The sequence below is a fragment of the Aquiflexum sp. genome (assembly GCF_041749095.1).
Taxonomy (GTDB): Bacteria; Bacteroidota; Bacteroidia; order Cytophagales; family Cyclobacteriaceae; genus Aquiflexum.
The window spans coordinates 1-57,671 of record NZ_JBGTCA010000011.1 but is presented as its reverse complement, the minus strand read 5'-3'; the positions used below and the strand labels follow the sequence as shown (position 1 = coordinate 57,671).

Here is a 57,671-nt window from a genome sequence, read left to right as displayed (position 1 = left end):
TTATATAAATTTCATTTTCTATTAGAATAAGTATCGATATAACTACATTTTATTCTAAGCTAAAAACACATTAAATATCTGCATTTGGTAATTCATTGAAATAAGCGATAGTATTGTTGTTTATGGAAAAACATAAGAAATTTGTTGTGCACGAAACTACATTGGAAATGTTTTTAGAAAATTTTAATTATATTAATTAAGGGTTAAAATTATGTTAGTATAAAAAAAGATCGTGTGCGAACTACCCCAAGTTATAGACATATGATCTCCAAAGATTTAAGATTAAAAATCGGAACAATGAACATAATTAGTGGCATCACAATAACACAACAAATACCGTGAACTATTTTAATCCAAGAAATTCAGCAGAACGGTATTCAATAGGGAGACCTGATTTTCATAGCAACACCATTAATCATATTAAAGAGAATTTACACATTGATAGAAAACTTGATAGGGCATTGGATATAGCGTGTGGAACAGGTCTTTCTACTAAAGCACTTTTGGATATTGCAATTGAGGTATATGGGACAGATACATCGCAAGAGATGTTGAACCTTGCCTTGGAAAAAGATAAAATTCATTATCAAATTGCATCGGCAGAGCAACAACCTTTCACAGACAATACCTTTGATTTAATTACCGTTAGTTCTGGCGTCCATTGGTTTGATATCGACAAATTCCTGATGGAAGCAAACCGACTTTTAAAAAGCAAGTCATGGTTAGTGCTTTACGATAATTTCTTTATTTCTGAGATTGTTGGCAAAAAAGACTTCTCTAATTGGTTTCCGGAAGTTTATAAAAAAAAGTTCCCTTCTCCGCCACGGAACAATACCTACTTATGGACGAATGAAAATCTATTTATAAAGAATTTTAATCTGGTAACAGAAGAAAGATTTAAAAACACAGTTGCATTCAGTAAAAAGCAATTGGCTTTATATTTTACTACACAGAGCAATATCATTGCAGCAGTTGAGAAAAACGAAACAACCTATGAAGAAGTAGAAAACTGGCTAGATAGAGAACTCTCTCCATTTTTTGATAATGACTTCCAAACACAGGAAATTAATTATGGTAATTGGATTAAATACATTCAGCGGCTGAATTAAGATGAAGATCGTACACCCACCAAATTCCTTTGTAACTCAAAACTTATTTAAGCCTAATTTACTCCTAATAAACTATAGCCACTTTTGGGGTGTACATTAAAAAACAATTTTGCCCCATGAATTCACATATTCTAACCAATGCCAGAATAATAACTTCGACAGAAGACTTTATAGGTACCGTAAAAGTAGAAGAAGGTATAATTGTGGATGTAGTAAAGGGTAAGACCTATGCAGAAGGTGAAGATTTGCATGGTCTATGGCTATCTCCCGGTTGTATAGATATACATTCCGACTACCTTGAGCGTGAAATACACCCTCGGCCCAGCGCAAAATTTCCTCTTCCTATGGCTTTTCATTTTATGGATCAGCGTGCAGCTGCGTGTGGTCTAACAACTGTGTTTAGCGCTATTAGCCTCACTGAGAACGAATCACGCGATAGGACTTTTAAAAGTGCCGTGCAACAAGCGCAAGCCATTGATGAGCTCAATGTAAATTCTCTGGTAAATCATTATTTACACGCCCGCCTCGACCCTAATACTGAGGCCTCAGTGCAATACATTGATGATATGTTGGCAATTCCCAGCCTTAAAATGGTGGTTTACAACGAGGGCATTCCTGGACAGCGACAGTTCAAGCTTGAAGACATTATTGTGAAAAGGGCTAAAATGATGGCGATTTCTGAAGAGGAATCCAGGCGAATGGTTTTTGAAGAAATCGAAAAGCTTAAAAATGTAAATAAACGTCCAGAGTTTTATGCTGCCTTTAAAGATTTTGTGCCATTGGGTAGCCATGACGATACTACAGAAGCGCATATTATGGAGGCCTTGCAATATGGTTCTACTTTGGCAGAAATGCCCACTACCATGGAAGCGGCAATTAAAGCCAAGGAAGTGGGGATGTCTGTATGTATGGGTGCGCCAAATTATGTTCGAGGAGGTTCTCATTGTGGCAATTTGTCTTGCCATGAAGCCATGGAAAAAAATCTGGTAGATATGCTTTGCAGCGATTATCATTTTCCCACAATGCTCACTGCCGTATTGATGATGATGAAAAATGGCAAGAAGCCGAGTGAGGCGATCAATTATGTAAGTCTCAATCCAGCCCGATATCTAAAAACCGATAAAGAAACAGGAAGCATCGAAGTAGGTAAAAAAGCTGATTTAATATGCTTTGAAAGCCAGGAGAATTTTGCCAAGATTTTCAAAGTGTGGGTGGATGGCAGAACAAAATATTCTACAGAAAGACCGTTTAATAAATCAGATGCCACAAGAAATGTCGCTTCCTATGAAGAAGCTTCAGCTAATCTGTAATGTTTTGACAACAGACTTTTGGCTTTTGGTAAATAGATTTGCTTAATATTTTTTTAGTGAAAGCGCTACTGAACTTAGCCAATTACCAATGCTTTAATAATAATTGGCTTTTCTATTTGAATGGGGCGGCTATTCTATCAAACCTATTCGCATAGAATTTATGGAATTCAAAACCACCAGATTCCACATCCGAAAGTTATTTGAGCGCAAAAATGACCTATGGTTGGAAAGCCAAATTCAGCCTTGATAGTTGTGCCTTCGAAACTTGAATTATCTAATTGCTAATAATATTTTAAAACTACAAAATTGGAAGCATAGGTTATGAAAAATGATTGTGGATTTACAATAGATAAAGAATGGTTTAGATATAGAGCTGCAGCAATTATCATAGAGAATGAATGTGTACTATTTGTTAAAAATGAATTGGATGATTACTACTATTCTATAGGAGGTGCTGTACATATTGGCGAGAGGGCGGAAGATGCTGTAATAAGAGAAGTATCTGAAGAGGCTGGAGTTGCCTATCAAATTGAAAAATTAGCATTTATTCATGAAAACTTTTTTACCGGTTCGGGTACTTTAGGTGGATATAAATGTCATGAAATTGCGTTTTATTATTTGATGAAACCTAGAGGGAGTCAAGCACTAAATAGTAATAGTTGTAATTCCTAAGGTATTAAAGAATATATGCATTGGATACCAATTAATGATTTAAATCATTATAAGGTATTTCCAACTTTTTTTAAAGATAAAATCCATAAAATTGATGACTGCTTAAATCATATTGTCACTTGTGAATATTAAATATCATCGTCTACACTGATCATATCTGCACCAAATCTAATATTCAATTGGCAAGCTTATTTAATATATTGAATAAAAAGCTCATTCAGACTTACTTGTGGAGGTTGAAAATAAAGTTGATATAAGAACTATTCTTCAGCTTGGCTTTATCAATGCCATTGCAGGCATGAGTGATGGATTTTTATATGCGTTTTTGCCAGTTTACGGGATTGAATTGGGCTTCACACCCATGATGGTCGGCGCGCTGCTTTCCATGAATAGATTTGTTCGTTTTTTCACCAATAGATTAGTTGCTTTCATTGCCAGCATTACAGGGGTGAAAAAACTCTATGTTGGCGGAATTCTATTATCCTTGCTGGTCAGCCTTTGTTTTGCCACTATGCCCCCATTTGTATTTTGGGTGATAGCCAGGGTGCTGTGGGGATTGTCATTTTCAATCATTCGATTTTCTAAACTTCAATACTTATCGCTTTGCAGCAAAATGGGCACTGCCTTTGGGCTCTCATCCAGCATTGGAGGGAGCGTTCAAATCATCTCATATTTTCTTGGATCAATCATAATCGCCACCTACCCTAAAGGAATGGTCTTTATGGTTTATGCCTTTTTACTTGTGTTGTGTATTCCCTTGTTGTACCGAGTCCCCACCATCAAAATCGTAACGCAGGATATAAAGCTTACCCAATTTCAATTGCCAAACAAAATCGATCTTTGGGGCTTCTTGACCAATTTTTCTCTTGATGGTATATTAATCGTAGGTATCTCGGCATTAATGAAATTTGAAGGAGATCAAGAAAACATACTTTTTGGCACTGCCTTATTTATTTCCATAAGGCGAGCAATAGGAATTGTATTTGCTCCATTGTTTGGTATTCCGATTGATCGCTTGGGGCTGTTCAAATCTTATATCATTATGGTGGGCATGTTGCTTTCAGGTATCGTTTTGGTCATATTCGATCATATCATTCCTGGATTAATCGTCATTTTCATTGGCGCAACGGCCAACCAAACTCTAGTGCCACTATTGAGAATTCAAACATGCCAGCCACATCAGCAATTCAGTGCAGTTACCCGGCTCAATAGTTCACAGGATATGGGTGCTGCTTTTGGTGCTCTTTTTGGATTGTCGCTGATTTTAAGTGTTCACAATGCCTTGTTGTTTTCAATCATTGGAGCTACCACATTTGGTCTGAGTATTATAGTAGGGCAATTCATCAAAAAGCAAGAAAAAATGGGGGTGCAATTTATTGCGCAACCCAACACACCACAGTAATAAGTTAGATTTTGTTGCCAAATAATCATTTGCTTTTCACAGGACTCAACACCAATCCTGATTTGATGGCTTCCACGAAAAGGCCTCCTGCTTCTTCAATACTTCCGTCGTTTTTTAAATGTATTACCTGGTCTCGATCTACAGCCAGAGAATCGAATTCTTTAGACCTTTCAATCCGCTTTTGTATTTCTTGATCATTTTCTCTTCCTCTGCTTTTCAATCTGTCCCAAAGAACCTCCTCACTGACCGAAATTAAAATCACCCGCAGTGAAGGATATTTTTCCAGCGCTTTTTCCAGGTAACCGCGAGAGCCATTCATTACCACGTTCATACCATTTTCCATCCATAAGTTGATTTCAATGCCTATTCCGTATTTATTTTCGTGACTCTCCCAATCTAAGGCAAACAAACCTTGTGCTTTGCGGACCTCAAACTCATTGTGACTAAGTGCAATATGGTTTTCACCGGTATGATCGACCTCACGGGTAATGTACCGATGGGTAAATAATACCGGAGTTCCCGGCGCAATGTTTTGCCTCGCGTAATTAATTAGGGTGTCTTTGCCTGCGCCTGATGGGCCAATGACATAAAAGAGTTTTCCTTTATATGTTTCAGTAATCATAGCAATTGGTTATAAATTTCTTTTGGTCCTGAAATGTTTTTTCCATTAGCAAATTGATATTGATGTTGGTTTGATGATTTCGCCAAGCATCTCTGATAAAGCATTCCATCATTTTTCCGGACATACTCAATGATTTTTCAATAGGAAAACCCTTTATGAATCGAAGCAACAAATATAGACTCGCAAAGGTGTCGCCTGTGCCACTGTAGTAGCCGGGAATAAAATCATGCTTAGACTCTATCGTTTTTTCACGACTGTAATATCGATTAACAACCTTGTCGTCTTCTACGCATCCGGTAAGTATAAAATCGAGCTTAGGGTATTTCTCTTTAAAATCGATAATACTGTTTTTGATACAATCACCGGCGGTGGAAACATCATTCCCGCTTAATTGGGCCAACTCGGTGACATTGGGTGTGGCCAAATCAGCCAAAGCCAAAAGCCTTGACCACGATCCGGCAATTTCTAAATTGACATATAATCTTTGGTTGTCGCCACAGACAGGATCAACCATTACATATTGAATGGCATTCTTAAATTCTATGAGAATATTTTCAATGATTTCTGCTTGTTGGGAATCGCCTAAATAGCCGATGTAAGCAATAAGCGAATGACCTTGCTGAATAGTCAGCTCAATTGTACTTTGCAAAAGCTCCTTAAAGGGTAAGTCGAAACGTTTGTGATTTTTCATGTTCCCTGTACCGGACAATAATACCGTTGGCACAGGCAAGGCATGCGGACCCAGAATACCCATGACCATTTTAAGTCCGGCAGTGCCAAGGGCAGGGAGGCTATTTATCGTTAAAATCTTAAGCGCTGAATTCACGGCTTAGGGGTTGGTTTGACTTTGATTTTACTTTTATGCTGGCCATTACACCAAAGTGGTCACTCGGAAATTCACCGGCATTGTTGGGATTATCAAGTACTACCTGCGTCAAATCTACTTTCAAAGTAGACTGGCTGCTTTTTTCCAATAGAAAAATAAAGTCGATACAACGGCCATCGCCGGCTTCAGGTGTGAGCATTTCTGAAACGGTTTTTTTTGGTAAAGTTATATGTCTTGCAGACCGCACTTTGGCACGGCGAAAGGCATTGCTTACTTTGAAATCGGGATGCTGGTAGAGATACTGAATAGTGATACCGTCTTCGGTGCAATTGAAGTCACCACAAAGCAAAACGGCGTCAAAAGATTCTTTTAAAATGTCTTGAGAAAGAATGGCTTCTATTTGATTGAGCCGAAGACTGTTTTCAACTTTTAGATGAGTAAGATGCGTATTGATCACTAAAAGACGGGCTGTATTAACTTCTACAATCGAAAATTGTGCTATACGCTCACCATCAGCCGGGTGATCGGGCAAATTAATAGCAAAAGAATCTATAATTGGATAGACCGACAAAATACCAAGCCCGGAAGCACTCTCAAGAAATTGTCCGTTGATATAGCGGTCTTTAACTCTAGCAGCACTAAAACTTGAATATTTTAATCTACTTTTCTCATCTGAACTTTGATCAGACGATTGTTTTTTATGTTGCTCTGACTGTAGCAATTTGAGGGTGTCATATTTACCGGAGGTAGTCCAAAATACTTCTTGGCACACTATTATATCAGGGTTTAGCCTTTCAATTTCTGAAGCCATCCAGTGAATTCTTTCAGGATAAACTCCATCGCACTTCCAGGTATTTATAGTAAGTATTGTAAAATTTTCCATGCCCTTGGTGGTTTTGTGTCATAATGCAAGTAACGATATACGTGTGCATTTTTGGTGAGTGTTAAGTTAGCTTTTGATAATAAAATAGAAATAAAATTCTAACAAAATAATTGAATAATTAATAGATAAAATTATCTAATATTTAGATTTTTTTAATTATTGGGGCATGAATATCATATATGTACAATACAGGTTAATGTTGAATTAAAATCATTAACCCCAAGATAATATTAGCTTAAGAAAAAGGTAAACTCAATTCCATATAATGCAAACGATGCGCTATCAATACCCTAATAGAGCCTCTTTACATTTGAGCTTTCTAAATAAAAAATTACCATTAAACCAATTCACATGAAAAAATTTAACTTAATGTTGGTGTGTGTAATGCTACTTGGTAGTAATTGGCTCTGGGCACAAAGCAGAACAATCACAGGTACTATTACAAACAAATCTCAAGAGACTTTACCTGGGGTAAACTTGCTCATTGAAGGAACAATGCAGGGTACCGTTACCGATATAAACGGTAGTTTTAAATTGCAATTGCCTGATGATATTGAAAATCCACAACTTTTAGTGTCTTATATCGGTCATCAATCACTTAAAGTCAGTGTTTCCAATCGGACAGTGATAGACTTAGTTATGGAAGATATAGCCGAGCACTTATCCGAAATTGTTATTACGGCATTTGGTATCGGTAAAGATAAGGCTACTTTGGGTTACTCGACCCAAACCTTAAAAGGTGATGACATTATCAAGGCTCGGGAACCCAATCCGATCAATGGTATGACCGGTAAAATTGCTGGTCTGACCGTAGGGCCTTCTGCCGAAATGCTGGCATCTCCTCAAATACTGTTAAGAGGTAATTCCGATGTTTTGTTTGTTGTAGATGGTGTGCCAATCAATACCGATACCTGGAATATAAGCCCGGACGATATCGAATCTTACACTGTATTAAAGGGACCTAATGCTGCGGCGCTTTATGGATTTCGTGGGCAGAATGGTGCTATATTAATAACCACCAAAAGAGGAAGTGGCAAAGAAAGAGGTTTTTCCTTAAATTTAAATTCAAGTACTCAAATCCAGAATGGCTGGATTTCCAGGCCACGAGGTCAATCAGAATATGGGTTAGGGAATACATTTAGATATGCATATGGAAATGATCCATTTGACCGAGATGGTAGTTTTAGAAGGGCATCGATTTGGGGGCCCCGTTTCGAGGGTCAGTTGATTCCTCAATACGATAGCCCGGTAGATCCTGAGACGGGTATACGACAAGGAACACCATGGTTGGCCAAAGGTCCAAATAACTTTGAAAACTTTACTCAAACTGGTGTTCTTACTTCCAACAATGTTTCGTTGGGTTTTAATGATGACAAGGCTGATTTCAGGTTGTCTTATACAAACTCACATCAGCGAGGTATATTTCCAAATACCAGCTTAAACATCAATAACCTCAACATGTCAGCAGGTTATAATTTTACCAAAAGATTAAAGTTGGAGGGAAACATCAATGTAAGCTTACAGAATTCACCTAACGTTCCCGAGGTACACTATGGGCCGAGCAGTTATGCATACGACTTAGGTGTATATGGTGGTGCGCATTACGACATCTTAGACTTGAAAGATTACTGGGCTGCTCCGGGCATTGAAGGTATTCAGCAAAGAAATCGTGAATACGGTAGAACCAACAATCCATATTTCATGGCCTATGAATGGTTAAGAGGTCATAGCAAAACCGACACCTATGGCTTTTTGGCACTCTCATATCAAGCTACAGATCACTGGAAAATTCAATTAAGAACTAATGCTACAAACTGGGATGCCTTGAGAACTCAAAAATTACCATACTCAGCCGAACACTACTCTGTACCTGATAGAGCAGGAAACTACATGGAAGATAGAAGAAGCTTGCTTGAGCATAAGACAGACCTATTGATGACCTATGATAGAAGCTTTGGAAATTTCAACCTACACGTATTGGGTGGTGCCAATGCCAGACAATTCCATTACAATTCCAGTGTAATTTCTACCAATAATTTGATAGTACCTGGAGTTTATGCTTTTTCGAATTCTGAAAACCCATTGGTAGGACAATCTTTTAGATCTGATATGATGGTTTTGGCAGCCTATACCAGTATCGACTTAGGATATAAAAACTTTGTCACCTTAAACCTGACAGGACATTGGGATAAGCTATCTACATTGCCTCCGGGCGATCAAGCTTACTTCTATCCTTCAACATCCCTCAGTACGGTGGTTTCGGATTATATGACCATGCCTTCATTTATCTCCTTTTTAAAAGTAAGGGGGTCATTTGCGCAGGTTCAGGGTGGTCTTGTGCAACCGACTATCGGCAGTGCTTTTACAGCTATGGGTGGCACACCAGCATGGCACCAAAATGTTTGGTTTACCACCTATGATGGACCAACCTACCAAAATGAAAATACCTATTCTACTTCGTTGCCATATGGCAATCAGCCTGGGGCTTCATTCACTTCAACCTTGGCCAACAGTTCTCTACAGCCTTTTACAGTTACAGCCTACGAAACGGGGATTGATATGTTTTTCTTAAATGACAGACTAGGGTTAGATGTAACTTATTTCTCAACCATCAATGGTCCTCAGATATTTACGAGAGGTATGGCACCGTCTACCGGTTATGCTCGAACCAATGTGAATGACGTAATAACAACTAAAAATGGAATGGAAATCGCCTTAACGGGTGTGCCCATCGTGAACAACAATTTCAAATGGGAGGTATTGGCGAACTATGCTTCATTTGTAGAAACCTATACTGAAATCAATGACCCTTCAGGATCTATTATCTCTAATGGCGGTGTACAACGTGTTGGCGATCGCGTGGACAGGTTGTTTACCACAGATGTATTAAGAACCCCCCAAGGGGAAATAATTCATGATGCCGGTGGATTGCCCTTAAGAGGTCCTTCTGGCATCCGCGGAAACTACTTTGTTGGAAATGGTAATAGTGATTTTGTTTGGGCCATCAACAACCGTTTTACCTACAAAAGCTGGAACTTTAGTTTTCAGGTAGATGGCAGAGTAGGAGGGGTAATCTACAATGACCTATGGCGCAGTGCTGTAAGAGGTGGAGCGGACATCTCTACAGCAGGCGATACCCCATTCGGAAGAGCGCGTTTACTTGAATGGGAAAGTTTCAGAGACAATGGTGCCACTACGCCTCATTACAATGGTGGTGGGGTGGTACTTGTATCGGGTGTTCCCATTTATGACGCCGAAGGTGCCATTACCAATTTTGATGAATTGGTATTTCGCGAGAATGATGTGCCAGCCACAGTGCAAAATTACACCATTGCGCTTTCAGGCTTCACCGGTGCTTGGATTCATAGTAAATCATTTGCCAAGCTAAGAGAAATCGTAATCGGGTATCAATTGCCTGCACGTCTTACCAACAAAATAGGCGTAAGCAATGCCACCATATCATTGGTGGGTAGGAATTTACTGTACTGGGCGGCTCGTACAGATATTGATATGGATCAGTACCCTGGTCCAAGCCTATTACCATACAGTGATGAAGGTCAGCCAAGATTGCAATCGCCATCGCTTAGAAATTACGGCGTCAACCTAAATATTTCTTTCTAATACTCATCAAACAAAATTCAAAAATCTTATAAGCGATGAAGAAGCTCATTAAAATAAATATAATAGTGCTGGTACTGTGTATGTTTGCCAGTGGCTGCCAAGAACAGTTTGACGAATATCCTTACAATCCCAATGTTGCCGGAGAAAACGATCCCGTGCCTCCTGCTTTTATCTTGAGGCAGGTAACCTACAACATAGCCCGAGGTGCTGATGTTACAGAAGAACCTCTCGAATATTTGAGCCGGTTGAGTCAATTTACCAACGGGCTTACTTTTCCCCTTTATGGAGGTAGCAATCAGTATAATTGGTCACAAACAGGTACCTCATATCCATGGCTGAGGGATATTACCAAGCTTGAAAAAAATGCTAAAGAGGCCTTAGGTGAAGTAAAAAACCCCTACTTGGCTATTTCAAAATTCCTTCGGGCCTATACATTTATTTGGTTGACCCAGAGGGTAGGAGATATACCAATGACCGAGGCAGGAATGGGATTGGAAAATTTGACTCCTAAGTTTGATACACAACAGGAAGTATATGCTCAAAGTTTGCAGCTCTTGGAAGAAGCCAATAATGATTTGGCAGAAATCGTGGCAGATGCAACCGTACCTGACATAGATGGTGATATTTACTACAACAATGACTTACGTAAATGGAGGAAAGCAGTAAATTCATACACTTTAAGGGTTTTGATCAGTTTAAGCCATCGCGCAGATGATACACCATCCTTGGGTATTAAGCAAAAATTTAATGACATTTTATCAAATCCTTCTAAATACCCAATTTTCGAAGGAATTGATGACAATATGAATTTTGTTTTCTTGCCTATATTTAATAGATACCCAACTGCCTTCAAACAGTTGTATCCTCGTGAGACTGCCGTGAGTAAAACTATCTTGGACCTAACTACCAAGTATGAAGACCCTAGAACGTTTATTGCTGCTACACCGGCACCTGCTGAAATAGCCAGCGGCAAAGCTCTTTCTGATTTTACAGCCTATCGCGGTGCCGACAATGCCCGTCCGCAAGGTATCCTTTTTGAGGAATCGCAAGCTGGCGCCTACTCATACATAAACAAAATCCGCTACCTTCAAGGTCCAGATATAATACCAGAGCCCTATATTATGGTAGGTTACTCAGAAATGTGTTTCAACATTGCTGAAGCTATGAACAGAGGCTGGGTAGGTGGCAGTGCCGCTGAGTGGTACATGAAGGGTATTCAGAGCTCACTTGATTTTTACCAATTGTCTGATGGAAACATTTTCCAGATTGGTGACGTAAATGGCGCACCTTTAGGTGAGGTAACGATTGATGTCAGCACCTTTTTATCCAATGTAGAATATGTAGGAAACGATGCCAATGGATTGCGCCAAATACTTGAGCAAAAATATGTGGCTTTTTGGCAAAACTCAGGTTGGGAAGCCTTTTATCAATTTAGAAGAACAGGTATTCCTGCTTTTTCACAAGGTGTGGGCACAAATGCTCAAAATAAAATACCTGAACGTTGGCAATATCCAGTACAAGAAGTAGAAAACAATCGCGAAAATGCTACTGAAGCCATACAGCGTCAGTTTGGTGGAAACGATGATGTGTTTCAAAAGTTGTGGATGCTGAAATAATTCTTAGGGCAGGTACTCAAATTTGTAATTACAACAAGGTGTGGTTTCGTAATTGAAATCACACCTTTCTTGCTTTTAGTATTTTAAATCTAAAAAACGGAATGAAAATTCGAAATCCCATTTTTTATTGAAAAGTCCCTTGTTTTTCTAGCAAACACGTATTTTTTGTTTAGGCAAATTCCAATCCTAAAATAATCTCTGACTAATTAAAAACTAATATTTGGGGAATAATATTGATTTAATTTTATGTTTTGGAGTTTATGATGTTTCAAGCTATTTTAAGGTATAATCAATTTCGCAGATTGTCGGGACTTGCAAAAATAATAAGTAGGACCTCCATTCTATTTCTATTGTTGATGTTGTTTATACAATGTAAGAAGCAGGAAGATAATGGGCTTTCTTTATTGTCCAGAAGCAAGAAATTGGGGCCGGAATCCTTACAAGCTACAGCAATTCAGGTTAAACCGTCCTATTTTTATAAAGAGGCTTCATTCGTTGCTGAATTAATTCCCGGTAAAGCCATTGAAATAAAAGCGCCAATTTCAGGTGTGGTACTTTCTTTAGAAGTTAATGATGGTGAATTTGTTAAAGAAGACCAAAAAATTCTAAGATTGGATGATCGGCAATTATTAAGCAAACAAAATGCCTTGGAATTAGAGCAGGCATCCGTAAAAAGATATTACGATCGAAAAAATAAGTTATATAAAATAGAAGCAATTTCTTTAGAAGAGCTGGAAGCTATAGAGGATAGATTAATTTTATTACAGGCTGAAATTGATGCGGCAAGTTTACTAATTGATCTAGCAAATATTAAAGCATCATTTTCAAGGCAAATTGGGATGATCGATATTCATGAAGGTGCTTTCCTAAATCAAGGAGATTATATTACCAGCTTGGTTAAACAGGATTTAATTCTTGTCAATGCCGATTTGCCTTTCCAATACCAAGAATTTGTACAAATTGGTAGTATGGTTAAAGTTTTTGTTAAAAATGATACCCTAAGCGCAAAGGTTACAGCAATTAGCCCTTCAATCGATCATCGCTCCCGTACCTTCCAATTACGCTGCCAAATTGACCAAGCACATAGCAAAGAATTCAAGGCAGGAGCCTATGCCAGATTGCTGATAAAAACTTATGTTAATGAAGAAGCTTTGTTAGTTCCTACCCGTGCTGTCGTTTACGACATTGATAAAAAAACCATATTTGTGATGAAAAACGGAAAGGTTAAGCGCAACGAAGTTCAAACAGGTATTTCCAAAAATGACCAAATAGAAATTAAAAGTGGGATTTTCCCTGGGGATACGATTATTACCTCGGGTCTATTGCAAATCAAAGAAAATATTCCGATAAGTCTTATTTTTAAAAGTCAATGAATACTGGTTTATCTGATTTAAGTATCAATCGGCCAGTACTCGCCACTGTCCTTGCTATTCTAATTGTTATTTTGGGGATAGCTGGCTATCTTCAATTACCTGTAAGGGAATTTCCCAGTGTAGAGAGGCCTGTCATTACGGTCCAAACCAACTACCCAGGGGCAAATGCAAATATCATGGAATCCCAGATTACGGAGCCTTTGGAGGAAGCCATCAACAGCGTAGAAGACATCAAAACCCTCACCTCTGTAAGTAGTGATGGTCGCAGTAATATTACCATTGAATTTAGCTCTAAAGTTGACTTAAGCGATGCTGCTAATAATGTTAGGGACAAGGTGTTTGCTGCTATAAGATATTTGCCGCCTGAGGCAGAGCCGCCTGTAGTTATCAAGGCTGACCCTGATGCTACTAATATTCTTACCATTATTATGCAAAGCGATAAACGTTCACTTGCAGAGTTGTCAGTGATTGGTGAAAGAACCCTTAAGGAACAATTACAAACTATTCCGGGTGTAAGTAATGTGGAAATTTCCGGGGAAAAGCGATATGCTATGCGAATCGTTTTATCCCCTCAAAAAATGTTTGCTTTCGAAATAACAACTCAGGACATTCAGCAGGCCCTAGCCAGTCAAAACATAGAATTACCTTCAGGTAGGATTGAAGGAAGCCAAAATGAATACACCCTCAGAACGTTAGGGCAACTCAGAACCCCGGAAGAATTCCAAGATGTTATATTACGGAAATCTAATACCGGATTCGTCCGTCTGTCAGATGTAGCTGAAGTTCGTCTTGGCGTTGAAAATGAACGAACCATATTAAGAGGAAATGGCGTGATTCCTATGATCGGTATTGGACTAAAAGCACAACCAGGTGCCAATCATATTGACATTGTGGATGAAGCATTTAGAAGGGTAGGAATCTACCAAAAAGACTTACCGGAAGATATCCAATTAAGCGTTTCAATAGACACGACCGTTCCTATCCGCAAGGCGTTAAACGAAGTAAAAGAAACTATTTTGATTGCCTTTTGCCTAGTAGTGATTGTTATTTTTCTTTTCCTTGGTAACTTGAGAACAACACTGATTCCAGTTGTAATTATTCCTGTATCGCTCGTTGGAAGTTTTTCTATACTCTACCTTTCCGGCTCTTCCATTAATATTCTATCTCTTTTGGGATTGGTCCTAGCAACCGGATTGGTCGTAGATGACGCAATTGTGGTCATGGAAAATATTTATTCCAGGATTGAAAAGGGAGTAAAACCAATGGAAGCTGCAAAGATAGGTCCTGCAGAGGTCTATTTTGCAGTTATATCTACATCGGCGACCCTAATATGTGTTTTTCTTCCAATTTTCTTTATTAGCGGAATAACGGGTGAATTATTTAGGGAGTTTGCTATAGTGGTAGTGAGTACAATAATTATATCTACTTTTATTACCCTTTCTCTGACCCCGATGATGTGCAGTAAAATACTTAAAGTGGGTTCTCGAAAGTTTGCATTTTTATCTTTTTTTGAAAATGGGGTTAATTTCCTAAGTGATAAATATACCCACAGTCTAGCTTGGTTTTTAAAGAGATCTTGGCTTTCAGTACCATTAATGATTTTTTCAATAGTAATCATTTTCATTTTAGGAGCTAAAATTCCGGGTGAATTGGCCCCTTTAGAAGATAAAAGCAAGCTAAGGTACAACTTTATTGCACCGGAGGGAACTAGCTTTGAGGCTATGGATAATTACCATATGCAGATATTGAATTTACTGGACACTCTACCTGAAAAAGTGTATTTATTCGGTATGACAGCCCGTACATTTGGCAGTTCATCATCAGTTAACAATTCCTATGCAAGTACTACTTTGGTTGAGCCTCATAAACGAAATCGTAGTCAGCAACAAATTGCTGATGACATGCAAGCTATCATAAATACCCTTAGTTTCGCCAAAGGTAATGTTACCCAAGACCCCACGATCAGTACGGGTCAAAGAGGTACCGCTCTTCCAGTACAGTTTATAATTCAGGCTCCTGACATTGAACGATTAAGAAGTATTTTACCTGAATTTATGAGTAAAGTAGATCAACATCCCGCTGTGGCTACCTCAACTGTAGATCTGAAATTTTCCAAACCTGAATTGCAAATTGATATTGATCGGGAAAAGTCCCTTGCCATGGGCGTCAGTATTGAAGATATAGCAGCCACTATTCAAACCTATTTTGGAGAACAGAGGCTTGGATATTTCATTAAGGACGGTAAGCAATATTTTATTTTATCTGAGGTGGATAAAAAGTTCCGTGAATCTCCTGAAGACATCTATTACTTGTCGGTTAGAAATGATGCAGGTCAAATGATCACGCTCGATAATTTAGTCAGTTTGGAAACCATAAGCAGGCCGCCTTCTCTTTTACGCTATAATCGGTACACAGCGGCAACTGTAGGTATTGGTTTAGCTCCTGGCATTAAATTAAGCGAGGGTATTGATGCTGTGTACAGTGTGGCAAGAGAAGTTCTAGACGATCGATTTAGTACGGCATTAGCCGGTAGCGCCGCCGATTTTCAGGAGAGTAATCAAGGTACTTATTCAATTTTTATTTTTGCTATAATACTAGTCTACCTTACATTAGCTGCACAATTTGAAAGTTTTAAAGATCCTTTGATCATTATGTTTACCATTCCTTTAGCTTTAGCAGGGGCCGTTCTTTCTTTGTATCTTTTTGGACATACCCTAAATATATTTAGTCAGATTGGAATGATCGTTTTAATTGGAATAGTTACTAAAAATGCCATTTTGATAATCGAATTTGCAAACCAATATAAAGATAGAGGTTACCTTCGGAAAAATGCAGTATTCGAAGCTGCATCCAGAAGGTTTAGGCCTATTTTAATGACAACATTATCAACGGCCTTAGGAGCATTACCAATAGCTTTGGCCTTGGGTGGTGCATCGACTAGCCGTATTCCAATGGGAATAGCCATAATTGGTGGCCTATTATATGCTTTAGTGCTTACACTTTATCTTATTCCAGCAATTTATATTCAAATGAGTTCCAAAAGAGAAAAAGAACATTACCAAGCTTTTTCAATTAAATAAAAACTTCAATTTTCAAAGAAGGGCCATTCTATGTTATCCCCTTTGCAGGAAAAGGGCTACGAAATAGGTTTGTTGTTGATTATTAACCATATTTCTCCAGGAATTTAGGCATATTGAGCAGGTCTTTGAAATTTTCTACCAGCTTATCTCGGCTCCAATCCCACCATCCAATTTCCAGAAGTTTCTCAATGGTATCGTCAGGAAACCTTTTTTTGATCACCTTGGCAGCTACGCCCACTGCCACCTCATACGGCGCAACATCTTTGGTGACTACAGCACCAGATCCTATAATAGCTCCGTGGCCGATGCTTACACCGGGCATTATGACAGCACCATGGCCTATCCACACATCATGGCCTATAATACATTGATGGTCTCTGCGCCATTGAAAAAACTCCTCATCCTCAGAAGTATCAAAACCATACTGGATTCTGCGATAGGTGCAATGATGCTGGGTAACGCGCCACTGTGGGTGATTGCCAGGATTGATACGTACACTGTTGGCAATAGAACAGAATTTACCAACCTGTGAATAAATGATAGAAACATTGCCTGCAGTGTAGCTGTAATCGTCAAAAGAAGACTCCGCGAGGGTAGTATTGGGACCCAGTGCAGTCCATGCACCTATTTTGCTATTACGAATGCGACAACTTGCATGTATCTGCGGCATTTCTCCCAACATTTTGTGCACATTGTTTACGGATACTTCAGGAAATATGTCTATAGCGTGCAACATGGTTTTAAAATTTGTAAATTGGTAAATCCGGCAACATATTAAAAGCAGATAAATCATCATATTGTCTCAATGCTGCTTGGGTCATAAAAAATTCAGGTTCTTGGCCTAGCCAGGATTGGTTTATATCTTGGCAAACATTTACCAAGTCATTTTTCTGTTGAGCCGTTAGCAGTTCTCGGCCAAAATAAGCTAATGTAATGTGACCGATAAATGGCCGGGTTCTGACAATGCCAAGATTTTGTATGGTAGAATTCTCATAGAAATTCTCTCTGAAACGGGTAACTCGCTTATAATCCAATTCATTTTCGAAAATACCCAATACACCTAAGGCACTTGAAAATATACTCAAACCAATCATTTTCATTGTTATCGGTCTGGGCTGATTTTCTTGTGGCATATTTCCCAGCGATTGGGATACTAGAAAGGGGTATTCTTTTTCCAAACCTTTCGAAACTATGTGTTGCTCGAATCTTTTGTCAGAAAGCGCACTGGCCGTGGTTTGATGAAAACTCTCTTGTGGAAGCAGATACATTTTATCTCCCAAACCAAGTGCTGAACTCAACCGCTTTTGCGCTTCCATGAGCACATTTTCCAAGGATTTATTGTCAACAGTATCAGTAACCATGGACAAAACCGCATAGCCGGGGTAGGGGATAGCCTGCCAGGAATTTCCATTATGGTAAAATTTTGAGCCGGCTTTCATTTTGGCGGCACTGTTTTCCAGTCCTTCCTTGCTTATTTCGCGCAGTTGGCGTTCCTGATACGTTGCAAAATCAAGTTCAGCAATTGCCTGTTTTTCTTCTATCATATTGTATTACCTTAGTTATTACTGGTAATTCCTACCAACGTTTCACCCAATATTTTACCATCTTTAAGTTCTATCAATCGGTCACACATTTTATTGAGTGTGTACGAATCATGTGAAATGCACAAAACCGAGGTGTTGTTTTTTTTCAGTGAAAGAATCATGTCAATGACGATATCCTTGGTTTTTGGATCTAGAGAAGCCGTTGGTTCATCTATGAGCAAGAGCCTCGGTTTGGCAATGATGGCCTGGGCTACATTAACCCGCTGCTGCTCACCACCACTGAATGTGGAAGGATAGGCATCCCAGAGTTCTTTCGGCAAACCCAAAGCTTCCAAACAGGCTGCAGATCTTTTACGAGCTTCGGCTTGTGGCACACCACGGCTAATCAGATTGTTGGCCACAACATCTACAGCAGTAATCCTGGGAATAACGCTTAAAAACTGTGAACAAAAAGTGATTTCTTTTTTGCGTAATGCGATAACATGGTGGTCGCCTGCACTGACCATTTCTATGCTTCCAAAAAGGCTCGATTTGAACCAGATTTCACCACTCGATGCTAGGTAAGTGCGATAGATACTTTTCATCAAAGTCGATTTACCCGATCCGGATTTCCCTACTAAACCTATGATTTCTCCTTCTTTTAAAGAAAAGGAAACCTGCTCTAAGGCTTTGATTTTCTTATTATTGAGTATGTGCAAATTAAACTCTTTGCTGTAGTTTTTTACGTCTAAAATAGTGTCCATCTCTGAGTTGTTAAAATGATTTTGTTGATTCGCAATTATAAAAATTACAGCATAGAGCTCACCAGAAGTTGCGTATATGCATGCTGTGGATCTTGTAAAATCTGATCCGTAAGGCCTTGTTCTACAATGCGGCCATTTTTCATTACTAAAGTACGATCTGTCAACATCCGTATCACACTGAGGTCATGCGAAACTACCACCATGGCCGTACCTAGCTCTTGTTGTAGGTTGCGGATCATGTCGAGCACTTTAGCCTGAACTGATACATCGAGACCGGTGGTGACTTCATCCAAAAAAATGAGCGGCGGATTGTTGGCAATGGCTTTGGCTATTTGTACCCTTTGTTGCATCCCACCACTAAAGGCTCCGGGATTTTCATCCATTCTTTGTGAAGGCACTTCCGTTTGCTCCAATAGCCCCGAAGCCCGCTCTCTGATGTTGCCAACGTGAAAATTACCGGCCATGAGCAACTTTTCTGCAATATTACCTCCCGAAGAAAAATTGAAATTCAATCCATCCTTAGGATTTTGATATACCATACCCATCATGTGATTGCGCAGGTATCTTTTTTTCTGGTTAGATATATTCAAAAAATTGGCTTCGCCTTCTTGAAAGGATTTTAGGTAGGCCGCGCCATCTGTTTTTTCCAAATCAAAGTATAGCAATTTTACTACCGTGCTTTTTCCTGATCCGCTCTCACCAACTATTCCGAGGACTTCACCCGGAAAGAGATCAAAGCTGATATCGGCACAGGCCACAATGGCGCCTGTTTCAGGACAGATATTTGAATTGAATATGGGGCCAGTTAGATTGAGGGTGTTTTCGTTAAATTCACCATAAATTTTGGTAAGTCCTTTGACACTGAGCAACGGGCCATTTTTTGTGATTTCTGCATCTGTGTGGGTATTGGTGGCGTTTTGTATGTCCATTATTTTAATTCGGTTTCGAGGTTTTCCAATATCTCTTTCAGGTATTTGTTGTCCCATTGTGTGGGCCTTACTTTTTGATCCACCAGTTTGTCGAGAAAATCGCTGTCGTTTACAACATAATGAGTGCTGCCATCATCATTGTAGAGTTCGTCCATAAAAGTGGCCTGTGCTTGCGACATGGCACAGCTTATTCCTTTAAATGACTCCACCTTAAATTTGATGTCTTCAAATTCCAAAGGCTCAACCGTGGTGTGTGGAGGCACGGCATAGAGTCTTTTTTCTCTACCGGCACCAAATAAAAAGAGGCATTCGCTCTGGTTGAGGTTGGGGATGTCCCATCTTGGTATAGGTGATGGTGCCATGATGTAGCGGCCGTTTACCTTTACAGGATATCCAGCACCGCGCATGATGTCGCCAAAGCGAACATAGGATTCATATAAAGAAACCCACATTTTTGCATAATCAGCCTCTGCGTGCATTTCACGGGTTTTTTTCTCATAGCGCTCTACACTTCGCAATGGCTCAGGCTGGGGTACCTGAAAAACCAATATTTGATTTTCTTTTAAAACTTCCTCGGTGATCCGGTGTCGGCTTTGAATGATGGTGGCTTCCGCAGTTTCATAGGTGGTATCGCAATCGGTCGTGCTTTTTATAAAATCCCGAAGATTACATGCATTTACGCTTGCATCACTTCCCTGATCTATCACCTTTAGCACATCACTTTTGCCAATGATCGACAAGGTAACATGCAAGCCGCCTGTGCCCCAGCCACGGGCTATGGGCATTTCAGGAGAAGAGTAGGGCACCTGATACCCGGGTATACAGATTGCTTTTAGCAACTTGCGTCGAATTTCCTTTTTGGTGCTTTCATCGATAAAAGCATAATTGAAATTGGATTTGAATTTTTTGAAGGTCTTCATGATCACATAATTAATTGATAGTAGTCAATTCCTTTTTTTCTGCAACACCGGACTTCTTTGTATCAACTTTGCTTTTTTCTCTTTCGATGGCCTGGCGCAAGTTTGACATACCTGACTGAAAGGTAACATAGTGTGGCAATTTCAAGTGATTGGTAAATCCCATAGATTCTATGCCTTCGGTATGGTATAGTACAAATTCCTGATCAGAAGATGGTGAGCCATTGTTTTCCATGCGCATAGCACGGTCAAGTATGCCCATGCAAATACCCTTGGTTTCATTCTGCCCAAAGCATAGTCCATAACCAATGGCATAGTAGGGGGGCGACTTTTTATTACCGGATTGCGCTTTAGAGATCATTTCCGCTTCTGTCACCTGAATTCTGCCGATATATCGCTTCTTACCTGAAGCGTCGTTAACTTCTATTTTTACCTTACCGACCCTAAGTTCGCCCACGGTTGGGTGCACGGCTCCATGACCACGCATGCTGCTGTAGCCAAGAGCCATCAAGCCTCCTGTTTCGGCTCTGGCCAGCATTTGCAATCTTGCTGAACGGGGGGTTGGAAATTTTATAGCGGTCCGGGTTACGTCCAGCACTGTTTGGTCTTCATTATTACCCACTGGTTTCAATAAGCCTTGTTCGCGCAGCATATCCACCACCTTGTCAAAAGTATTGATTTCTTTAAGCTTGGCAGGATCGATTCTATCTTCAAAATCTGCTGCAAATTTTTCAAAATCAGTAATTTTTTCATCTACCATGCGGTTGTCAATGAGTCGCTGGGTATAGTCTCTGGTAGGCCCCAGTATTTGCCCGCCAGGTATGTCTCTGAAAGAAGAAGAAATTCTTCTCTGCACAAACATTTTTTTGGTATCTATAATATTCGAATAGTATTTTCTTGATAGCGTAGCTCTAAATGCACGCATGATAAAAGCCGCTTCCAGTACATCGCCTTCCACTTGCTTTAGGGCAATGGCACCATATTCCGGTGCATAAAAAGAGCCTTCACCCATAATTTTGTCAATAGCCAATCTAAACTGTGCCTTCAACTGTTCTATTTGTATCGGTGGTGCCAGGCTTTTAATCCTGTAGAATTCTACTAGATCATTTGCATTAGCTATGGCTTGTGTCCCACCTTTTACGGCTACGTATCCCATGTTAATTATATGTTTTGTAGGTCATTAATATTACATTCTATTTTACATGTGCGTGGAAGGCAGCAAACATTTCCAGATTTATCGACCAGAATACAATCAACGCCCAAAGGAAATTCTTCGTTTTTTACACGTATTTCTTCGAGAAGATCTTCATGAAGACCTCGAATATTTACCTCCTTGCTGCCTAAAACACCCGGACCAGATAAGCACAGATTGAGGCCTTCATCATGGTTGGTATTGTTAATTTCTAAAACTTCAATAATGGTAGTTGCATTGGTTTCAGGGTAATTATCTGTACCTATTTTGGCCGCTCTGATCATTTGAGGTTCGTCGGTGCCTTTTATAAAAATAAAATCAGCATCGGCAGGTGCAGCAAGTTCAGAGGAAGTATTGAACCTTAAGTACTCGGCGGCGCTGCCTTTATGATAAAAACTAACGTCAGCATTTAACAAAGCAAAACCTATAAGTGCAGCTCCCGGATGCATGTCTTCGGGTGGACTGATGGCATTATGCTCAAGTTTACATATTTTTCCCGGACGCGACATAGCCTCCATGAGTTGGCGAAAATGAAATTGCGCATCAAAAATTTCATCGTAAGCGGATTCTCTTACCATTTTTTTGTTATTATTATTTATAATTGATCCATTAGTTTGAAGTCAACCTTAGTAGATAAGATCTGGTTGAAGTCTCGTTTTTCTTGAAGCATTACCTGCTGATATTGCTCATCTAAAAATTGAGAGACGATGTCGGGTAGGCCATTATTGATTTTTAGCACGGCATCGAATACCGCAAGGCAATAGGCTCTGTCAGGTTCATCACCCAAACAAATTCCAAATCCGGTTTGGCCTTCAATTTCAACTTCGCATTCAGTAGTGAGAGCTTCGCCCAAATAAAACTCCTGAAGTTCTACACTATCTTCTGCCCGCACCATAGTAAGGCAAATGGCAGGTAGGCGGGTGATGTTGACTTGATATAATTTCTCTAATTGATTTTCGGTAAATGTGGTGAGAACATTTAAATCACATTCACATAATGTGAAGTCTATTTTGTCTTGATCCATACATTTATATGTTATGCTGTACAGTTCAAAAGTAGTAGGGCAATGTTTAACTTAAGTTAGGACCAAAATAGAATTCAATTAATATTGTTTTAGTGTTTTAATGCAATTAATAAGAAGAACGGTTAGCGCGAAAGGCCCAAAACACAATAAATTGACCAATTAAATTTTGGTTAATCAATCCTTCATTCGGTAGCCAACGCCCCTGACGGTTTCAAGGTAATTTTTGAGAGAGCCTATTTTTTTTCTTAAACCAACAATCTGTACATCTACAGATCTTTCTGTGGCTATGTAGTCCAAACCATTAAGTTTTTCTATGATCTGGTTGCGACTATATACCCGGCCCGAACGACTTATTAGCAATTGCAACAGTTTGAATTCCGAATAGGTTAAATCAACATTTTTATCATCTACATGTACCTGATGCTTATCAACATCTATTTTTATCTCTTTATATTTCAAAAGATTGTCGCTTTGTTCAGGCTTTTCTTGTGTGGTTTTCACCGATAATTCCATCGGGGGTTTTTGGCGTTTAAGTATCTTTTTTAGCCTTACGATCAGCTCCTTCATTTTGACCGGTTTCACTATGTAATCCTCTGCGCCCATTTCAAGCGCTGACACGATGTCGGCTTCATGATCTCTGGCTGTAAGCATGACAAAAGGTATGCAACAAAGCTCTCGGTTCATTTTGAGTTGACGGCACATTTCAAGCCCGTCAATATCGTCCATCATCCAGTCACAGACAATCACATCAGGTCTTTCACTGGATATATAAACCAAAGCTTCCAGTCCAGAGGTAAATGTTTTAACCAGTGCGCGTTCTTTCTCCAGATTGTATTGGAGCAACTCGAGAATATCCGGTTCATCATCTATTAAAACGATCTTTGAAAATTTCATGGTTAATTATTTTATTGTGAGGTTGATAGATACATCATGCATACAAGTTTCAATGTGAATCAGCATAATCAATTCATTTAATGATATGCATATTGTCCCATGATAATTTGTTGCAAGGTAGACTTCTCGGTTTATTTGAATGTTTTGAAAATGTTAGAATTGTATTATGCGAGATTATCTTTTTGTTACCCCAATATTTGCTTAAAGTTTGGTGCATGGAGATATTTGTTGAAAGGATAATCTACAAGCCCTTTACCAGTTGCTAATCTACTTGCGTAGTTTTTTGTAAATGAATGAGAATGTTATGACATTATTTTAGAATATGAGTGAAAGTAGGGAAGAGAGCTAATCATTATAAATAGGATTGCAACGCATATGTGTTCCATGTGACTCCATTTAATCCAAATAGGTTTTCAGAAACTCGACAGGATCTAACCTAAAAAAAGCTTAGTTGAAAATTTTTTCGACTTTCAGGTAAAGCGAAGGAAAAGAGTGGCATTCAAGGCTGGGTGGAGTTTGCTACTGGCATTGACCTTAACCCTTTAGAAATCATGTTGCTTTTTACGTCAATGCCATCGCAATGACAGTGAAAATACTTTGAGTTTTCACCACAATTCAGCATATCAGATCGTCTATCAATTACTTCAAAACTTCCTTGCCCATGACTATACCTCTCAGGACATCCGAAATTCTCTCAAATAAGCTAATAAGTATGATAGTAAAAAATATTAATGCCAGGGCTTCTCTATACTGGAGCATTTGCATTGCCATGTGTATTTCATAGCCAATGCCTCCCCCTCCAAATATCCCCAAACCGATGGCAGCCCGGAGGTTGATGTCAAAGGCATAAAATAAATTACCAATAAAGGAAGGAAGTACCTGAGGAATAATGCTGAATCGAATAACCTGCATTTTGTTGGCGCCGACACTATAAATAGCCTCTACCTGGTCGTTGTCGATTTGTTCAATGGCATCGGCAAACAATTTGCCAAACATGCCTACTGAACCCAAGGCCAATGAAAGCATACCTGCAAAGGGTCCTAAACCTACGGTAATCAAAAAAATCAAGATAATAACCAAACTGGGAATGACGCGCTCTGTGGCCAGCAACGATTTTGTTAATAGACGTATAGCGTGGTTTGGACTGGTATTTTTGGCAGCGAAAAAAGCAAGGATCATGGCTAGGGATCCGCCGATTAAGGTTCCTAGAAATGCCATGGAGATGGTCTGCAAAATCGAGGAGAAAATTTGATCTTTCGTAAAGAGAATTGAAAATCTGGGAGGAAACATTTCGCCCAACAATGCTACGATATAGTGAAAATCAGTGAATAGCAGTAAAAAATCAAATTCCAGATAGACACTTAACCCTGCTATAACCAAAGCAATAGCCACCAAAATAGTAACCTTATTTTTAAATTTGTGCGAAGGAATGGGATAAAGTGTGGCGGCAGTTTTCATGCTTTTGTTTTTAAATTTGAGTGCTGGGATTGTAGCGCTTCTTAAACGGGAAGTCATATCCAACTGAGATATTCATAGGTTTATTTACTTAAGTCTGGTTTCAGGCACTATTTTCTTTCGAAGAAATTCTGAAAAGCGCTCGGCCATAAATACCAGAGCGAGTGTCACTAATATTGCTGTAGTGGCTCTCTCGTATTGAAGTATAGAGAATGAATAAAACAATTCGTAACCAATACCACCTGCTCCCACAGCACCCAGTAATACTGAGAGCCTAATATTTACTTCGAATCTAAATATCGTATTGGAAATAATGGATGGCAGAATTTCAGGAATAACCCCAAAAGCGATGACTTGAAATTTATTGGCACCTACCGAATCGATAGATTCCAATATTCGTGGATTTACTTCTTCGATGGCATCAGCAAAAAGCCGACCCAACATGCCAATACATCCAATGGATAGCGCAATGACACCTGCAAATGGACCTAGTCCCAGCGCCGCCACAAGGAGTAGCAAAATGATGATCTCGGGAAGAGCGCGCTCGGAGGTAAGAACAAAGCGACTGATATGACGCAACCAGCCAGGTGAAATATTGGCGGCACCTGCCAGACCGAATGCCAATGATAATATAGAACCAAATATGGTAGCTAAAAATGCATATAGAATGGTGTCGACTGCGGGTTTTAGCATTTGGGTCAGAGCGTTTACATCTGGTGGAAACATAAAACCAAGAAAACGCACACCAGTGGGAATGCCTGAAATCAAATCTCCCAAATTGACCTTACAGGATAGGGCAGTAAAATAAACCGCTACTGCCAGGAATATAAAAAGCAGGATCTTGTTTTTCCTCCTTTTTGCTTTCAGCTTCATGTAGTCCATCAGAACGTCAATATTTCTGGCCTGCCCTCAAACTGATCTGTCGGATTGTCGGACGTCATTTTAGCTTGTTCAATTTCTTCTAGTTCTGCACCATAAATTTCCGGCAACTGCTTAAACAACCTTTTATGTCCGTTTTTGTCTGTCTCGTTGTATACTACTTCACCTTCCTTAATGGCAATTATTCGGGTGCAATATTTTGCCGTTATTTGCGGTTGATGAAAAATTCCCAGTATGGGCATTTCTTCTGCCAATGATTTCAAAAGTTTCATGATTTTTTTGGCATTTTGCGGGTCAAGACTCGCTATAGGTTCATCGGCCAGCATTATAATGGGCTTCTGAAAAAGTGCTCTGGCAATTGCTACTCTTTGCATTTCGCCACCACTCAATGAACCCGTAATTCGATGGGCGAGATGTGCTATATTAACACGCTCCAATGTCTGAATGGCCTCTTTTGCTTCTTCATCAGTAAAGCCATAAAGGAGGCTCCGCATTACATTTATGCTCCCAAGCCGACCTATCATAACATTTTCCAACACATTCAGTCGTTTTACGAGATTGTGGCCTTGAAATATGTTGCCGATCTTTTGTCTAACGGTACGTAGCTTCTTGCCTTTGCAGTTGGTTATATTTATTTTTTTCCCTTTTCGATCAATAAGATTCACCTCACCTGAGGTAGGCGTGGTGAGCCCGCTTATACATCGCATGGTAAGCGTTTTTCCGGCACCACTTGCGCCTAAAATCCCCACAAATTCTCCCTTTTCGACCGTGAAACTAATTCCCTTCAGGATCTTTTTACCTTCGGGGGTCGACTTTTTAATGTTTTTTACTTCCAGCATTTATCTGATCATTTTGTGTTTTAACATTCAATCACAAGAGTTGAGTTGTGCCGAAATGTATTGACCTATTTGTACTTTATATAGATCAAAGCTAAATTTTGATTATTAGTCGTCTTTATGGGCGTTGTTAGAATTTGGTTAAGTAGTAAGAGAATTGTTTTAGGTGGATTTTTTACCCGATAAAAACTTATTATAAATGCCTTATAAGAAAATTAAAAAATAATTATGCAGTTTTCATCTGCTGCTCTAGAACACTATGTACTAGCTTTTTTATTTTTTTAAATCGGTTGACCGCCTCTATCAATTGCTGGTCTTGCTCAAAATGACGCCATATGTGTCCAAGCAAGGCCAGACCATCGAATCCCAGTTCATGTATGTTGAATATTTTACTATCAGTAATTCCACTAAGGGCGATAATCTCTGGGCGGTTATCTCTATCCGCTAAGAAAATTTTTAGTTCGTTGATTCGAAATTTACTGTTGTATCCAGTGTTTGAGATACTGTCGAAAATCGGACTTAGGAAAATATAGTTGTAGGCCGATCCGATTTGCTTTATCTCTTGTATAGAGTGTAATGAAAAACTTAAATGCCGGAAATCATATGGATGATCCGGATATTCTAATTTAAAATCTTTATGCGTGTAGGCTTTTGTGAAGTGCGCCCCCTTCAGATTGTATTCATGAATTAAATCAAAATGCGTATGTAGTACGATCCTATCGTGAAAATAACGGGGAATTTTCTCAATATAGGCTTTCATTTGATCGCGGCTGTAATTTTTCTTTCTCAAATGATACGTTTCCAGCCCCTCACAAAAAATCAGGTTGAGCAAATAGTGCTCGTTTTGAATATCACTAAAATTAGAAATCAATATTAATCTCATTGTTAAATTTTATTTTAAATAATGGTATTTGAACTCATCGACAAACTTAAATTGGGTCGATTTAGACTGAATGAATTTCAAGAGTTAAAGCGAAATGGGTGAGCCATAACACTAGATAAACATTTTAGAACTAGGCAAGTATAGCAATTAGCTGTTAGTTGGCAATGAGAAAAATGTTTTTTGATTGCTAGCGCTTTTTTCGACAATAAAAAGGAATTTATTTCTCACCAAGTTTTTTGATTAGTTTAAGAGTAAAAACGCAATAATGAAAAGTTATTAATAAGTTGAATTATGTCTATGGTTTACTACCTAATATTTGACATCAAATCCTTTAACTTTATTAGCCATATCACGGTAAAACTGATAGTCTGAGTCATTGACATCTACGTACTTTATATCGGTGATATATTGATTTTGAATAAGTGCAAAGGTTTCAGGGTCATCTTTTTCCATATCAAGGTATGCGTCTTTAATCCTTTGTATCAAATCACTACCCAAGTCTTGACGGGCAAAAACCGGCGAAGATACCATGGGCTCCGAAATCCATAAATATTTTATTTCATCTTCATTAACCCGCCCTTCCTGGATCAAGCGTTGCAACCCTGAATAGTAGGTGGCAGCGACATCCACTTTACCTGAAATCACAGTAAATATAGCTGAAGTATGGTTGGTAGAAATCATTACTTCTTTGAAATCGCCAGGCAATAAATCATATTCTTCTTGCATTACATATCTTGGCACTAAATGACCCGAGCATGAAGTGGGATAAGCCCAAGACAAGGTGAGATTTTCAGATCGCGCTTTTAGATCTTCCATGGAATTAATGGTGGAATTGGCTTGAGTAATTATACAACTCCTGAAAATACTACCCTCCTTAATGTCTTCAGTGGACACAATAGGCACTGCATTGGCTACTTTGGATGCTACGAGGTAAGTAAAGGGGCCGCCCGAACCCAAGTGTATTTTGTTGGCGCGCATGGCCTCAATCAATGCCGACGGATTTGAAATCAGCTTATGTGTAACCTCCATATCCAGCTTTTTACTGAGGTACTCAGACACTGCCTCAATGCGCTCAAAGCTACGCTCCGACTCTGCTGTGGCAGACATGGCTATTATAAGCTTTTTCTTCTTATTTTCTTCTCCATTAATGCCACATCCAGTAATTAAGAATGCAGAAATACATGCAAAAGTGACGAACTTGAATATTCTGATCATGCGACTTATTGTTGTTTTATTTAATAATAACAAAAGTAGATGAGATATATAAGGATACTGTTAAGTGTGAATTATTAAATAATTAGCTTTGTGTATATCCAATATTTTGCTTCAAAATGCTGATACCAATTGGGTATAAGGTATCAACTTTTAAAAATGTAAGCATATTATATTCAGTTTTTTGCTTTAGCCTAATTGATTAGATTTTCTCAGGCATTTATAAATATTCATTTTTAACATGGCCCAAATACCACTCTAACACCTGCTAAACTTTTGGCTTTTACCTTGCCGTCCAAAAAGCTTCAACTTACACTAAGTCGCTAATGATTAAAAATTTCAAAGATCTGATTGGAATTTTAGGAGAATACAAATTTTGGTATTGCTTTTCTGCCTTGCTTCTGTTGGTATCTATTGTAGCCAGAGCCTTAGAGCCCAAAATATTTCAAATTGCAGTTGATTATGTTCTCGTTAATTATCAGGATGGTGTAGCCATAGATGCATTGTCGGGCGACTATATAACCAATAAAATTATGAGCTGGCTGCCAGATTCTCAAAATGGGAAAATCGGTGCCGTCCTATTGGCACTAGGACTCATTTATATGGTCATAGCGGTTTTGCGAAGTATATTTTTATTCAGTTCTGTTACATTAAAGGACTCAATAAGCGAACGGAGCATTAAGCGCCTCAGAGACGATGTGTTCAAACATATTCAGTATTTGCCCATGGAATTCTTCTCAGGTATTTCAAGGGGAGAATTAATCCAGCGCTGCACAGGCGATATCGATACCATAAAAAGATTTATACATCAGCAAGTGATAGCTGTATTACGCTTGTCCGGTACTTTTTTGTTTTCTTTTTTTATGATGTGGAGTATGGATTGGTTACAAGCTACCATAACAGTGATTTTATCTCCAGTCATATTATTACTAGGTTACCGTTTTTTTAATGAAGAAAGGAAGATATGGCGCCTTCACGAAATCGAAGCAGATAAACTCAACAACATGGTGCAAGAAAACCTCAATGGCATCAGAGTGGTTACAGCCTTTTCAAATCAAACTTATGAAATAGATAGGTTTCATCAGCAAAACCAGCAAAAGATGAAAATGGGACTTAAGCAAGCTAACCTGCAAGCTGCGTATTGGCCCTTGACGGATTTTTTAGTGCATCTTCAGTTGATCATTTCGGTACTTACCGGTGGATATTTTGTCATTCAAGGCCGAATAAGTATTGGAGAGCTGTTGGGTTTTTATACCTACATAGGCATGGTTACCTATCCGATGCGTCAGTTGGGTCAGGTACTGTCTCAAATGGGCATGGCCATAGTGGCTACTTCAAGAATTTCAGAAATATTGGAACATGCACGCGAAACAGACGAAGGCACATTTGTTTCTGAACAGCTTCATGGCGAGATCGAGTTTAGAAATGTTTCATTTACCTACCCAAATGAAAAGAAACCTGCATTGCAACATATTTCTTTTAAGCTGCAACCGGGTCGTCAACTAGGGATAACCGGCCCCAGTGGTGGTGGCAAAAGCACCATAATTAAGTTATTACTGCGATTATACGATCCGAATGAAGGTATGATTCTGCTCGATGGAAAAGATATCAAATCTTTCCCTAAGGCTTATCTTAGATCCACTATGGGAGTAGCCATGCAAAAAGCTTTTTTGTTTTCAAGAACTATAGAGCAAAACATTGCCTATATACATCCACAAAGTAGCCCAAACGAAGTTGATGAAGCCGCACGAATTTCAGAAGCCTATGAAATGAAATTAAAATTCCCGGATGGTTTCAGGACACTGGTGGGTGAAAAAGGTGTAACGCTGTCAGGGGGGCAAAAACAAAGGGTGGTACTGGCGCGAACTTTAATTCAGTGGCCTGGGGTGGTTATCATGGATGATGCTACCTCGGCCATTGATACTGTAACAGAGCATAAAATTCTCAATTCCTTGCAAGAGGTGCTAGCTGATAGAACATCTATTATTATTTCGCATCGTGTGGCATCGCTTAAAAAATCTGATTTTGTATTGGTAATGAAAGAGGGAAAATTGGTGCAATATGGCTCACCAATGAAACTCGAATCAATGGAGGATGGATACTATTATAAAATATGCAAGATACAATCGCTCAAGCAGCAAGATAAATTACAGGAAACATGAAATGATTTATCAATTGATATGTAAGTACCAATTAGCATAGTAGAACACAAGATAATATTAATGAAAAAGCCGCTGCCTAACTCTTGACCCAAATGGAGAATCATTTAAAAGATAAAGAATTTACCCGAAAGAGGGCTTTGTGGCCATTTATCCTAAGGATATTTAATTATAGTTTTAGGCATAAAAAATGGTGTTCGGTGCTCATTGGGGGTGCCATAGTCGATGCTTGTATTGTTGGGGTTTTGCCAATTATTTGGTACAAATACATAGATAATTTTATTACACCTGTTGTCTTAAGCATGCGCGAAAGTGGTATTTCAGGTTTTACCGATGCCATGGCGCAGACCATGACTCAATATGGAATTTTGTATTTGGGCGCTATATTATTGCAATCTGCTGGCATGGTAGTTTTTATATATGCCGCCGGAAGACTTAAGGAATTTGTAGTTTTTGATTTACGAAAGGAAATGTTCAACAAACTTCAGCATTTGCCTTATTCATTTTATGATCGCTCGGCCATTGGCTGGCTTAGCATACGCCTAACTTCAGATGTCGACAAAGTTTCAGACATTATATCTTTTGGTTTTGTGTCATTGGTAGGGGGCGTAATGATGATATTGGTCAGTCTAATAGCCATGTTTATTTACCATTGGCAATTAGCCTGCATGGTATGCTTGTCTATTCCTTTGATGATGTTTGCCTCAGTTAAAATCCGAATGTTGATACTTGGCTATTCAAGAAATGCCCGACGGATCTATAGTCAAATGGCGGCTTTTCTTACTGAAAATATCAATGCAATAGAGGTAAATAAAGCCACCGTGCACGAGGATCAATCTTCTGTGGAGTTTAATAGCATCACACAAGAACTCAAACATTCTTCCTATAAAGCAGCTTGGTATACTGCCATGTACCGGCCTGTGGTGGTGCTTTTAGGATCTCTGGTAGCGGCGGCGGTAATTTACTTCGGCGGTCATTTGGTATTGAATCCGGCTTCGGGTTTTACACTGGGTTTGCTGGCAGCTTTTTTTGGCTATGCACGCATGATTTTCGATCCGATTATGGAAGTCACCCAATTTTATGCAGCAGCTCAAGACAGCCTTTCCGCGGGAGAACGCATTTTTTCATTGATTGATGAACCTGTGGGCATAAAGGATCACCCAAATGCAAAAACTGCACCTGTGTTGGCCGGAAACATTTGTTTTGAAAATGTTGATTTCAGCTATATCCCCAATCGACCGGTTATTGAAAAACTGAATATCTCCATTAAAGCTGGTGAATCCATAGCCCTTGTAGGCCCAACAGGCGAAGGAAAATCAACCATTATTAATCTAATCAGCCGGTTTTACGAACCTACTCAGGGACGAATCACAATGGATGGGATTGATTATACATCCTTAACTTTACAAAGTTTTCGGAGTCAGCTAGGCGTAATTTTGCAAACACCCTATTTGTTTTCAGGAACTATCAGAGAAAATTTATGCTATGGAAGACTCGATGCCAGTGATAGGGATATGGTGGAAGTACTTGAAAGCCTGGGTATCGCTGAATTTGCGGATAGATTAGATGATGAAGTAGGGGAGGAAGGTAATAATCTGAGTTCTGGCGAGAAGCAACTCATATCATTTGCCAGAGTTGTTTTGAGAAATCCGCGAATTTTGTTGATGGACGAAGCCACATCTTCTATAGATACACTTATTGAAAATAAAATACAAAATGGCATAGCGACGTTGTTGAAGAGTAGGACCTCCATCGTCATTGCCCACCGGTTATCTACCATACGTAACTGCGATAGGATTTTGGTCATTCAGCAAGGCAAAATAATAGAGCAAGGCAACCATGAAAGTTTGCTAAACAAAAGCGGCGTCTACCGGAAATTGTACACCAGCCAGTTTGAGGCACTTAGTGTATAATTTTGCGATTTTATATTGCGGTAGAAAATTTATCAAATTGGAAGCATTAATAATAATATGATTGCAAAGACCATCTTTTTGAATGAGCCTGATTGGATGCAACTCATTATCAATAAAATTGGCAGCCTATCAGCGCAATTTTCTGAAAAGGCTCCAAGCTTAATTGTTGGTATTGCCGGTGGATCTTGTACCGGAAAAAGCACTCAGATAGCCAAAAAATTATGTGCGCAACTTCCCCAGCATACACAATTGCTTTCACAGGACAATTATCAGAAGGGGATTGAATTGACCAACTATTTTGAATACACTTACCATTGGGACGATCCGGCCAATTTCGGTATTGAGGAAGGGCGCCAAATGTTGGAAACCCTCAAATCGGGAAAAATAGCCCAAATGCCGGTTTATTCATTCGAAAGAAAAAAACCCGTGGGTTATAAAAAGATTCAAAGCACGCCCGTTATTTTATTTGAGGGACTGTATGCTTTACATGCCCACCTTAAGCCTTTGGTAGATTTTAGTATTTATGTCGAAAGCCCTTTATATGGTAGGTTGTTGCGCAGGGTTTTCAGAAATGCTTTTGATCGATACCGACAAGATCCGGAATTGGTTTTTGAGCGGTTACTGACTGGTAAAGTATATGAATCACATAGAGCGGAGGTGGTGAGGCAAAAAGAAAACTGCGATTTTACAGTTCACAATCCCTATTGCTTTTCAGAAACCATCCATCAGTTTGATCTAAAACCCATGACCTCAGAGATTTTACACGACGTATTGTATATCTATGCGCTAAATAATGATTTTTATTTAAAGGTGGTGAAAGACAAATCTGATCAAATGTGGTTGATTATTACAGATACCGAACACATGTACAGCAAATTTTCCATCAAGAGTTCAAGTCTGGACCAGCTAAAAAAACTGGATTTGGATGAAATGTGATCAAAATCAGTTTTACAATCGTGGTAAAATACTTAATCAAAAACTAACAGCACTTATACTACCGACTAACGATCTACCGGTTATTTTGCCAAAGTAATCTGCAAGGACGTTTTTGTGCTCATTCAATTAAATTAGGCTAACTTATTTTAAAGAAAAAAGCACAGATTCGATTTTATCAAACTGCCAAATATTAACCACAGACTATTTATGGTCATATTTTCTGCTTTTAGATATAAGAACTACCGATTATATTTTTGGGGTCAAGCTTTTTCAAATCTTGGCACCATGATAAAGCAAGTGGCCATCGGCTGGTTGGTATTTCGATTGACCGATTCTGCATTATTGCTTGGTTTGGTCACTTTTTCACGGGAAATTTCAGCATTTTTGATATCTTCTATAGCCGGTGTGGTCGCCGATAGGTATAATAAGCATAAGCTCCTAATCATTTCCCATAGCCTATTGGCCGCCAATTCATTTTTGCTTGCTGCTCTTACGCTGGGAGATCAAATAACCGTAGGCTGGATGATTGGCATTCAAATATTATTTGGATGTATAAGTGGAATAGAAATGCCTTCCAGACAGTCTTTGGTGAATGATTTAGTAGAAGACAAAACATACCTGACCAATGCCATTGCCCTGAATTCGTCGCTTTTTAACACAGCCCGCATTGCAGGACCATCCATAGCAGGTATACTGATACCATTTGTTGGCGAAGGCGTATGTTTTTTGCTGTATGGTATTATGAGTTTGATGGTAGTGGTGTGCTTTCGACTCATCCAATATGAAGGCTATGTTAGAAAGACCTACAAACTCAATTTTAAGGTTGAGTTTATGGATGGATTTAATTATGCCTATCAATCGCCACCCATAAAGCTGATACTTGTATTTGTCGCTTTTATTACCATGTTGGGGGTTTCGTATATCGTAATTTTGCCTGTATTTGCCGGGCGTGTATTCAATGCCGGTGCCGAGGTATTTGGCTATTTAACCAGTGCCATAGGCTTGGGTTCTGTTTTAGGCGCTTTGTTGGTGGGTAATAAATCCAACCTGGAAGGTCTTGATAAATACATACTTTTTGGAGGAATCATTTTTGGAGTGGGGGTTATGGCATTTGCCGTATCGGATGTCTTGTGGTTTTCTTTGCTTACCTTGGTCATGTCCGGTTTTGGCCGAGTCATGATTTTTACCGGTTCCAATACCCTCTTGCAGACCATTGCGCCAGACGATAAGCGCGGACGGGTACTGAGTTTGTATATCATGCTTTTTATGGGTGCGCTTTCTATAGGCAGCTTTCTGATCGGATTACTCACTGAATGGTTTGGCGCTCCCAATGTATTGATGGGCGGTGGATTTGGCGTGCTGGTATGTACTCTGATTTATGCCTTTAAAATGGACGTATTTAGGGAAGTCAATATCAGGTTTCAGCAGGAGGTAAATTAATAGTCAAATAATGTTTTATAATCAGAATGAATTTGATATTAGGCTGGAATGGGGCCAAATGGGAGTTGAGGAATTATCCCCAATTTCTGATGCAGTCATTATCATTGATATTCTTTCATTTTCGACATGCGTTGATATTGTAACCAGCAAATTAGCCTCGGTGATTCCTTACAAATGGAAAGATGAAACAGCAATTGAATTTGCAAAAAGTAAAAATACAATTCTTGCAGACTTTAAGCGACAATATTCCAATTCCTATTCACTTTCACCTACATCTTTGCAGACAGTAAAAAAGGGAGAGCAAATAGTGCTCCCATCGCCGAATGGTTCTTCGCTGTCTTTGACAACAGGTGAGACAATAACCCTTTGCGGTTGTTTGCGAAATGCTAAAGCTATTGCCGAATACGCTTTACAAATAGGAAAAAAGATTGCCATAATACCAGCGGGAGAAAAATGGTCTGATGGGAGCTTACGGCCATGCTTTGAAGACTTGATTGGAGCGGGAGCAATTATATATTATTTGAAGGGTACATTATCACCTGAGTCCCTGACCGCCTTATCGGCTTTTAATTGTTATAAAGAGAACCTGCTTGAAGGACTTATGAATTGCATTTCGGGTAAGGAATTAATAGCTCGCGGATTTGAAAATGACATAATTCTGGCAGGAGCATTTAACTGTAGCGATGGTGTACCAATATTACAGAATGGAAAATATATAAGTGGGTAAGACCAAATTCCTTTAGGATGCGCACCTACAGTAAATTCGCAGTATTAAGAAAAATACATACTGGCTTGAAGCAATAATGGGAGCGGATTTGGGTATATTGGTGTATAGGGCATTTTTATAAAAAAAATGAAGAAGATATCGAAAGAATTTATTCTCAATCAATACAGGTCAGGGATTAAAAGTTATATAGACTTTACCATTGAGGTAGGCTTATGGGAATCGGAGAAATACGTTTTTAAAAAGTATCTCAGATCAGATTCAACTGTTTTGGATCTTGGTTGTGGAACAGGACGTACAACATTTGGATTAATTCGACTTGGTTTTGACAAAGTAATCGGTTTGGATTTGACTCCAGAGATGATTTTTGAAGCACAAAAGTTAAATACGATATTCAATGTTGACATTGATTTTAGAATCGGAGATGCAACAAAGCTGGACTTCAATGACAAGGAGTTTGATGTAGTAATATTTTCTTTTAATGGAATCATGTCAATTCCAAATCCGATACAACGATTGATTGCATTTAAAGAAATAAACCGGGTTTTAAAGGATGCTGGGTTATTTATATTCACGACTCATGACAGAAATAGGGAAGAGAAATATTTTCAATTCTGGGATAACGAAAGGAATCATTGGGCGCAAGGAAAACAAAGACTTGACTTGTTTGAATTTGGAGATATAATCACGAGTTCAAAAAATGAAAGTCAGGAAATTTTCATTCATATCCCAGACATGAATGAAGTAAAGAATGTTCTTCAAGAAAGTAATTTCGACTTACTTGAAACTTTCTATCGAAGTGACAAATTTGAGGAACCAACAAATGTGAAAGTGAAATCCGGTGAATGTAGATTTTGGGTAGGAAGGAAAAACAGACCATAACATCAGCTAAACTCAGGCGGGCAAAGGGTTCGCAGCGGCAGTTCCTATCTGCTCGCCAATAGCATGGAAAGTATGTAAGTGGGTTAGATCTAATTATTTAACATTATACTAACAAAAATAATTTTAATTTACTTTAAACTGATTAGCCATGAAATTTCTATGTGAATAGCAAATGAACTGACTGAGACTGTACTTAAGTTTGAGCCTTTACAAAATTGTAAGCATAACCGTTATTGAAAGTTTAAATATCAAGGAATAATTAACTTTTGTGATCATGAAAAATTAAATCAAATAACAAAATATTATGGAAGCAGTCACGAATTTCAGTATTAAAAAAATGAGTACCCAACTACTCGTCAATAACCTTGTTCAATCCATTGAGTTTTACACCCAAAAGCTCGAATTTGATATAGAATTCCGGTTCTTGGACTTTTATGTAGGTATTATAAAAGACGCATATTCCATACACCTCAAAGATGGCAACCCATCGACTGAAGAAAGAAAAAACAAAAGAGACCACAAACATCTGGATATACTTTTTGAGGTCGAAAATATCGAAGAGTTGTTTCAAACCCTTTTAGATAAAAATGTAGATGTCGTCATGCCGTTAAGAACAGTGCGTGAAGGAGCTAAAGAATTCTACATTGCAGACCCCGATGGTTATATCATTGGATTTTTAAAAAACTCATAAAAAATCAGGCAATATACTGCTGAAAACATATTAAGATAGATTTAAAAGTCCCATATCATAAACCTAATAAAACCCTATTAATGGATTTAATATATAATAAAATTGGGACGGGTTACAATGCCACTCGGCAGGCTGACCCATATTTAACAGAAAGGCTTCTCTACCTTTTAAAACCAAAAAAAGATAAGCTCTATCTGGACATTGGGTGCGGAACAGGTAATTATACCTGTGCATTAGCTGATAAAGGTTTTAAATTTATTGGCGTGGAACCCTCAGAAAAAATGCTGAATGAAGCTAAAATGCGAAATCAAAACGTAACTTGGCTTAAAGGTACTGCGGAACAAATACCTGCAGGCAACAAAGTCTTTGAAGGCATTATTGCCACGCTCACAATTCATCATTGGACGGACATCAAACAGGCATTGAGTGAATTAAACAGAGTATTATCTGATACTGGTAGGATTGTGATTTTCACGTCCACCCCGGAGCAAATGCAAGGGTATTGGCTAAATTATTATTTCCCGAAAATGATGCAAAGTTCAATTATTCAGATGCCTTCTATAAAAAAATTATCCCAAATACTAAAAAAAACAGGTTTCCGCATAGTAGAAACCGAAAAATATGATATTCAGGACAACCTTGAAGATTTGTTTTTATATAGTGGAAAACATCGCCCCGAATTGTATTTAAAACCTGAAATCAGACGTGGCATATCTTCTTTTTCTTCGCTGGCGAATGAACAAGAAGTAACAAACGGACTTGCAAAATTGGCGAAAGAAATTAAAACAGGAATAATAAAAAATGTAATCGATGAATTCAAAACTAATTTGGGAGACTATTTATTTATCGTAGCATGTAAATAATTGTTTATGATTATTTTAGAAACAGACCGCCTCATTTTACGTGAATTCATAACCGAGCGAAATAGCATGAGGTTTCAAAAAGCCTATATTCATCCGGTGAGCAATGAGCATTACTTGGTGTATGAAGCCACAAAGGTAACTGCGGAAAGCAGCTAAAAGACCTTCAATGTTATTATTGTATTGATGATTTCAAAATCAGAGTTCGTGCGAAAAATGGTCGCCGCTTCTTTTCTTAATGACCATACAAAAAAACTATTTGCAGTTGTATCAAGGTCATTTAAACAACTTATCAAAGAATAAATTAAAATACAGGCTAGTATATTAAAAGCCCCAATTTCTGTTGGTTTACCACCGTTTTGTAGAAGTTGCGGAAATATGTAAAACCATGAAAATCAGACATTTATCATTATATTTAAAAATTGGTCTGGGTTTTATAGACAGATTGGTAAGGTAGTGGCTATTTTAGGACGACACTTCGCATGGAAATAATGACATCAAAAAAATGGACTATAAGAGCACTGCTGAAAGAATAATTGACCTAAAAAATGCTGACTTAGCATTGAGAGACAAACTTGTTCAAAACGGACAGCTTAGCAAAGGATATAACGAAGAAATGAAGGAGTTGCACAACAGAAATGCAAAAACATTAAATGAGATAATCGACACAATAGGTTATCCGACATTAGACAAAGTTGGTAAAGAAGCAAGCGAAGCAACTTGGTTGATAATACAACACTCAATTGGACAGCCAGAATTTATAAAAAAGTGTGCAGAATTATTGGAGATTGCGGTTAGAGAAAAAAAAGCAGACCCGATTAATTTGGCGTATCTAACTGACCGAATAGCAGTATTTGAAGGTAAGCCACAACTTTACGGAACTCAATTTGATTGGGACGAAATAGGAGAATTAAGTCCAAATCCAATTGACAATTTGAATAAAGTAAATAAAAGAAGAAAATCTATTAGACTAAATTCACTTGAAGAACAAACTGAAATTATAAGAAGGCAAGCTCAAGCCGAAAATCAAACACCACCGACAGATTTTGAAAAAAAGAAAAAGGAAATGAAGGAATGGAAAAAAAAGGTCGGTTGGACAAAATAAAAACAGCCACTAACACCTAAGCTTTCGTTGCGTGAGTAGCACGAACAATGAAAGCGCTGTTGCACGAAACCGGTGACCGGACATAAGGCCTAAGACCGTATATTGATTTTTGATCATTAGGATTTTTTTAGTGTAAAAATTATACTGGAAGGTAATTCAGCTTCAACACTTTTTGGCTCTTTTATATTAATCATTGTATATCCGGTCTTTTGAAATAAATATATCCAATCCTCTAAAGTACGAAAATACCATCGATGGGGCATTTTAAAATTTCCAGGCAGTCCTTTCCATGAATCATTGACCCAATCACTTTTATAAGCCTGTCCGTTTTTGTGAAAAGTGAATGGATGCAGGGTTTGTATGAATACATACCCATCATTTACCAAAAGTTCATCAATTTTTATCAATAACCTTTCACTCATCGATTTCTCATAAAGACAAAAATTGAATATAATTCCTTCAAAAGGAGCTCCATTGATTTTGGCCCCGTTTATAATATTTTCAAAGCTTAAACATTGATAGTTTGATGATTTTCCTATTTGCGATGCTTCTAAAATCAACCTTTGCGAACCATCTACCCCGAAGATCTTAATTGCCTTTGAAGACAAAGCCCTGCATAACCAACCTTCTCCACATCCTAAGTCTAAGATATTTTTCAACTTGAAACCCAGAACATGGTTTATAATAGCAGGATTAGTAATTTCTCTGGATGGAATCTTTTGTTCCTTTAACACCCTGATCCATTCCTCAGCGTTAATTTCCCATGAATTACTGATTGATGTAGTTTTTTCCGATGGCATAAAAATAAATTAAGCTATTTTAAAGATTTTATGCAAATGAGATGAGGGTTTAGCTTACAAGTTGCCTATTATCTCCAGTCATAGATAACCTGCACAACCCCTCGCGAATCCTCCCTATGGTCGGATTTCAAACCCCGGTTCTCATCCTGCCACCTTTAGTAATCGAAAGTGGTAGATATAAAAAAACCCACCCTAAATGGGCAGGTATTATTTATAGTAGTCGGGGTGGCAGGATTGCTCATACCCACAGCCATGCCGGACAACCCCTCGCGAATCCTCCCTATGGTCGGATTTCAAACCCCGGTTCTCATCCTGCCACCTTTTGGTAATCGAAAGTGGTAGGCACAAAAAAACCCACCCTAATAGGCAGGTTTTATTTATAATAGTCGGGTTGGCAGGATTGCTCATACCCACAGGCATGCCGCACCGCCCTTCGCGAATCCTCCTTGCGTCGGATTTCGAACCCCGGTTCTCATCCTGCCACCTTTTGGTAATCGAAAGTGGTAGGCACAAAAAAACCCACCCTAATAGGCAGGTTTTATTTATAATTGTCGGGGTGGCAGGATTCGAACCTACGACCTCCTCGTCCCAAACGAGGCGCGATACCGGGCTACGCTACACCCCGAAATTCATTCATTGTTTTATCAAGCACGATACCGGACCGGATGGCAATCGGGATACACCCCGAAAACTTGAACAAATCACCCGCGATTTTCAATCGAGGCTCAAAAGTAGTGATTAAATTGAATTCTTTTCAAGTGAATTGAGATTTTTGTATTTATTAAATTTTATTCTTTTTTGGTAGGTATATAATTTGAAAGGAAATCCAATGGTTGGGTAGTGACTAGCTTGAGGGTAATTTATAAAATCAATCCATTTTTAAGACCGATATATATGAAGTATTGACCAAACTGCATAAATTAAAAGTAAGGGGATAATAACAGCCGAAGAATTCAATGCGAGAAAAACCAAAATATTGAACAGTTGAGGGAGCCCCTCTGGGTGAAGAATAAATTTGGTGTAGACTGGGTGTAATTTGCAAATACACCCTTTTATAATCTCAATTTCTATTTGTGTTCCCTCATAGACATAATATTTTGACATAAAGTAATTACAGATTGAAGTGCTCAGAAAAGCACGGTTAATCCTTGATTTTTTTAGGTTCCTCTAAGAAGACCCTACGTCTAAGAAATTATTTTTTTATTTAGGAGAATAAAACCGATACTCTAATAAGCATCAACTAACTCGATATTCTAAAATCATTAAAACTTGCATCGGATGCAAGTTTTAATGATTTAATGAATACCTTTACTTTATGGGTAATTACACAGATCGTGCTGAATACATAGCCAAGTTATTGGCATATAAAGATAAAGACCTTATAAAAGTGGTAAGTGGCTTACGCAGAAGCGGCAAAAGCACCTTGTTTGAACTATATCGTCAAACGTTGTTGGAAATGGGGGTGGAAGCCAAGCAAATAGTTTTTTTAAACTTTGAAGATTTCGACCTCCGCAAATTTCTCAACGACTTAGATGCTTTGTATGCACACATTATCAAACCGCTAGACTTATCAAAACCATCCTATGTTTTTTTAGACGAGGTGCAAAATGTAAACGAGTTTGAACGTTTGGTGGATGGCTTGTTTGTAAAACCCAAAATAGATGTCTACATCACAGGCTCTACCGCATACATGTTGTCAGGTGAATTGGCAACGCTTCTAAGTGGTCGCTATATCGAAATTTCTATTTTGCCTTTTTCATTTAAAGAATATTTAATTGCTCGCGAAATTGACACATCCAACAGATACCTCAATTACGAAGCCTTGTTTTTTGAATATGTAAATGAAACCTCATTACCTAAAGGTGTTGAATTACGTGAGGGTGGTTTCGATAAAATATATGAATACTTAGAAGCAATTTATGCCACTATTATAGAAAAAGACATCACCCAACGTCACCAAATAAACGACAAGCGGGCATTTGGTAACATCACAAAATTTGTAGCTTCCAACATTGGCAACCCGTTATCACCCGGAAATATTGCAAAAGTATTAAAGCAGGACGGACAAAATACCCACAATACTACCGTTGAAAAATATTTGGAATATTTGGAAGCAAGTTTTGTGTTTTACAAAGTGAACCGTTTTGATTTGAAAGGAAAAAAACAATTGGCAACACAGGAAAAATACTATTTGGTTGATGTAGGCTTGCTCAACATTTTGGTGGGCAAAGAACGTACCACTGATAGAGGGCATATATTGGAAAATGTAGTTTACCTTGAACTACTTCGAAGAGGAAACAAAATTTGGACAGGTACAACAAGAAACAACGAGGTGGACTTTGTATGCAAAACCCCTAAAGGTGACATCGAATATTATCAGGTTGCTTGGCAAATGGTAAGCGAAAAAATAATTGAACGTGAGTTTGGTGCATTAGAAAAAATCAATGACAATTACCCCAAATTCTTGCTTACAACAGACTCGTTTACACAAGACAGAGGTGGTATGAGACATTTGAATGTTTTTAATTGGCTACTTGACATGAATGAAAAATAATAAAAACCATATATATATACCTCTGAGTGAAGAATATTTGTTTGTAAACTTGGTGTGGGCAGAGAAAAAGTGCATTATGAAGCCATAAAGCCAGAATTTGTTAATAATGAAATGGATAAATTTCTGGATTGGTTCTATTGGAATCAGGGATTCATTTTTTTAAGTTTATTAATTAGATAAATTTTGTAAAAAAAATATATTAAACAAGTAATAAACTAACTTAAGAAATTACATTAACTTTCAGAGTTGAGATTGCCCATATTTCCGCATATATGCCCAAATTATCACCTAAATTAATTTCTGCAATCTTTAGCATTTCTATAGCTTTAATAGCTCTATTATTTATTTGGAATTCACTGACAAATTTTACTTTACAAATTCTTCCAATAGCTATTATTGCTCTTTCCGTTTCAAATTTTTTCATTGCATTGAAACTCAAAAAAGAAAATACAATTGAAGATTTCCAAGTTAAATCCTTAGAAAAAGATACAATCAAGACTGACGAATTCACATCAGCCTTCGAGTATGCTTCTATTGGAATTGGCTTGGTATCTCTAGAGGGAAGATTTTTGAAAGTAAATAAAAGTCTCTGTGAACTACTCGGGTACACAGCGGAAGAATTTATTCATCTCACTTTCCAAGAAATCACACATCCTGATGACTTGGAAGGAGATCTAGAAAATGTTTATAAGTTAATCAACGACGAAATAGAGAACTATCAGATTGAAAAGCGTTATTTCACAAAAAGCGGCAATGTGATCTGGATCAATTTAAGTGGATCAAAAGTAAAAAACCTTGATGGAACCTTTAAATATTTTATAGCTCAAATTGAAAATATTACACCAAGAAAAAATGCTTTTAATCAAATAACAAAACAAAACCTCAGAATTCAGAATATTTTGGAAGGTACCAATGCAGGAACTTGGGAGTGGAATGTACAGACAGGCGAAACAAATTTTAACGCGCGATGGGCAGAAATGATTGGCTATACACTTGAAGAATTGGAACCTATCAATATAAAAACCTGGGAAAAATTTGTCCATCCAGAAGATGCGCTCAAATCAGAACAAAACCTTATCGCCTGTTTTGAAAAAAAGTCTCAGTATTACAATTGTGAATGCAGAATGCAGCATAAAGATGGAAATTGGATTTGGGTTTTGGATAGAGGAAAAGTGATGACCTGGACCGAAGATGGAAAGCCATTGATGATGTTTGGTACACATACTGAAATTACGAATTTAAAAGAGACAAAAATAGAATTAAGAAAAAGCAAGGCTTTTTTAGATACCGTGATGAATTCCATTGATGTGGGAATAGTAGTTTGCGATCAAAATGGCAAATTGACTACTTTCAATCAATCCGCAGAAGAGATGCAAGGAATTCCTTTCAAACCTGTGGAATCAAAAGATTGGTCAGCAAACTACAGTCTTTTGAGAACAGATGGAATTACTCCACTTCCACTTGAAGAAATCCCATTGTACAGAGCTCTCAAAAATGGCCATTTAGAAAATGCTGAATTTATTATTCAGCATCAATCCGGCAAGCAGATCATTTTAAGTTGCAATGGAAATCAAATATGGGATCAAAACAAGAATCTATTAGGAGCTGTAGTTGCAATGACTGATATCACAGAAATAAAAAAAGCAACTAAATTAAACGAGGAAATCGCGATCAAATTTAAAGGAATTTTCGATTCTACTTTTCAGTTTATTGGATTCTTAAGTCCTGATGGAACCCTGTTAGAAGCTAATCAAACAGCAATAGATTTTACTGGACTTGAACCAGATGATCTGATAGGAAAGAAATTTTGGGACTGCTATTGGTGGTCGATGTCAGAAGAAACTCAAGAGGGGCTCAAATCAAACATTGCGAAAGCAGCGAAGGGAGAGTTTGTTCAATACGAGGTTGAAGTATTGGGAAAAAATGGCTCTATCACCATTCTATTTAACCTCAAACCCCTATTTGACTTATCAGGTGAGGTAATCGCTATCATACCGGAAGGAAGACCCATTCAAGAAATCGTTGATACGAGAAATGCCCTGCTTCGTAAAAATGAGGAATTGGAACGCTTTGCAAGCGTTGCTTCCCATGATTTGAAAGAGCCACTGAGAATGATCAGCAGCTTTATGTCACTGCTCAAAAAGAATTATGGTGGTCAAATAGATGAAAAAGCAGAAAAATACATTCATTTTTCAATAGATGCAGCTAACCGAATGACCATTTTAATAAATGACCTTTTAAACTACGCAAAAATTGGTAATGATGAAGTACCTTTTGTAATGATCGATACCAATCAACTTTTGGAAGAGATTGTCCCACTATTCAGTGCCAGTCTAGAAGATCAGAATGGAAAAATTGAAATTGAAAATTTGCCAAATATTATTGGCAAGATTACACCAATCAAAACTCTATTTCAAAATTTAATAGGAAATGCTTTAAAATACCAAAAGCCGAATACATCTCCTTTAATCAGAGTGAAAGGGAAAGAAAAAATGAGTGATTGGGAATTTTGTGTAGAAGATAATGGGATTGGAATTGCAGCCCATCATTTTGAAGAAATATTTCAAATGTTCAGAAGGCTCCACTCTAAAGAAGAATATAGTGGAACAGGAATGGGATTAGCTACTTGTAATAAGATCATAAAGCAACACGGGGGCGAAATCTGGCTTGAATCTGAAGAAGAAAAAGGAAGTAAGTTTTTCTTCACCATCAAAAAATAAAATGTAAACCCCTTTGGGTGAAGAGTAAGTTTGAATGCGGACTTCTTGGGTGTATCCCGATAGCTATAGGGATGTAATTACACCCTACTATCCTTCCGATTTCTAATTGGTTTCCTGCCACATTGCGGTGAAAAACTGTCCTAAACACCGCATTTATGCGGTGAATAATTAATATATTTACCGCGTAAATTTCACGCCATGGCAAAATATATTTACGAGCTTAAAAACTGGACAGATTTTTCTTGGCAGGACAAAGCCATAAATGTGGTATTTGGTGAGGTGCGTCTTATGCAAGGTAAGCTTATAGGGCAAATGAACGCATTAGGCTTTTCTGCCAAGGAAGAAGCTACGCTTACCGCCTTGACCTTGGATGTGGTAAAATCATCAGAAATAGAAGGCGAATTGCTCAATTATGATCAGGTGCGTTCGTCCATAGCCAGGCGTTTAGGTATCAATACAGCGGGGCTTGTGCCAAGTAGCCGTCATATTGAAGGGGTGGTGGAAATGATGCTTGATGCCACTCAGCGGTATACCTTGCCATTAACCGAAAAACGGTTGTTTGGTTGGCACGCAGCACTTTTCCCCACGGGATACAGTGGGCCTTACGAAATAGAAGTGGGAAGGTACCGTACAGGTGAAATGCAAATAGTATCCGGCGCCATGGGAAAAGAAAAAGTGCATTACGAAGCAATAAAGCCAGAATTGGTAAATACGGAAATGGACAAATTTCTGGATTGGTTTAACAATGACAACAACCTTGACCCTGTTTTGAAAGCCGCCGTAGCACACTTTTGGTTTATCATCATTCACCCCTTTGACGACGGTAACGGTAGGATAGGAAGGGCCATCACTGATATGTTGCTTGCCCGTGCTGAAGGCAGTGGAGAACGTTTTTACAGTATGTCAAGCCAAATATTAGCCGAACGAAAACGCTATTATGAGGTATTGCAAAAAGTGCAACATAGGTCAGGCGATATCACAGAATGGCTCGACTGGTTTTTACATTGCCTCAAAAATGCGATGCTCGCCACCGAAAACACCACACAAAATATATTGCGCAAAGCTGAGTTTTGGAAATTTCACGAAAACACAGCCATCAACGAACGCCAAAGATTGATACTCAATAAACTCTTTGACGGTTTTGAAGGAAAACTTCAAACCTCAAAATGGGCAAAAATCACCAAAACCTCAACCGACACTGCCTTAAGGGATATAAAAGACTTGGTAGAAAACGGTATTTTACAAAAAACTGATGAAGGAGGACGAAGCGCCAATTACAAATTGGTTGACTTTAAAATAGGATAATCATTGGTTATTAGGCCTGGTTTAAGAATTTTATTGGCGTCTGCTACTGGAATGAAGTCAGTCTTTCCGAAATCAGCAATTTAATTGTAGATACTCACCCCAGTGCTTAGACAAACATTCTTATTTACCCATGGGCTTTAAGTACCGAGGTTTCCAACTAGGAATTCGAAAAAAATAGATAAAAAATTAACTATAACTTTTAAAAAAACCATGCATGTATGTAACCAAAAAAACCAGCCCATTTGATGCCCACAATTAGTTGTAGTCAGCGCAAAAGTCTGAAGAAATATTTACGAATAATAAGCTGTCAAACATTTGACATAGAGTAAAAAAATCGTTACATTGTTTTGTAAAATTAAGGATTTTGCAAATATTTTTACATGAGTTCATTATGTTTTATCAAAAAACAAAATATCATGAAAGAAATGATTATCATTCTAGCAGTTCTCATTCCTAGTAATTTATTACCCCAAGACATGTTAACTGAAAATTTCGGGCACAACATCCATGAATCGCTTGATTACTCTACTCCTGTTGTGTAAAGGATTAAAAATTATCATTAACTCATCTAAAGATGACTAAGGAAATTTATATCACCATTTTCCTTTTAACCATTTGCGGTTCGGCATTGGCTCAATCAGTGCTTTATCTCCAACATCAGGAAAAACCATCACGCCATCAAAAAATTAAGCAAAAGTCGAAATATAATATAATAACAAATGATACTGTCTTTTACGGGTATCACTTATTGAAGATCGAGAGTGATGAACTGACGATATTTAGAAATGAATCAGGAAGTGAGGAGGTGCTGCATATTTCAGAAATTCAGACACTAGTGAAAAATGTCAATCCAGGTTTCTTCGGTTTTATTGGGTATCTGGGTGTAATTATGTTGAGCGGAACGCCTGTTATTTGGGCTTTTGAAGGTAAAGAAGAGGCTTTGGGAATGCTTGAGGCTGCAGGAGGGCTTATGGCGATATCGGCACCGTTTATTATAGCAAAGGAAATTGGGCGAAAGAAGAACATGAAGAGCAAATGGAAAATATGTACACAATAGTCCTACATTTGACCATTTTCATTATGATCAAAAATGAACTCTAAAAAAAAGCAGTAATAATCCCTGATTTTTAAATCCCCTTAAAGGATGTACCCACTGCCAAAGCAATAAAACCAATAAGCAAAAGCGTGAAACTATATTCTGATAAATATTGAACTTGGGTGAAATGTCCAATGATGCCCAGTATTCCACAGATCAATCCAATAATCCAGGTAATTTTCATAGGTGCTGAAGGTTTCATATAATATTTTATTGTAGGGTGAGAAATAATTTTTTACTTAAGATCAAACATAACTTAGATTTGAGGATATACAACACAATCCCGATAAGTATTTTATAATTCAGCCTTTACCCCATGTTGGAAATAGCTATATTGATCAAATATAAGAAGAGATTTCACATCTGTATTTAAAATCTTAGGAAGAAATTGACTTGACTCCTGATGGGTATATAGTCGGCCTAAGCTTTACAAATGTAATAAGGAAAGGTGACTGTTCCATAGAGATTGTATTTGTAAAATGTAGATTGGTCCACGGATTTAAACAACATCTTGGAAAACATATACAGTCCATTTTTCCACACTTTGAAATCATGACCTCCTGGTTCTATGTAATAGATATGGGGGACATTATTTTTTACAAGGTATTGATGGGAGTATAAATCAATGCCTTTCTTGTCACGCCTACAGTTTTGGAAGGGTAGCTTATGGTATCAATTTTTCCTTTGGAAATGTCAGGTCTGACAATGTCAAATCCTTCTGGTGGCTGTTTTTCGAAGTCCTGTAAGAAGACATCTCCAAAACCTAATGATAAGGAAATGAGAGGAATTACCTTCTTCATGACTTTAGGTTTAATTAGGTTTATAATGTATTGGGTGATGATTCTTATTGATGTAGTTTAATTTCCCAGTAAATTCAGCATTTTCTCACCATAACGTTTACCAAGTTTTCGATATCCTTTAGCGGAGAAATGCAGGCCATCAGAAACTGCCTCACAGTCTTTAGATGAAATTACATGGGCATTTTGAATAGTATTGGGAAGTTTGTTGATAATAGGATTCATGCTAGCACATTTCCCGCCCTGAGCTTCTTCAACAAGTTCACCTGCCAAGAGCGGAACAGTATTTTGATCAAGTCCAAGATCATCCAACAAATTGGCATATACATCTTTTACCTTATTAGGCCATTCCGTATCACCCGTATTGGACTCACCCTGATGCAACAAAATACCTTTGATGACTCCATCTTTTTGTGCCAACTTCGCCATTTCCACCAATCGGCCATAAGGATTCCCATCGTATTCATCGAGTATGTTTTTCATCCAACCCGGGGCAGAAGCGGTATATGTTTCATAATTGTCCTTATCAAAGAGTTCTATTTTACATCCTCCAACAGAGACATTGATGACGCCGACATTAATGTTTTCAGGTAAGCCTGCTACCAAAGTCCGTCCAAAATAATCCGTCGGAGTGATGCCTGTATGGCATCGGGTCAAAGGCGGCACAGCATCATACCAATTTCCTTTTTTCCTGTCAAGATTATTACAATCCACCACTTGCATGACCTTAAACCTTGAATCAACAGTAGTGTCCATTGGTTCAAATTTGGAATGTCCTTCCATATTGGATTGACCGAAGCTTAGAAATATATAAAAATCAGGATCCTGTGCCTGGCTTTTTGTGCCGGCAATAATTATAAATGTAAGTGCAATAAATAATGGTTTTATTTTGAATTTCATGTTTTTGATTTTATTCTGCCTCTACTATTTCTTTCAATTTTTGCAAAGCTTTTGGATAGGTTGAATCAAAGTGTTCCGAAAATTCTCCGGTTACATCGACTTCCACGGTTACTATGGTTTTATTTCCATTTTTCTCAAAACTATAGTTCTCCATTCCACCAGCCCACTGATCGACTTGGGTGCCTTCTAATATTTCCTTTTCTCCCTCCAAAATGCCGTAATGCTGAACAGAAACTAATTGGTTTGGAATGTTTTTAATAATTCTTGAAATCATTCCTTCACGGTTTCCATTTTCGTTTGTTCCGATAAACAAAATTCCGGATCCCTTTTCCCAACTTCCCTCAAAGGTTGAGGCCGGATTGAATACGGAGGTCCATTGTTCATAGGTTTTTTTACTACTCAGGCCAAGCATATAGTCAAAAACCTTTTCAATAGAAGCCTTGATTTCGATTTTATATTGTTTTTGTTCCATTTTTTTGATGAATTTGATATTTGTTTCAAAATATCACTGCAAGATATCCGTATTTAATACATTCTGCCCCAGCTGACTTCAATTTACACCAATTAATACTTTTTAATTACTAATAGTGTCAATTGAACACTAAAAGTATTTTAAGCGGTCAATTGACCTTGTAATGTCCTTTGCAAAATGGACGACTCCATACTTCCATTTTACCAATGGTAAAATGCTCGCTTCTTGGGATTTGTAATTGCGAGGACAGATAATCGGAAATTGAAATATAATAAGTATAAGCCCGTAAAAGATCAATTTTACGGGCTTATATTTGAAATAGGATTGGAAAGAATGAATCTTTTTTTAAACTTAATCAATCCACATTAATTCATTGATTTTGTAAAAAAACTTTTTCAAGAACACTGTCCCGACCATCTTTCATTTCTTCGGGTTCATTTTTCACATAGATATCAGGTGGCAAACCAATTCCCTCGTAACTTTGGCCATCAAACATTTTGACTTTCTGTATTGAGTAGGAGTAAAACCATCCATTGGCCAATTCTCTTGAGATTTTTGTTCCGAAAGTGCCATTTGTAGTATCTCCTACTATAAGTACTTTTGGAACCGTCTTTGCTGCCATTACCATCCTTTCAGCAGCGCTCACGGTATAGCGGTCTGTTAAAATATAAACATGTTTGTCCAGGAATTTTCCTGAAGGATTTAAATGCCAATCAAACCAGGCAGTATAATCATTTGCACCTTTGCCGTTTTTGGTTTTGCTGCTTAGAAACAATTTCTTTTCCTCCGTAAATCTGCCCAAAAAGGAAAAACATAATGAAACGTCGCCACCATTATTGTGCCTTAAATCGATGATATAGGAATCGACTTGTGCAAATTCCCTTAACAGGTCATCTAATTTTACAGATTCTTTACGAAAGACATCAAAATGTAAATAGGCCATGTTATGGTTTTTTATTTTCCCATAAACAAATTTGTGCCCATTCTGCTTATAACCAGGTTCCAGGTAATTGTTGACTATCAAATCCAGATCAAACAAATTATCTTCAATTCTATCTCTGAAATAGGGGTTAGCATCAAAGGCGCCAATTCCCGGAGCCATCAACGCAACATGTCCATCTTCAATGGGTTTTATCATTTCCGAAAGAATTCCAAACAATGCCTCATCCGTGGTATTGAAATTAACCAAGGGTCTATATTGTGCATAGATTTCATTCCATTCAATTCCTCTTTCTTCAAATAGTGCATAATCATCCTGAAAATTTTGCCAAAAGTTTTCAAATATGGATCCTTTATCATTTGATGGTACTTCCTCAAATATTTGGTTACATGATTGAAATGTTAAGGAGAAAGAAATCAATAATGAGGAAATTATATATTTTGAATTTTTCATTTTTTTAGAATTTTAAAGTGGTTGTCAAGTTGAGGTTTTGTTGATAGGAATTCAAAGCCCTAGGAAACGTGGTCCGTATGATGTCAAGTTTATAATCCATTCCCAAACTGATTTTCCGGGAGATTGAAAATCTGTACTCCAGCTGAAAGTTGGCCCTTTGAAGTTGGTTCCAGGAAACCAATTTTCCATCTTTCACAAATTCCAAAAGGATTAATGAAGATTTGTGGGAGGAGATATTTTCAATAAATCCGTCATCTTCTGCCAGATAAGGTGGCCGGGCCATCCAAGAAATCATGGGGAGTTCCAATTGATGACTCAACGTATGCTTTTCATGTAGAAAATGGGTTTTTCTGTGCCATATTGCCAAGGACTGATTGATGAAGTACCCAAACATATTTGACAGTGCAAAACTGTAAAAGGAGGCCTGCATATCCATTCTCACAGCAGTGCCAAGGTAGGAGATGTTCTTTTCAGTTTTTTTATATGGTTTTCCAATACCATAAACCGAGTGGATAAACAGGAACTCATGTGGATGAAAACCATGATGGTGCCCGTCCATTGGGATCTCCTCAAAATCAACCAATTGGGATGAGTTATGGGAAAATCCCAAGTTGAAATATTGGAAGGTTTTTCCGTTTCTTTGAAAGTTGAATCCATAATTTGTGGTTGATAAATCACGGTGAACAAAGGGAGAATAAACCAGGTCCTGTCTTGATAAAATGGACAAACCTGCGGAGATGGTAATGGAGTTTTTTGGAGGATCACCTGGATCCATAGCGATGGAGTTATTGGGGTTCAACAGCAAATAGAAACCCAACACGAGGCTTAAATACTTTTTCATAACATTCTATATTTTTGATTTTGAAATTTGGTCTACCCAATTACTTATAAGCCATAATAAAGAGCGATTTGTAGTTTTATCGGCCTTGTCCCAATCGAAACACATCTCAGAATTGAAAAAATAATGATTGGTGTCTGGAAGAAAATATGCAGTATGCTTCATTGGATCTCTTTCTATGTACTGATCCATCAACAGCATATTTTTGTAATAATCAACCATATTATCATTTTCTGCATATATGGAAAGCATAGGGCATGCTATATTGGAAATATACACTGATGGGTCATGGGATATCACATGGCTCAAAAAAGTTGGTTTTATCATATTGGATGAAAATTTCATCAATGACAACCCAGAGAATAAAGCAGCTTTTTTATAGGTCTTTCCCAAAGCACTTTTTTCATTACAGTCATACCTTTTTTCCATATCAGACATCACCTGATCAAAAACAGGTTGCGCAGGTCCGGCCAGGTTTATGACCGAAAAAACATCTTCCGGAAATAAGGAGGCTACCATTTGGGCAATATAACCACCTTGGCTGTGTCCCAATATGCTGATTCTTGAGGGGTCAATTTCCGGCCGTTGCAGAAGGTAATCCATTACCTTTTTCACATCAAGGGCATATTCTTGAAACCCTGCTTTTTGCCAGTTCCCACTGGAGCGGTTAATGCCTCTCTTTTCCAATAAAAACACCCCGATGCCATGATCAAGGAGCATGGAGGAAATATCCTTAAACAAGGTATAGTCCGCTCCTTCTTTAAAATGGCTTCTATAAGAAAAGTCACCACTTCCACTGATAATAATAAATACCGGTGAGGGTGAATTTCTCTTTTCCTGTTCGGGTAGGAGCAAGGATCCTGAAATGATTTCTATTGTTGATGGAATCAGGATTTCTTCACCAACTTGTACACTTTCATAAATGCTTTTTTTGGTTAAATTACTGACACTTAAATTAAGTGCCAGCAGTAATAATAGTTTAATTTTCATAGTGTTATAGATTTGGTTTACAGGGTTTTGTAACGCAAATCTAGATCGGTGAATCACAAAAAAGAAGGACAGTTAGCGGACATAACAGGACATCATTATTTTGATATGTTTTTTTGGCTTGATCTGTCCGCTACTTGTCCTTTTTAGCTGCATTTTGATACCTTAAATTTGGGGAATAGGCGTTATAAGTAATTGTTCACCAAATAAATTTTAGAAAAATGAAAAATGAGATCCATGTTGTATTTGCTGTTTTACCAAATGTCCATTTGATAGATCTATCAGGACCTGTTCAAGTATTTTATGAAGCCAATCAATTTGGTGCACATTTTAATATCCAGTATTGTGGCTTGGATTCTGATGTAGATGTGGTGTCCCAACAAGGTTTGGTTTTTAAAGCCTTGCAATCATTTGACAATTTTGACCTGAATGAAGGTGATTATTTATTTATAGCCGGAATAGATTTTCACTCTATTCAGGATGGTCAGTTGAAAGTCGGATACAATAAATTTTTTGAGTGGATACAGGATAATTACAAAAAGGGGGTAAACATATGCTCAGTTTGTTCAGGTACATTTGTATTGGCTGCATCTCAAATGCTCAATAATAGAACCTGTACAACCCACTGGAAATGCACAGATTATTTGAAAAAGAATTATCCAAATATTAAGGTTATCAATGACCAGTTATATGTTAAAGATGGCAATATGTATACCAGTGCAGGGATGACATCAGGGATTGATATGGCATTATTTATTGTGGAAGAGCATTACGGTCCTGTAATGACTTCCAAAGTCGCCCGTGAAATGGTGGTGTTTTTAAGGAGAACAGGAGGGCAATCCCAGGGAAGTATTTACCTGGATTTCAGGACCCATATTCACCCTTCCATCCACACCGTTCAGGATTATATCCTTCAACATCCTCTCGAGAAGAATTCCATTGAGAATCTTGCTGAAATGGTCAATATGTCCGACAGGAATCTTACCCGTTTGTTTCGCAAACATACAGGAATCAGCATCAATGATTATAAAACCAGAAGCCGGCTGGCCCATGCTGAAACCTTATTGAGACACCCTGGATACACCATTGATTTTATTGCTTCACAATGTGGATTCAAAGACCCAAGACAATTAAGAAGGATGTGGAAACAACATTACGGGAAATCACCATCCGAATTTAAATTGAGCAATTAACCCTTTTTTCTCGCTTCTCGGGATTAGCAATCACGAGATCAGATAAGTCGGAATTTGTAATCCCGTTTAGGGAGGTTTTAAGTTAAAAATGGGATTACAAATCCTTTTTATCTGGATTAGGTATTACAAATGCCGAATAGCAGTTTGGCTAGTTAGGATTTTTATGAGATAGGTTTTAGTTTCGTGGCTTGGAATAATCTTCAAGCGTTGGCGAAGATTTTCATTTTAAAACAGTATTTACCTGAAAAGTCTAATTTTAATCACACAGAAATGAGAAAAATAATATTCGGAACCCTATTACTATGTTTAATATTTTCAAAAGTTTCAATAGGGCAGGACCATGAACATACAAAGCAAAATCCTAAATGGGATTTACAATTGGAAGGTATGCTGGGGTTTTCTGTAGGAGAAAAATTTTATGCTGTAAATGTTGGTGGTCCAAGTTTGTTACTCTCTTTAAACCAAAATCTAAAAATTGGTGTTGGTGCCTTTCCCTCGTTCTATGTGCTGAATGGGAAGACCGGTGCAAGGTTAGGTGTAGGTCCAAGAATTGATCATAAAAGATTTGCTTTTTTTACCCCTTTTTTTCATAAAGACACAACAGACGAATGGATTTGGTCGGTAGGAATGGGATATAAATTTCACCGGAGAAATTAAATTCTGAAGTGGTACCATAGGATTAATTTTTTGTTCTAAATTAACTTTCTCCCCGATATTTAACCCAAGGCATTTTAGTTTACCATATGAATGCAGGATCGAAACATCTGAATAACCCGTTTGCAATTCGGGTAAGCAAGCTTTAAGGAAGTGATTGGGATTACAAATCCCTTTTATCTGGATTCGGGATTACAAATCCCGAATAGCAGGTTGTGATTACAAATCCCTTTTATCTGGATTCGGTACCGAAACTTCCGAATAGTAGGAATAGCATGATATCTACAACCTAAACTTCAAAATCTCAGCCTTGACTGCATAGTAATCCTTTTCTGTCAACAAAAAATTGTTGTAGGCCATATAGTAATAATTGGACTCCATAAAATATACGATGGTTGAGATATGGCCTACTTCCAAGGCTTTGTCAAGGTACTCCAAACTGTTTATAACCGAAAGGACGGATTTATATTCATGGTAGGTTTTTGACAATTTCTCATATTTTTCAACCAACTGTTTGACATCATAAAACTTCTCGTTTTGATAATCCCGAACGCGTAAATCTGAAAACATTACAGCAGCTTCACTTTGACGAACTTTGTATTTGTTTTCCCAAAGCGGTATTGATGTGCCTATATGAAACCCATTGAAAGTCTGCCCCAAGATCCCCTGATGTCTATAACCTGCTTCCATTTTGGGCAGGGCAAGGGCTTTACTCAATTCCAGTTGTCTTTTTGCAGTTGCGGTTTCCAGTTCGATGAATTTCAGTGCAGGGTCTTCTATCTGTATCTCATCATATAAATCCTCAAAAAACGGAATTGGATCCATTTCGGGATAGATGGTTTCAGTAAAAGACAATACTATCCCACCATTCAAGCCTGTCAGCTTTTGGTTAAGTTGGTTAATTTCGGAAAGATTCAATTGGAATTCCTTATTGATTTCGATCAACTGCAACCTTGCTTTGTTTACATCAAGGATATTTCCATCACCCGTTTCCAGCTTTGTTTCAAAGTCGCTTAGAAGGTTTTCTATGGCAGTTTTTCTTAGCTGGAATTGTTGGTGAAGTTTATTTCTATAGACCAATTCAATACAGGTGGATTGTGTCTCAAATAATATCTCTTGTCTTGCTGCATCATAGTTGTAAGAGAATTGGGCAATTTGTTCATTTGCAAGCTGCTTTCTTTTGCCATATACCGTTGGGAAATCAAAAGACTGATTGACCAATACATCTGTTTGATTTCCCGCAGTAAAAGGAAATCCGTACAAATAATCATACTCGATATTTGGGTTGTATAAGGGCATTTCCGATTTGAACTGGAGATTTTGTGCTTGTTGTTTTTGGTAATTAGCCTGTAAGGTTTTATTGTTTTTTTCCACCTCCGCCATTACGACATCAAAGCTTGATTGACCTTTCGAATGCACAAAGGCCAAAAGCAAAAGTATATAAAGGAGTATTGGCTTTTTCATTTGGTTTCAGTTTTTGAGTTGACTAGAAAATAGACCATTGGGACAATGATCAGGTTAAGCAGCGTAGAAGTGGTCAAACCACCCAAAATCACTTTTGCCATTGGGCTTTGGATTTCATTCCCAGGAAGGTCTCCGGCAAGAGCAAGGGGAATCAGTGCAAGACCGGCTGTTATAGCCGTCATCAGGATTGGACTCAATCTGTCTTTTGAGCCTTGAATCACTGTCTCATAGAGTCCAAGGCCTTGTTCCTTAAGACTTTCATAGTGGGATACCAGAAGAATTCCATTTCTGGTAGCAATACCAAATAGGGTTATAAATCCTATAATGGCAGGAATACTCAGTATGCCACTTGTAAAGTATATACTTAAGATTCCACCGATCAGGGCCAAAGGTAGATTGATCAATATGATGGAAGCAAGATTGACTTTTTTAAACTCCTGAAAGAGGATCATGAAAATAATCAGAATGGCAAAGAACGATGTGACCAATAGGGTCGTGGAAGCTTCCTCTTCTGCTTCAAATTGCCCACCAAGTTCCACATGATAGCCCTCAGGAAGTTGGATGCTTTCGGAAATTTTGGATCTGATTTCATCAACTACACTCTTTTGATCCCGTCCTGATACATTTGCCGAGACAACGGTTTTTCGCTGTACATTTTCCCGGTTGATGGTGTTTGGACCGCTTCCACTTACAATATCTGCCACATAGTGAATAGGAATTTTTTCTCCGTTTTCAGCATCAATCAGGGTGTTCATGATATGATCCA

At 38.1% G+C, this 57,671-nt stretch carries 54 protein-coding genes and 1 tRNA gene; 26 read left to right on the top strand and 29 right to left on the bottom strand.

The window, feature by feature from the left end; translation table 11 throughout:
* The first annotated feature begins 338 nt into the window (after nucleotides 1–338).
* From ACEW8O_RS00765 to ACEW8O_RS00745, 5 genes are all read left to right on the top strand, one after another.
* On the top strand, nucleotides 339–1,109 hold the full coding sequence (locus ACEW8O_RS00765) for a class I SAM-dependent methyltransferase (protein ID WP_373492709.1): 771 nt from the start codon (nucleotides 339–341) through the stop codon (nucleotides 1,107–1,109).
* 116 nt (nucleotides 1,110–1,225) lie between these two features.
* Entirely contained in the window at nucleotides 1,226–2,419 is a 1,194-nt protein-coding gene (locus ACEW8O_RS00760; protein ID WP_373492708.1) for an alpha-D-ribose 1-methylphosphonate 5-triphosphate diphosphatase, read from the top strand.
* 103 nt (nucleotides 2,420–2,522) lie between these two features.
* Entirely contained in the window at nucleotides 2,523–2,666 is a 144-nt protein-coding gene (locus tag ACEW8O_RS00755; protein ID WP_373492707.1) for a pyridoxine 5'-phosphate oxidase C-terminal domain-containing protein, read from the top strand.
* A gap of 74 nt (nucleotides 2,667–2,740) precedes the next feature.
* Nucleotides 2,741–3,091 carry an NUDIX hydrolase gene (locus ACEW8O_RS00750; protein WP_373492706.1) on the top strand — a complete coding sequence of 117 codons (351 nt, stop codon included), beginning with the start codon at nucleotides 2,741–2,743 and terminating at the stop codon, nucleotides 3,089–3,091.
* A 229-nt stretch (nucleotides 3,092–3,320) separates the two neighbouring features.
* Complete coding sequence (locus ACEW8O_RS00745; protein WP_373492705.1) at nucleotides 3,321–4,493, top strand: MFS transporter; 1,173 nt, start codon at nucleotides 3,321–3,323, stop codon at nucleotides 4,491–4,493.
* Nucleotides 4,494–4,518: 25 nt separating this feature from the next.
* Here the strand turns inward: ACEW8O_RS00745 and phnN are convergent, their stop codons facing one another.
* Genes phnN through ACEW8O_RS00730 form a run of 3 tightly spaced genes read right to left on the bottom strand, consistent with a single transcriptional unit; the run spans nucleotide 4,519 to nucleotide 6,824 of the window.
* The gene (gene phnN / locus ACEW8O_RS00740) at nucleotides 4,519–5,115 is read right to left on the bottom strand and encodes a phosphonate metabolism protein/1,5-bisphosphokinase (PRPP-forming) PhnN (RefSeq protein ID WP_373492704.1); all 597 of its coding nucleotides are present in this window, start codon (nucleotides 5,113–5,115) and stop codon (nucleotides 4,519–4,521) included.
* The gene (locus tag ACEW8O_RS00735) at nucleotides 5,105–5,941 is read right to left on the bottom strand and encodes a bifunctional hydroxymethylpyrimidine kinase/phosphomethylpyrimidine kinase (RefSeq protein WP_373492703.1); all 837 of its coding nucleotides are present in this window, start codon (nucleotides 5,939–5,941) and stop codon (nucleotides 5,105–5,107) included. The genes phnN and ACEW8O_RS00735 overlap by 11 nt, the downstream gene beginning before the upstream one ends.
* A complete protein-coding gene (locus ACEW8O_RS00730; protein WP_373492702.1) occupies nucleotides 5,925–6,824 on the bottom strand; it encodes an endonuclease/exonuclease/phosphatase family protein in 900 nt (299 codons plus the stop codon). The genes ACEW8O_RS00735 and ACEW8O_RS00730 overlap by 17 nt, the downstream gene beginning before the upstream one ends.
* A 351-nt stretch (nucleotides 6,825–7,175) precedes the next feature.
* Here ACEW8O_RS00730 and ACEW8O_RS00725 point away from each other — a divergent pair, with 351 nt between their 5' ends.
* The 4 genes from ACEW8O_RS00725 (at nucleotide 7,176) to ACEW8O_RS00710 (ending at nucleotide 16,514) form a co-directional block, all read left to right on the top strand.
* The gene (locus ACEW8O_RS00725; RefSeq protein WP_373492701.1) at nucleotides 7,176–10,445 is read left to right on the top strand and encodes a SusC/RagA family TonB-linked outer membrane protein; all 3,270 of its coding nucleotides are present in this window, start codon (nucleotides 7,176–7,178) and stop codon (nucleotides 10,443–10,445) included.
* 35 nt (nucleotides 10,446–10,480) lie between these two features.
* A complete protein-coding gene (locus ACEW8O_RS00720; protein ID WP_373492700.1) occupies nucleotides 10,481–12,061 on the top strand; it encodes a SusD/RagB family nutrient-binding outer membrane lipoprotein in 1,581 nt (526 codons plus the stop codon).
* 356 nt (nucleotides 12,062–12,417) lie between these two features.
* On the top strand, nucleotides 12,418–13,434 hold the full coding sequence (locus ACEW8O_RS00715) for an efflux RND transporter periplasmic adaptor subunit (RefSeq protein WP_373492699.1): 1,017 nt from the start codon (nucleotides 12,418–12,420) through the stop codon (nucleotides 13,432–13,434).
* Nucleotides 13,431–16,514, top strand: coding sequence for an efflux RND transporter permease subunit (locus ACEW8O_RS00710; protein WP_373492698.1), 3,084 nt, complete (start codon nucleotides 13,431–13,433; stop codon nucleotides 16,512–16,514). The genes ACEW8O_RS00715 and ACEW8O_RS00710 overlap by 4 nt, the downstream gene beginning before the upstream one ends.
* 82 nt (nucleotides 16,515–16,596) lie before the next feature.
* Here the strand turns inward: ACEW8O_RS00710 and ACEW8O_RS00705 are convergent, their stop codons facing one another.
* From ACEW8O_RS00705 to phnD, 14 genes are all read right to left on the bottom strand, one after another.
* The gene (locus tag ACEW8O_RS00705; protein ID WP_373492697.1) at nucleotides 16,597–17,250 is read right to left on the bottom strand and encodes a DapH/DapD/GlmU-related protein; all 654 of its coding nucleotides are present in this window, start codon (nucleotides 17,248–17,250) and stop codon (nucleotides 16,597–16,599) included.
* Nucleotides 17,251–17,254: 4 nt separating this feature from the next.
* On the bottom strand, nucleotides 17,255–18,058 hold the full coding sequence (locus tag ACEW8O_RS00700; protein ID WP_373492696.1) for a DUF1868 domain-containing protein: 804 nt from the start codon (nucleotides 18,056–18,058) through the stop codon (nucleotides 17,255–17,257).
* 11 nt (nucleotides 18,059–18,069) lie between these two features.
* Nucleotides 18,070–18,801 carry a phosphonate C-P lyase system protein PhnL gene (locus ACEW8O_RS00695; RefSeq protein ID WP_373492695.1) on the bottom strand — a complete coding sequence of 244 codons (732 nt, stop codon included), beginning with the start codon at nucleotides 18,799–18,801 and terminating at the stop codon, nucleotides 18,070–18,072.
* A gap of 44 nt (nucleotides 18,802–18,845) precedes the next feature.
* Nucleotides 18,846–19,730: an ATP-binding cassette domain-containing protein gene (locus tag ACEW8O_RS00690; protein WP_373492694.1), complete on the bottom strand. Its 885-nt coding sequence runs from the start codon at nucleotides 19,728–19,730 to the stop codon at nucleotides 18,846–18,848.
* A complete protein-coding gene (locus tag ACEW8O_RS00685) occupies nucleotides 19,730–20,650 on the bottom strand; it encodes an alpha-D-ribose 1-methylphosphonate 5-phosphate C-P-lyase PhnJ (protein ID WP_373492693.1) in 921 nt (306 codons plus the stop codon). Before ACEW8O_RS00685 ends, ACEW8O_RS00690 begins: the two co-directional genes overlap by 1 nt.
* Before the next feature lie 10 nt (nucleotides 20,651–20,660).
* Nucleotides 20,661–21,803, bottom strand: a complete 1,143-nt coding sequence (locus tag ACEW8O_RS00680; RefSeq protein ID WP_373492692.1) for a carbon-phosphorus lyase complex subunit PhnI — start codon at nucleotides 21,801–21,803, stop codon at nucleotides 20,661–20,663.
* 5 nt (nucleotides 21,804–21,808) lie between these two features.
* Nucleotides 21,809–22,417, bottom strand: coding sequence for a phosphonate C-P lyase system protein PhnH (phnH, locus tag ACEW8O_RS00675; protein WP_373492691.1), 609 nt, complete (start codon nucleotides 22,415–22,417; stop codon nucleotides 21,809–21,811).
* 17 nt (nucleotides 22,418–22,434) lie between these two features.
* Nucleotides 22,435–22,863: a phosphonate C-P lyase system protein PhnG gene (gene phnG / locus ACEW8O_RS00670; protein WP_373492690.1), complete on the bottom strand. Its 429-nt coding sequence runs from the start codon at nucleotides 22,861–22,863 to the stop codon at nucleotides 22,435–22,437.
* 174 nt (nucleotides 22,864–23,037) lie between these two features.
* Nucleotides 23,038–23,757: a response regulator transcription factor gene (locus ACEW8O_RS00665; protein WP_373492689.1), complete on the bottom strand. Its 720-nt coding sequence runs from the start codon at nucleotides 23,755–23,757 to the stop codon at nucleotides 23,038–23,040.
* A gap of 639 nt (nucleotides 23,758–24,396) precedes the next feature.
* On the bottom strand, nucleotides 24,397–25,215 hold the full coding sequence (gene phnE / locus ACEW8O_RS00660; protein ID WP_373492688.1) for a phosphonate ABC transporter, permease protein PhnE: 819 nt from the start codon (nucleotides 25,213–25,215) through the stop codon (nucleotides 24,397–24,399).
* Nucleotides 25,216–25,299: 84 nt separating this feature from the next.
* Nucleotides 25,300–26,094 carry a phosphonate ABC transporter, permease protein PhnE gene (gene phnE, locus ACEW8O_RS00655; RefSeq protein WP_373492687.1) on the bottom strand — a complete coding sequence of 265 codons (795 nt, stop codon included), beginning with the start codon at nucleotides 26,092–26,094 and terminating at the stop codon, nucleotides 25,300–25,302.
* A complete protein-coding gene (locus ACEW8O_RS00650) occupies nucleotides 26,094–26,930 on the bottom strand; it encodes a phosphonate ABC transporter ATP-binding protein (RefSeq protein WP_373492686.1) in 837 nt (278 codons plus the stop codon). Before ACEW8O_RS00650 ends, phnE (ACEW8O_RS00655) begins: the two co-directional genes overlap by 1 nt.
* A 223-nt stretch (nucleotides 26,931–27,153) precedes the next feature.
* On the bottom strand, nucleotides 27,154–27,810 hold the full coding sequence (locus ACEW8O_RS00645) for a thiamine phosphate synthase (protein ID WP_373492685.1): 657 nt from the start codon (nucleotides 27,808–27,810) through the stop codon (nucleotides 27,154–27,156).
* A 309-nt stretch (nucleotides 27,811–28,119) separates the two neighbouring features.
* Nucleotides 28,120–29,025 carry a phosphate/phosphite/phosphonate ABC transporter substrate-binding protein gene (gene phnD, locus ACEW8O_RS00640; protein ID WP_373492684.1) on the bottom strand — a complete coding sequence of 302 codons (906 nt, stop codon included), beginning with the start codon at nucleotides 29,023–29,025 and terminating at the stop codon, nucleotides 28,120–28,122.
* A 323-nt stretch (nucleotides 29,026–29,348) separates the two neighbouring features.
* Here phnD and ACEW8O_RS00635 point away from each other — a divergent pair, with 323 nt between their 5' ends.
* The 10 genes from ACEW8O_RS00635 (at nucleotide 29,349) to ACEW8O_RS00590 (ending at nucleotide 39,732) form a co-directional block, all read left to right on the top strand.
* Complete coding sequence (locus ACEW8O_RS00635) at nucleotides 29,349–31,184, top strand: ABC transporter ATP-binding protein (RefSeq protein WP_373492683.1); 1,836 nt, start codon at nucleotides 29,349–29,351, stop codon at nucleotides 31,182–31,184.
* A gap of 92 nt (nucleotides 31,185–31,276) precedes the next feature.
* Nucleotides 31,277–33,094 carry an ABC transporter ATP-binding protein gene (locus ACEW8O_RS00630; RefSeq protein WP_373492682.1) on the top strand — a complete coding sequence of 606 codons (1,818 nt, stop codon included), beginning with the start codon at nucleotides 31,277–31,279 and terminating at the stop codon, nucleotides 33,092–33,094.
* A 57-nt stretch (nucleotides 33,095–33,151) separates the two neighbouring features.
* Nucleotides 33,152–34,030 carry a uridine kinase gene (locus ACEW8O_RS00625; protein ID WP_373492681.1) on the top strand — a complete coding sequence of 293 codons (879 nt, stop codon included), beginning with the start codon at nucleotides 33,152–33,154 and terminating at the stop codon, nucleotides 34,028–34,030.
* A 207-nt stretch (nucleotides 34,031–34,237) separates the two neighbouring features.
* The gene (locus ACEW8O_RS00620; RefSeq protein ID WP_373492680.1) at nucleotides 34,238–35,470 is read left to right on the top strand and encodes an MFS transporter; all 1,233 of its coding nucleotides are present in this window, start codon (nucleotides 34,238–34,240) and stop codon (nucleotides 35,468–35,470) included.
* 10 nt (nucleotides 35,471–35,480) lie between these two features.
* Nucleotides 35,481–36,197 carry a 2-phosphosulfolactate phosphatase gene (locus tag ACEW8O_RS00615; protein ID WP_373492679.1) on the top strand — a complete coding sequence of 239 codons (717 nt, stop codon included), beginning with the start codon at nucleotides 35,481–35,483 and terminating at the stop codon, nucleotides 36,195–36,197.
* A 126-nt stretch (nucleotides 36,198–36,323) separates the two neighbouring features.
* On the top strand, nucleotides 36,324–37,076 hold the full coding sequence (locus tag ACEW8O_RS00610; protein ID WP_373492678.1) for a class I SAM-dependent methyltransferase: 753 nt from the start codon (nucleotides 36,324–36,326) through the stop codon (nucleotides 37,074–37,076).
* Nucleotides 37,077–37,380: 304 nt separating this feature from the next.
* The gene (locus ACEW8O_RS00605; RefSeq protein WP_373492677.1) at nucleotides 37,381–37,767 is read left to right on the top strand and encodes a VOC family protein; all 387 of its coding nucleotides are present in this window, start codon (nucleotides 37,381–37,383) and stop codon (nucleotides 37,765–37,767) included.
* Between the two features lie 80 nt (nucleotides 37,768–37,847).
* Nucleotides 37,848–38,630 carry a class I SAM-dependent methyltransferase gene (locus tag ACEW8O_RS00600; protein WP_373492676.1) on the top strand — a complete coding sequence of 261 codons (783 nt, stop codon included), beginning with the start codon at nucleotides 37,848–37,850 and terminating at the stop codon, nucleotides 38,628–38,630.
* 6 nt (nucleotides 38,631–38,636) lie between these two features.
* Nucleotides 38,637–38,786: a hypothetical protein gene (locus ACEW8O_RS00595; protein ID WP_373492675.1), complete on the top strand. Its 150-nt coding sequence runs from the start codon at nucleotides 38,637–38,639 to the stop codon at nucleotides 38,784–38,786.
* Between the two features lie 346 nt (nucleotides 38,787–39,132).
* The gene (locus ACEW8O_RS00590; RefSeq protein ID WP_373492674.1) at nucleotides 39,133–39,732 is read left to right on the top strand and encodes a DUF6624 domain-containing protein; all 600 of its coding nucleotides are present in this window, start codon (nucleotides 39,133–39,135) and stop codon (nucleotides 39,730–39,732) included.
* 116 nt (nucleotides 39,733–39,848) lie between these two features.
* Here the strand turns inward: ACEW8O_RS00590 and ACEW8O_RS00585 are convergent, their stop codons facing one another.
* Together ACEW8O_RS00585 and ACEW8O_RS00580 are read right to left on the bottom strand one after the other, a co-directional pair.
* Nucleotides 39,849–40,532 carry a class I SAM-dependent methyltransferase gene (locus ACEW8O_RS00585; protein WP_373492673.1) on the bottom strand — a complete coding sequence of 228 codons (684 nt, stop codon included), beginning with the start codon at nucleotides 40,530–40,532 and terminating at the stop codon, nucleotides 39,849–39,851.
* A 551-nt stretch (nucleotides 40,533–41,083) separates the two neighbouring features.
* Nucleotides 41,084–41,157, bottom strand: a tRNA-Pro gene (locus ACEW8O_RS00580).
* 294 nt (nucleotides 41,158–41,451) lie between these two features.
* Here ACEW8O_RS00580 and ACEW8O_RS00575 point away from each other — a divergent pair.
* Both ACEW8O_RS00575 and ACEW8O_RS00570 read left to right on the top strand, forming a co-directional pair.
* Nucleotides 41,452–41,520, top strand: a complete 69-nt coding sequence (locus ACEW8O_RS00575; protein WP_373492717.1) for an SHOCT domain-containing protein — start codon at nucleotides 41,452–41,454, stop codon at nucleotides 41,518–41,520.
* Between the two features lie 327 nt (nucleotides 41,521–41,847).
* Entirely contained in the window at nucleotides 41,848–43,086 is a 1,239-nt protein-coding gene (locus tag ACEW8O_RS00570) for an ATP-binding protein (protein ID WP_373492672.1), read from the top strand.
* A gap of 220 nt (nucleotides 43,087–43,306) precedes the next feature.
* Here the strand turns inward: ACEW8O_RS00570 and ACEW8O_RS00565 are convergent, their stop codons facing one another.
* Nucleotides 43,307–43,510 (bottom strand): hypothetical protein, encoded by a 204-nt coding sequence (locus ACEW8O_RS00565; RefSeq protein WP_373492671.1) that lies wholly within the window; start codon nucleotides 43,508–43,510, stop codon nucleotides 43,307–43,309.
* Nucleotides 43,511–43,514: 4 nt separating this feature from the next.
* On the opposite strand from ACEW8O_RS00565, the gene ACEW8O_RS00560 reads away from it, so the two are divergent.
* The 3 genes from ACEW8O_RS00560 to ACEW8O_RS00550 all read left to right on the top strand — a co-directional run bounded on the left by ACEW8O_RS00560 (nucleotide 43,515) and on the right by ACEW8O_RS00550 (nucleotide 48,168).
* Nucleotides 43,515–45,806, top strand: coding sequence for a PAS domain S-box protein (locus ACEW8O_RS00560; RefSeq protein WP_373492670.1), 2,292 nt, complete (start codon nucleotides 43,515–43,517; stop codon nucleotides 45,804–45,806).
* A gap of 198 nt (nucleotides 45,807–46,004) precedes the next feature.
* On the top strand, nucleotides 46,005–47,111 hold the full coding sequence (locus ACEW8O_RS00555; RefSeq protein WP_373492669.1) for a Fic family protein: 1,107 nt from the start codon (nucleotides 46,005–46,007) through the stop codon (nucleotides 47,109–47,111).
* Nucleotides 47,112–47,685: 574 nt separating this feature from the next.
* Nucleotides 47,686–48,168: a hypothetical protein gene (locus ACEW8O_RS00550; protein WP_373492668.1), complete on the top strand. Its 483-nt coding sequence runs from the start codon at nucleotides 47,686–47,688 to the stop codon at nucleotides 48,166–48,168.
* A gap of 70 nt (nucleotides 48,169–48,238) precedes the next feature.
* On the opposite strand, the gene ACEW8O_RS00545 is transcribed toward ACEW8O_RS00550, so the two are convergent.
* From ACEW8O_RS00545 to ACEW8O_RS00515, 7 genes are all read right to left on the bottom strand, one after another.
* Nucleotides 48,239–48,409 (bottom strand): hypothetical protein, encoded by a 171-nt coding sequence (locus ACEW8O_RS00545; RefSeq protein WP_373492667.1) that lies wholly within the window; start codon nucleotides 48,407–48,409, stop codon nucleotides 48,239–48,241.
* Between the two features lie 394 nt (nucleotides 48,410–48,803).
* Nucleotides 48,804–49,007, bottom strand: coding sequence for a hypothetical protein (locus ACEW8O_RS00540; RefSeq protein ID WP_373492666.1), 204 nt, complete (start codon nucleotides 49,005–49,007; stop codon nucleotides 48,804–48,806).
* 57 nt (nucleotides 49,008–49,064) lie between these two features.
* Nucleotides 49,065–49,904 carry a sialate O-acetylesterase gene (locus ACEW8O_RS00535; RefSeq protein ID WP_373492665.1) on the bottom strand — a complete coding sequence of 280 codons (840 nt, stop codon included), beginning with the start codon at nucleotides 49,902–49,904 and terminating at the stop codon, nucleotides 49,065–49,067.
* 10 nt (nucleotides 49,905–49,914) lie between these two features.
* On the bottom strand, nucleotides 49,915–50,376 hold the full coding sequence (locus ACEW8O_RS00530) for an SRPBCC domain-containing protein (protein ID WP_373492664.1): 462 nt from the start codon (nucleotides 50,374–50,376) through the stop codon (nucleotides 49,915–49,917).
* A 370-nt stretch (nucleotides 50,377–50,746) separates the two neighbouring features.
* A complete protein-coding gene (locus tag ACEW8O_RS00525) occupies nucleotides 50,747–51,769 on the bottom strand; it encodes a S41 family peptidase (protein WP_373492663.1) in 1,023 nt (340 codons plus the stop codon).
* A gap of 4 nt (nucleotides 51,770–51,773) precedes the next feature.
* Nucleotides 51,774–52,610: a hypothetical protein gene (locus tag ACEW8O_RS00520; protein WP_373492662.1), complete on the bottom strand. Its 837-nt coding sequence runs from the start codon at nucleotides 52,608–52,610 to the stop codon at nucleotides 51,774–51,776.
* A 6-nt stretch (nucleotides 52,611–52,616) separates the two neighbouring features.
* A complete protein-coding gene (locus ACEW8O_RS00515; protein ID WP_373492661.1) occupies nucleotides 52,617–53,597 on the bottom strand; it encodes an alpha/beta hydrolase family protein in 981 nt (326 codons plus the stop codon).
* Between the two features lie 218 nt (nucleotides 53,598–53,815).
* On the opposite strand from ACEW8O_RS00515, the gene ACEW8O_RS00510 reads away from it, so the two are divergent.
* Nucleotides 53,816–54,787, top strand: a complete 972-nt coding sequence (locus ACEW8O_RS00510) for a GlxA family transcriptional regulator (RefSeq protein WP_373492660.1) — start codon at nucleotides 53,816–53,818, stop codon at nucleotides 54,785–54,787.
* A 207-nt stretch (nucleotides 54,788–54,994) separates the two neighbouring features.
* A complete protein-coding gene (locus ACEW8O_RS00505; protein WP_373492659.1) occupies nucleotides 54,995–55,444 on the top strand; it encodes a hypothetical protein in 450 nt (149 codons plus the stop codon).
* Nucleotides 55,445–55,723: 279 nt separating this feature from the next.
* Here ACEW8O_RS00505 and ACEW8O_RS00500 read toward each other — a convergent pair whose 3' ends face one another.
* Both ACEW8O_RS00500 and ACEW8O_RS00495 read right to left on the bottom strand, forming a co-directional pair.
* Nucleotides 55,724–56,905 (bottom strand): TolC family protein, encoded by a 1,182-nt coding sequence (locus ACEW8O_RS00500; RefSeq protein WP_373492658.1) that lies wholly within the window; start codon nucleotides 56,903–56,905, stop codon nucleotides 55,724–55,726.
* Nucleotides 56,902–57,671 (bottom strand): efflux RND transporter permease subunit (locus ACEW8O_RS00495; RefSeq protein WP_373492657.1); only part of this gene is annotated, 770 nt, incomplete at its 5' end. The genes ACEW8O_RS00500 and ACEW8O_RS00495, both read right to left, overlap by 4 nt.

What these genes read in the sequence shown, in the direction of transcription:
- ACEW8O_RS00545 (WP_373492667.1), bottom strand. Translation starts at nt 48,409, where the DNA reads ATGAAACCTTCAGCACCTATGAAAATTACCTGGATTATTGGATTGATC.
- ACEW8O_RS00500 (WP_373492658.1), bottom strand. Translation starts at nt 56,905, where the DNA reads ATGAAAAAGCCAATACTCCTTTATATACTTTTGCTTTTGGCCTTTGTG.
- ACEW8O_RS00715 (WP_373492699.1), top strand. Translation starts at nt 12,418, where the DNA reads ATGTTGTTTATACAATGTAAGAAGCAGGAAGATAATGGGCTTTCTTTA.
- ACEW8O_RS00555 (WP_373492669.1), top strand. Translation starts at nt 46,005, where the DNA reads ATGGCAAAATATATTTACGAGCTTAAAAACTGGACAGATTTTTCTTGG.
- ACEW8O_RS00550 (WP_373492668.1), top strand. Translation starts at nt 47,686, where the DNA reads ATGACTAAGGAAATTTATATCACCATTTTCCTTTTAACCATTTGCGGT.
- ACEW8O_RS00730 (WP_373492702.1), bottom strand. Translation starts at nt 6,824, where the DNA reads ATGGAAAATTTTACAATACTTACTATAAATACCTGGAAGTGCGATGGA.
- ACEW8O_RS00650 (WP_373492686.1), bottom strand. Translation starts at nt 26,930, where the DNA reads ATGCTGGAAGTAAAAAACATTAAAAAGTCGACCCCCGAAGGTAAAAAG.
- ACEW8O_RS00665 (WP_373492689.1), bottom strand. Translation starts at nt 23,757, where the DNA reads ATGAAATTTTCAAAGATCGTTTTAATAGATGATGAACCGGATATTCTC.
- ACEW8O_RS00695 (WP_373492695.1), bottom strand. Translation starts at nt 18,801, where the DNA reads ATGGACACTATTTTAGACGTAAAAAACTACAGCAAAGAGTTTAATTTG.
- ACEW8O_RS00605 (WP_373492677.1), top strand. Translation starts at nt 37,381, where the DNA reads ATGGAAGCAGTCACGAATTTCAGTATTAAAAAAATGAGTACCCAACTA.
- ACEW8O_RS00625 (WP_373492681.1), top strand. Translation starts at nt 33,152, where the DNA reads ATGATTGCAAAGACCATCTTTTTGAATGAGCCTGATTGGATGCAACTC.
- ACEW8O_RS00590 (WP_373492674.1), top strand. Translation starts at nt 39,133, where the DNA reads ATGGACTATAAGAGCACTGCTGAAAGAATAATTGACCTAAAAAATGCT.
- ACEW8O_RS00510 (WP_373492660.1), top strand. Translation starts at nt 53,816, where the DNA reads ATGAAAAATGAGATCCATGTTGTATTTGCTGTTTTACCAAATGTCCAT.
- phnG (WP_373492690.1), bottom strand. Translation starts at nt 22,863, where the DNA reads ATGGATCAAGACAAAATAGACTTCACATTATGTGAATGTGATTTAAAT.
- phnE (WP_373492687.1), bottom strand. Translation starts at nt 26,094, where the DNA reads ATGGACTACATGAAGCTGAAAGCAAAAAGGAGGAAAAACAAGATCCTG.
- ACEW8O_RS00595 (WP_373492675.1), top strand. Translation starts at nt 38,637, where the DNA reads ATGATTATTTTAGAAACAGACCGCCTCATTTTACGTGAATTCATAACC.
- ACEW8O_RS00585 (WP_373492673.1), bottom strand. Translation starts at nt 40,532, where the DNA reads ATGCCATCGGAAAAAACTACATCAATCAGTAATTCATGGGAAATTAAC.
- ACEW8O_RS00530 (WP_373492664.1), bottom strand. Translation starts at nt 50,376, where the DNA reads ATGGAACAAAAACAATATAAAATCGAAATCAAGGCTTCTATTGAAAAG.
- ACEW8O_RS00690 (WP_373492694.1), bottom strand. Translation starts at nt 19,730, where the DNA reads ATGGACATACAAAACGCCACCAATACCCACACAGATGCAGAAATCACA.
- ACEW8O_RS00760 (WP_373492708.1), top strand. Translation starts at nt 1,226, where the DNA reads ATGAATTCACATATTCTAACCAATGCCAGAATAATAACTTCGACAGAA.
- ACEW8O_RS00520 (WP_373492662.1), bottom strand. Translation starts at nt 52,610, where the DNA reads ATGAAAAAGTATTTAAGCCTCGTGTTGGGTTTCTATTTGCTGTTGAAC.
- ACEW8O_RS00685 (WP_373492693.1), bottom strand. Translation starts at nt 20,650, where the DNA reads ATGAAGACCTTCAAAAAATTCAAATCCAATTTCAATTATGCTTTTATC.
- ACEW8O_RS00540 (WP_373492666.1), bottom strand. Translation starts at nt 49,007, where the DNA reads ATGAAGAAGGTAATTCCTCTCATTTCCTTATCATTAGGTTTTGGAGAT.
- ACEW8O_RS00635 (WP_373492683.1), top strand. Translation starts at nt 29,349, where the DNA reads ATGATTAAAAATTTCAAAGATCTGATTGGAATTTTAGGAGAATACAAA.
- ACEW8O_RS00705 (WP_373492697.1), bottom strand. Translation starts at nt 17,250, where the DNA reads ATGTTGCACGCTATAGACATATTTCCTGAAGTATCCGTAAACAATGTG.
- ACEW8O_RS00525 (WP_373492663.1), bottom strand. Translation starts at nt 51,769, where the DNA reads ATGAAAAATTCAAAATATATAATTTCCTCATTATTGATTTCTTTCTCC.
- phnH (WP_373492691.1), bottom strand. Translation starts at nt 22,417, where the DNA reads ATGGTAAGAGAATCCGCTTACGATGAAATTTTTGATGCGCAATTTCAT.
- ACEW8O_RS00610 (WP_373492678.1), top strand. Translation starts at nt 36,324, where the DNA reads ATGAAGAAGATATCGAAAGAATTTATTCTCAATCAATACAGGTCAGGG.
- ACEW8O_RS00565 (WP_373492671.1), bottom strand. Translation starts at nt 43,510, where the DNA reads ATGAAAAAATTTGAAACGGAAAGAGCAATAATAGCTATTGGAAGAATT.
- ACEW8O_RS00615 (WP_373492679.1), top strand. Translation starts at nt 35,481, where the DNA reads ATGTTTTATAATCAGAATGAATTTGATATTAGGCTGGAATGGGGCCAA.
- ACEW8O_RS00600 (WP_373492676.1), top strand. Translation starts at nt 37,848, where the DNA reads ATGGATTTAATATATAATAAAATTGGGACGGGTTACAATGCCACTCGG.
- ACEW8O_RS00620 (WP_373492680.1), top strand. Translation starts at nt 34,238, where the DNA reads ATGGTCATATTTTCTGCTTTTAGATATAAGAACTACCGATTATATTTT.
- ACEW8O_RS00570 (WP_373492672.1), top strand. Translation starts at nt 41,848, where the DNA reads ATGGGTAATTACACAGATCGTGCTGAATACATAGCCAAGTTATTGGCA.
- phnD (WP_373492684.1), bottom strand. Translation starts at nt 29,025, where the DNA reads ATGATCAGAATATTCAAGTTCGTCACTTTTGCATGTATTTCTGCATTC.
- ACEW8O_RS00680 (WP_373492692.1), bottom strand. Translation starts at nt 21,803, where the DNA reads ATGGGATACGTAGCCGTAAAAGGTGGGACACAAGCCATAGCTAATGCA.
- ACEW8O_RS00645 (WP_373492685.1), bottom strand. Translation starts at nt 27,810, where the DNA reads ATGAGATTAATATTGATTTCTAATTTTAGTGATATTCAAAACGAGCAC.
- ACEW8O_RS00515 (WP_373492661.1), bottom strand. Translation starts at nt 53,597, where the DNA reads ATGAAAATTAAACTATTATTACTGCTGGCACTTAATTTAAGTGTCAGT.
- ACEW8O_RS00725 (WP_373492701.1), top strand. Translation starts at nt 7,176, where the DNA reads ATGAAAAAATTTAACTTAATGTTGGTGTGTGTAATGCTACTTGGTAGT.
- ACEW8O_RS00710 (WP_373492698.1), top strand. Translation starts at nt 13,431, where the DNA reads ATGAATACTGGTTTATCTGATTTAAGTATCAATCGGCCAGTACTCGCC.
- ACEW8O_RS00750 (WP_373492706.1), top strand. Translation starts at nt 2,741, where the DNA reads ATGAAAAATGATTGTGGATTTACAATAGATAAAGAATGGTTTAGATAT.
- phnN (WP_373492704.1), bottom strand. Translation starts at nt 5,115, where the DNA reads ATGATTACTGAAACATATAAAGGAAAACTCTTTTATGTCATTGGCCCA.
- ACEW8O_RS00630 (WP_373492682.1), top strand. Translation starts at nt 31,277, where the DNA reads ATGGAGAATCATTTAAAAGATAAAGAATTTACCCGAAAGAGGGCTTTG.
- phnE (WP_373492688.1), bottom strand. Translation starts at nt 25,215, where the DNA reads ATGAAAACTGCCGCCACACTTTATCCCATTCCTTCGCACAAATTTAAA.
- ACEW8O_RS00700 (WP_373492696.1), bottom strand. Translation starts at nt 18,058, where the DNA reads ATGATAGAAGAAAAACAGGCAATTGCTGAACTTGATTTTGCAACGTAT.
- ACEW8O_RS00535 (WP_373492665.1), bottom strand. Translation starts at nt 49,904, where the DNA reads ATGAAATTCAAAATAAAACCATTATTTATTGCACTTACATTTATAATT.
- ACEW8O_RS00720 (WP_373492700.1), top strand. Translation starts at nt 10,481, where the DNA reads ATGAAGAAGCTCATTAAAATAAATATAATAGTGCTGGTACTGTGTATG.